The organism is Pontixanthobacter aquaemixtae, assembly GCF_009827395.1.
GTDB classification, from domain to species: Bacteria; Pseudomonadota; Alphaproteobacteria; order Sphingomonadales; family Sphingomonadaceae; genus Pontixanthobacter; species Pontixanthobacter aquaemixtae.
Genome location: NZ_WTYX01000002.1, coordinates 230,480 through 284,699 on the forward strand (window position 1 = coordinate 230,480; position 54,220 = coordinate 284,699).

Consider the following 54,220-nt stretch of genomic DNA (forward strand, 5'->3'; position numbering starts at 1 on the left):
CTGCTGTCCGGTCGTTGCCACAAGGTCGCCCGCGACAACGGGCTTGCGGAAGAAATTGCGCTTGAGCGCTTGCGACGGGCCCTGCAGCCGCATCTCGCGTTGTGCAGGTGCGAAGACGACGCGCTTTGCGGGCTTCGATTTGGCCGCAACAATCTGGACATGTTCGCCCGATGCCGCTTCGGCATTGCCGCGCTGCAGACCGTCGAGCCGGATGACATCAAGCGACTGGTCTTCATCATAAGCGCCCATTGCCACCGCCACAGTGCTGCGTTTGCCGGTGATTTCGACCACATCGCCTTCGGTGATTCCCAGCGCCTGAAAGGCAGAGCGCGGCATCCGGGCTATGCCCTGTCCGCTTTCTTCCTGCCGCGCGGCTGCCACTTGCAATCGAGCCGTCTTTTCCTTTGCCGCCGCGTCTTTTTTCGCCATCAAGCACCCGTTCCGTGAATCATATTATGTGTTTGCAAGCCTCTAGCTAGGAACAGCGCGCGTCCGATGCAAATGGCGATTTGACGCCCCTGCCCGCAACGCGGACAAAAAAAGGCCCGGTCGTCGCCGACCGGGCCTGAAAAAGTTTGGGAGAGGATGCCTAAAAGGCCCGTCCTAAATGGGGCAAATTGATTTATGCTGCAAGTGCGAAAAGAGCATTGATTGTTGCAAAAGATGCAACTGGTCTGGCGCACAAAGCAATCCGGCTCAAATGCTTTAGGCCCTATGGCTAACGATCAGCTTGCCGGGCGAAAGGGCACAGCGCGTGATCCATCGGGCCCATCGCTTGATGACAGGCGCGCGGCCAATCGCTATGCGCAAATACTGCAATTCCAGACCGGTAGCCCGCTTGCGCAGGCTTGCCGAAACCCAAGGTGATTTATGCAAAAAATCTTTCCCGACGCCAAATCCGCGCTCGACGGTATTCTGCACGATAACATGCTGATTGCGTCTGGCGGTTTCGGCCTGTGCGGAATTCCCGAACGGCTGCTCGATGCCATTCGCGACAGCGGGATTACCGGGCTGACATTCGCCAGCAACAATGCCGGGATCGACAATGAAGGTATCGGCAAGCTGTTGCGCACCAAGCAGGTCAAGAAGATGATCGCGTCCTATGTTGGCGAGAACAAGGAGTTTGAACGCCAATATCTTGCCGGCGAGCTCGAAGTCGAATTTTGCCCGCAAGGGACGCTGGCCGAACGGATGCGCGCGGGCGGCGCAGGCATTCCCGGCTTCTACACCAAGACCGGCGTCGGCACGCAGGTGGCAGAGGGCAAAGAAGTCAAAAGCTTCAATGGCGAGGATTATATTCTCGAACACGGACTGTTCGCGGATCTGGCGATCGTCAAAGCGTGGAAAGCCGATGAAACCGGCAATCTCGTGTTCCGCAAAACCGCGCGCAATTTCAATCTCCCCGCGGCGACATGCGGCAAAATCTGCGTAGTCGAAGTCGAAGAGGTGGTCCCCAACGGAACGCTCGATCCCGATTCGATCCATTTGCCCGGCGTCTATGTCCAGCGGATGATCGTGGGTGCGCCATATGACAAGAAAATCGAATTCCGCACTGTGCGCGAGCGCGAGGCCGCCTGACGGACGATGCGCGACATGGGCCGGTCACTCTTCCGATTTGCGCTGATCGCGGCAAGCCTGCCCTTGCTTGGCGGCTGCGTGGCGGCGCTGGTGCCGGTGGTGGCCAGCGGCACATTGATCGGCAAGCAGCAGCTGGATGACAAGGAAGAAGATGGCGAAATCGCTGCAGAAGAAATCGCGGCGGTAGAGCCGGAGCAAATGCCCGAACCGGCACCGGTTGCGGCGGCAACACCGGCTGCGCCAGAACCGCCCGCGGACCCGGTCGAAACCGCAGCAGGCGAGCTGCCACCGGCGGAGGGCGAAGCGCCTTCATCCGAAATGGCCGCGCAGGACGCGCCAACCGAAGATGCATCGAGCGAAGATGCGCCAACGGTGGCAACCGCTTTCGCTGACATACCCGCTTCTACCCCGACCATAGAGCCCCCTACTTCGCAAGCGCCGGTTGCAACGGCAGAACCTACTGCCCCCGAGGTGACAAGGCCTTCGCCCCCGCCTGGCCCGACCGATTTGCGCGCCTATGATGCGCTCTATTCCTATGTCGAATCGCAGGCGCGGCGCGATCCGGTGGAAAGTTCGCGGCAATCGGCCATTCTGGCATCGCCCGGATCGCTCAGCCCGCAGCGCACCGATTGCAGCATTCGTCCGCCCGCAGTTCTGTTCGATCTCGACTATGGCGACCAGCCTTTCGACACATCGAAAACGCCGCGCGCCAATCCCGCTCTGGCGGGGATTCTGGCCGCGATGCGCCTGCAGGAGATCGAGATATTCTGGATTTCGGAGCAATCCGCGATTGCCGCGGGCTCCATTCGCAAAGCGTTGGTTGCCAGCGGGCTCGACACGCAGGGCCGCGACGGATTGCTGCTGATGCGCCGTTCGGATGATCGCAAGCAATCGCGCCGCCGCGAACTTTCCGAAACGCATTGCCTGCTCGCCATCGGGGGCGACCGGCGCGCGGATTTTGACGAATTGTACCTTTATCTCAAAGATGAAAATACCGCCCAACCGCTGGAAGAGCTGATCGGTGCCGGGTGGTTTATAACTCCATTACCTCTGACCGAAGGACCCTAAGACATGGCCAATGAAGCCGCAGGCTGGACCCGCGATCAAATGGCAGCACGCGCTGCGCAGGAATTGCAGGATGGATATTATGTCAATCTCGGCATCGGCATCCCCACGCTGGTCGCCAACCATATTCCCGGCGGCATGCAGGTAACGCTGCAATCGGAAAACGGGATGCTGGGCATCGGCCCCTTCCCTTACGATGACGAGGTGGATGCCGATCTGATCAATGCCGGAAAGCAGACGATCAGCGAGCTTCCTCATTCGGCCTATTTCGATAGCGCAGCCAGCTTCGCGATGATCCGCGGCGGGCATATCGATCTGACCGTGCTGGGCGCGATGGAAGTCGCGGAAAATGGCGACATCGCAAACTGGATGATCCCCGGCAAAATGATCAAAGGGATGGGCGGCGCGATGGATCTTGTCGCGGGGGTGAAGAAGATCATCGTGGTGATGGATCACGTCAGCAAAGCGGGCGATCCCAAATTCATTCCCCAATGCACTTTGCCGCTGACCGGCCAGAATGTGATCGATATGATCATCACCGATCTTTGTGTGTTTCACAGGCCCGATCACGACAGCCCGTTCAAACTGATCGAACTGGCGCCGGGAGTGACCGCCGATGAAGTGGCCGCAAAGACCACCGCGAAATACGAGGTGGCGCTGTAAGCATGGGGCGCGTTCCAGCCAATGAGGGAACGCCCTGGCTCATTGGCGGAGCGTGGCTGTCACTCGCAGCATCGCTTCTCCATATCCTTTGCATCTTCGGCGGAGAGAAGTGGTATCGCTTCTTCGGCGCGGGCGAGGAAATCGCCATGGCCGCAGCGCGCGGCGAAATCTGGCCGCATATAATGACGCTCGGCATCGCGGCTGTACTGGCGATCTGGGCGCTGTTCGCCTTTTCCGGCGCGGGAAAATTTGCGCGCCTTCCGCTTCTGCGGACTGCGCTGGTCCTGATATCCGCGATCTACCTGCTGCGCGGCTTGGCCCTGGTCCCGCTGCATCTGTGGAAGCCAGAGCTCACCGATGCTTTCACATTTTGGTCCTCACTCGTGGTTCTGGCCTATGGCATTGCTTATGGCGTGGGGACTTGGAAAGCATGGCCTGCCATGTCTGGCGGGAGCGGCCGGTGAAGTGGCTGCAAAAAAGGCGGCCCACTGCGAAGCCCGATCCCGCCGCTCGCAACACGCCTCTGGCGGGGCTCCGCGTGCTCGAGCTGGCGCGCGTCTTGGCGGGCCCGTGGGTTGGCCAGACGCTGGCCGATCTGGGCGCCGAAGTGATCAAGATCGAAAGCCCCGAAGGCGATGGAACCCGTCAATGGGGTCCGCCCTGGGTCGAGCGTGAAGACGGCGCTCGCGAGGCAGCCTATTACCATGCCTGCAATCGCGGAAAGCGGTCTATCGTTGCCGATTTTAACGACGCGGGAGACTGCGCCGGCGTGCACCATTTGTGCGAACAGGCCGATGTTATTATCGAGAATTTCAAGCCCGGCACGCTGGCGCAGTGGATGCTCGATTATGACAGCGTGTCCTATTCCAATCCGGGCGTCATCTATTGTTCGATCACCGGCTTTGGCCAGGATGGCCCGCGCAGGAACGAGCCGGGCTATGATTTTGTCGTGCAAGCGATGAGCGGAATGATGTCGATCACCGGCGAACCGGATGGCGAACCGATGAAAATGGGCATTTCCATCTCCGATCTCACTTGCGGCCTCTATTCGACCATCGCGGTCCAGTCAGCGTTGCTGATGCGCGAGCGCACGGGGCGCGGCCAGCATATCGATATGTCGCTGCTCGACTGTTCGGTGTCGCTGCTGGCCAATCAGGCAGCGAGCTATTTTGCAAGCGGAGAGAACCCAGCACGCAAAGGCAACGCCCATGCGCAGGTGGTGCCCTATGGTGTGTTCGAAGTATCCGATGGGGCAGTGGTCCTCGCCCCCGCCAATGACAAGCTGTTCAAAGCATTAATGCGGGTCCTCGAGCGGCACGATCTCGCCGAGGATGCGCGTCTGGCGGCTAATGAAGGCCGGATCGAACATCGCGACTGGCTCGAGGCCGAGATTGCGCGCGAGGTCAAGGAATGGACCAAGGACGCTTTGCTGCGCCATTGCCAGCAGGCCGGTGTCCCCGCCGGGCCGATCAACAATCTGGATGAAGTGTTCGCTGATCCGCAAATACAGGCGCGCGGAATGAAGCTGGATCTGCCGGGCGGACTATCCGGCCTGCGCAGCCCGTTCCGCTTTTCCGATGCCGAAATGGATGTGGGCAAGCCATCGCCCCGTATCGGGCAGCATCAGGACAAATGGGACTTCAGCAGCTGAGCAGTTGAGCGCCGCAGTACAATCGCCCGCATCCACGCCCGCTTGATCTAGAACGCACAGACAATGCGCTTGACATTCAACTCCCGAACAGTCATTTCTGTTTTTACAGAAATAGGTGACAGATGAGTCCTCTGCTCGAAATACCCGAAGTGAAGTCCTTCATTCTCCATTGGGGGGAAATGGGCAGCCAGTGGGGCGTCAACCGTTCGGTCGCGCAGGTTCATGCGCTGCTCTATCTGTCAGATCGCCCGATGCATGCCGAAGAAATCACTTTGGGTTTGAACCTGGCGCGGTCGAATATTTCCAATGCTCTGAAAGAGTTGCAATCCTACGCAATCGTCCGCCGCGTCCATGTCGAAGGCGACCGGCGCGATCATTTCATCGCCGAGACCGATCTGTGGGATATGCTGATGAAAATCACCGCCGAACGGAAGAAGCGCGAGATCGATCCGACCATCCAGATGCTGGGCGAGCTGACCGAGCAGATGGACGGGCGATCCGATGTGCCCGCCCATGTGCGCGAGAAGATCGCGCGGATGCATGATTTCATCGGCACGTTGGCGCATTGGTATGATGATGTTCGCGCATTGCCCAAATCCACTTTGGTCACGCTGATGAAGCTGGGATCCAAAGTTGCCCGCTTGCTGCCGGGCAAGAAATCCACCTGAACCCCTGACTGAAAGGAGGCGCATCCGGCCATACACCAATCACATCCAACAATTTCACAATTTACAGAAATAACAGGAGTTAAAGATGGCTATTCAAACTGTAAGCTACGCGCTTTATCTGGCGATCAGCATCGGCCTGACCATCTGGGTCGCGCGGACTTTGTCAAAGAATGGCGAAGTGTTCCTGACCGACTGTTTCGGCCATGACGAAGTACTAGCGCGGTCAACCAACCATCTGTTGGTTGTCGGTTTCTATCTCGTCAATCTCGGCTTTATCCTGTTAGCGCTGCGCTTTGGAGAGCCACCGGCAGACATGATCGGGGCGATCCGGTTCCTGTCCAGCAAGATCGGATTGGCGGTTGTGGTGCTGGGCGTCATGCACTTCTTCAACATGAACGCGATTGCAAAATTCGGCCGGAAAGTGGGAACATGGTTCCGCGAAGGCCAATGGCAACAAGGCGCTATGAGCGCTGAAAAAGCCGGCTAAGCGCCGCGCATAAAGAAAAACGGGCGGCCCGCCAAAACGCGCCGCCCGATTTCTGTTGTCTGTAAGCCGCGCAGCTTTAAGCGAATGCGGCTTTCAAATCGTCAATCAAATCGGTCCGTTCCCACGGGAAGCAATCGCCGTCAGGCGTCCGCCCGAAATGCCCGTAAGCGGCGCTGACCCTATAAATCGGCTTGTTGAGACCCAGATGGGTGCGGATCGCGCGCGGGGTAAGGCCGCCGAGCTTTTCGATCGAGCCAATCGCCTTTTCCAGATCGGCATCGTCGTGGCTGCCGGTGCCATGCGTATCGACATAGAGCGACAGCGGTTCGGACACGCCAATCGCATAAGCGAGCTGGATCGTGCAGCGCGTTGCGAGGCCGGCGGCAACGATATTCTTGGCCAGATAGCGGGTGATATAGGCTGCCGACCGATCCACTTTGGTCGGGTCCTTGCCGCTGAATGCGCCGCCGCCATGCGGAGCCGCACCGCCATAGGTATCAACGATGATCTTGCGGCCGGTCAGGCCCGCATCGCCATCAGGGCCGCCAATGACAAAAGACCCGGTCGGGTTGATGTGCCATGCGGTATCGCCCGATAGGAAACCGTCGGGCAGAACGCCGCCGACAACCGATTTCACATAGGCTTTGAGTTCGGCTTCTTTCTCGCCATTGTCATAGCCTTCGGCATGCTGGGTCGAAACCACAACCGCGGTACAGGCGACCGGTTTGCCATCCTTATAACGCAGCGTGACCTGGCTCTTGGCATCGGGTTCGAGGAAAGGCGCTGTGCCATCCTTGCGGTCTGCCGCCATCTGTTCGAGAATCTTGTGGCTGTAATCAATCGGCGCGGGCATCGAGTCGGGCGTTTCATCGCAGGCATAGCCGAACATGATGCCCTGATCGCCAGCGCCTTCATCCTTGTTGCCGCTGGCATCAACGCCCTGCGCGATATGCGCAGACTGGCCGTGCAGATGATTCTCGAATGTCAGCGTTTTCCAATGGAAGCCGTCTTGTTCATAACCGATTTCGCGAACCGTGTTGCGAACGGTTTCTTCGATTTCCTGTTCGACACCCTGCGCCCAGTTGCCATCTTTATCCATGATCCCCTGGCCGCGAATTTCGCCAGCCAAAACAACCCGCTGCGTTGTCGTCAAGGTTTCACACGCAACGCGTGCTTCGGGATCTTTCGACAGAAACAGATCGACAATCGCATCAGAAATTTGGTCCGAAACCTTGTCGGGATGGCCTTCGGAAACGCTTTCCGAAGTGAACAGATAATCGCTACGCATAATGCCTCATATAAAGAAATCTTTATGTCTGCGACGCGTAGTAGCGGCGACGCAACCGAGTGGCAACCAGCGAAAGGGCAATTGTCAGAATTGCCCAGCCCAATGGCAGCCAATTGCCCAGCCGGGCAAACAGGGTGGGCGCTTTCGCTGGCGGCACAAATCCGTCGATACGCGCATCGCGGCGCATTCCGATATGGCTGCGCACGATACCGTTGGCATCGATCACCGCGCTGATTCCGGTTGTTGTGGAGCGCAGCACCGGCAGCCCTTCTTCAATCGCGCGCATCCGCGCCTGCCCGAGATGCTGCGGCGGCCCCCACGCCCCGAACCAACCGTCATTCGAAGGATTGAAGATGTAATCCGGACGGCTTTCGCGGTCGACAACTTCGCCCGAGAACACGATTTCGTAACAGATCTGCACCCCGGCCTTGCCCCAATCGCCCAGCTGGAGCGTTTGCGGGCCGGGCCCCGGCCAGAAATCGATGCTTCCTGCCACCAGCCGCGTCGCGCCGAGCGGTTCGAGCAGCCAGCGCAGCGCAAGATATTCGCCGTAAGGAACCAGATGCGCCTTGTCGTAACCGGCAACAATCTCGCCCTGTTCGTTGATCGCGGTAACTGCGTTGCGCGCGCCCGCGGCGCGGCCGTTCTCGATTTCCAGATCGACCGCTCCGGTCAGCAGCAAACCGCCTTCGCCGGCAACGCGGCCCAGCCGGTAACGGGCAAAGGCGGGGTCTCCTCTGACCGTCATCTGCTCATAATATCGCTGCGGATAGCCATCGCGAATATAATCGGGAACGCCCGATTCGGGCCATAGCAGCAAGCGCTTGTCCACTTCGCGCCGCTTGCGCGACAGCAACGCCGCGCGGACAAAATGCCCTTCGAACATGCCGGGATCGTTGAGCTCTTCCTGGCGAATATCGGGCTGCACCAGAGTAAAGGCGATGGTGCCTTCAACCTGCGCCGGTGCCGGTAAATACATCAAAGCCGCCAATGCCACGCCGCCGGAAGCAGCCAGTGCCAGCTTTCGTGCCATCACCAGTGCGAGCAGCGCGCCCGCCATCGCGACGACAAGGCCCGACAGCGCATAGGTGCCCAGCCATGGGAGAAGAATCGCGGCGCCGGGGGAGGAAAACGGACCGAGCAGGATCAGACCGAGCGGATCCCACGCATAGCCGGTGAACACCCAGCCCCTGAGCCATTCGGTAATCGTCCAGCTTCCCGCGAGCACAAGCGAAACCGTCAGCAAACCGGCCTTGCGCGTTACAAACTTGGTCAGCAGGCATGCCAAGGCGGGATAGACCGCCAGATAGAGCGAGAGCAGCGGCACCGCTGCCCACCCCAAGGCCGTGGGCATTTCCGCCTGATAGGTGAAGGCGGTGGCGATCCAGTTATTGGCGAGAGTGAAATGGGCGATGCCGAAAATCCACCCGCGCATCGCGGATTCGCGCAGCGTATCGGCGCTGTGGACCAGCCACACCAATCCAGCGATTGCCAGCAAAGCGGGCGGCCATAAGGCCAGCGGCGGAAAGCCGGTCGCGGCGAGCAATCCGAACGCCAAGGCCGACCAGCGCGGGTGTTGGGAAATGACCCCGGCCAGTTTCGCGAGAGCGTCCATTGCCTTGCTCTCCCGCTTGTGTGCTCCGCTCATCAGCTTTTAGCTGACGGCTTCAGCGGCTCCGTCTGCGTCGCCTTCGGCCGCTTTGCGGCGGCGCAATACGCGCTTCGGCTTGGGTGCATCCTCGCCCCCGCTGTCCGCACCGATTGCTGGCGGAAGCGCGGAAACATCGAATTCGCCTTCGTCAAAGGCGGGTTTCTTGGCAGCACGCGGCTTGCGCGCCCGTTTGGTCTCGCGTTCCGGCGCGTCGTCTTCGCCGGAATCGTCATCATCGTTGCCCGATTTCGGCTTGCGGCCACGGCCATTGGCCTTGCCCCGATCATTGGCGCGATCATTGGCCCGATCATTGGCATCCTCATCGGACTGGTCATCGCGGCGAGAGCGCGAGCGCCGGTTGTTCTTGCGTCCGCCCTCTTCATCATCCGAATCATCATCCGAATCCCCGCGTTCTTCCTGACGCTTCGCCCGCGCTTCTTCCTGGCGCGCCTTGTTGTCGGCGATCACGCGGAAATAATGGTCGGCAAACTGGAGATAATATTCGGCCTGCACGCGGTCATCATTATGCGCCGCGTCCTGCGCAAGCTTCTTGTATTTATCAAGCAATTGCGGGGCGTTGCCCCGTGCCCGGTTATCGACCCGGTTATGCTGGTTCGGATTGCCGCCCTGATTGCGGTTGTTGTGGCGACCGCCACGGCGACGATTATTATTACGATTGTTATTCAAGGAAATCTCTTCCCGGTAACGACCCTTGGTGACGATTAACCGTCTACCCGGCCAAATAAGCTTACCGCGCGCGCTGTATCACGATGCACGGCGCCCCAATTGCATTTTACCTGTTTCCGGTCGCATATGCGCCAAAGCGCAGGCCGTTCGCAAATGGTGGAGCTAGCCCGGAGTAGAAGCGAAATCGCCTTCAACCGCCGGTCTGATGAACGGGGTAATGCCTGATTCGTCCTTTGCCAAGCCCTATCTTAGCAAGAGCGCGCGTGGCCTGTGGGCAAGATCGCGGTGCAATTCGGCAGAAAATCCTGCTTCGCGCGCAATTTCGCTCACCTGGCCATCCTGCGTGTGGCCAATTTCGAGGATCGCAATCCCGCCATCGGTCAGCAATTGGCGCAATTGCGGTAAGATAATCTGGTAATCGCGCAATCCATCCTCGCCCGCGAACAGCGCCTGCGCCGGTTCAAATTCGCGCACCGACCGGTCGAGATCGGCATCCACTTCCACATAGGGCGGGTTGGCGACAATCACATCGAACAGGCCAAGCCCGTCGGTCCAGTCCGCGTCATGCCAGCTTTGGTGGAGAATATGCGCGCGGTCCGCCGTGCCGAGCCGCGCCGCATTCGCCGCGGCAATCGCGATTGCCCCCAGCGAAGCATCGATCCCGACACCTTGCGCCGCGGGCATTTCGGCCAGCAATGTCAGCAGCAGCGCCCCCGAACCGGTGCCCAGATCGAGCACGCGCGCAGCGGGCGGACTATGGGCCAGCGCCACGTCGATGATCGTCTCGCTATCGCCGCGCGGTATCAGGACATCGGGCGTCACCAGAAAATCGCGCCCGTAAAATTCCTGCCGTCCCAGAATATAGGCAATCGGTTCGTGATGCAGACGGCGCTGCAGCAGACGACTGAAACAGGCCGGAACCTGCAAATCGCCCGCGCGCAGCAGCATGTCGGAGCGGGATATTTCCAGCGCCTCTGCCATCAACAATTCGGCATCGAGCCTTGCGGTGTCGGATATGCTCGCCAGCTCTTTCGCAGCATCGCGCAGGGCGGCTGCCACGCTGCTCATGAATCGAGCGCGGCGAGCCGCTTCGCCTCGTCTTCAGCAATCAGCGCATCGACCAGTTCGGTCAGCCCCGCCCCCTCCAGCACTTCGGGCAGCTTGTGCAGAGTCAGCCCGATCCGGTGATCGGTCACGCGGCCTTGAGGGAAATTATAGGTACGGATGCGTTCGCTGCGATCGCCGCTGCCGACCATCGCCTTGCGCGCCTCTGCCTCTGCCCCATGCGCTTCGGCGCGCTTCAGATCATAAAGCCGCGTGCGCAGCACCTGCATCGCTTTATCGCGGTTCTTGTGCTGGCTGCGCTGGTCCTGCTGGATCACAACAAGGCCGGTGGGGATATGCGTCAAGCGTACCGCGGAATCGGTGGTGTTGACGTGCTGCCCGCCAGCGCCCGAGGCGCGATAAATATCCACTTTCAGATCGTTCGGATCGATCTGCACATCGACTTCATCGGGTTCGGGCAGCACCGCCACGGTGGCCGCAGATGTGTGGATGCGCCCGCCGCTTTCGGTCACCGGCACGCGCTGCACGCGGTGGACACCGCTTTCGAATTTCATCTTGGCGAACACGCCGGTGCCCGTGACGTTGGCGACCACTTCCTTGAAACCGCCAACTTCGGACGCGCTCATGCTGACCGGCTCGACTTTCCAGCCCTGCTCGGCGGCGAATTTTTCGTACATGCGGTAAAGATCACCCGCGAACAGAGCCGCTTCATCGCCGCCGGTTCCCGCGCGGATTTCCAGCATAGCGGGGCGGCTATCGGCGCTGTCACGCGGCAACATCGCAATCGCCAGAGTGCGCTCTTTGCCCGGCAGGCTGGCGCGCAATTCATCCAGCTCTTCCTCCGCCATCGCTTTCATTTCGGGATCGGACAGCATGTCTTCCAGCCCGGAAATTTCCTCGCGGATCGCGGCGACTTCGCTGGCGATTTTGGCCACCGGTTCCAGCTCCGCATAGTCGCGGCTGGCCTGGACAAACGCCTCCCCCTCAAGCGTGCCCGACGCCATCCGCGCTTCGAGCTCGGCGAAGCGGTTGGTGATTTGCAGCAGACGTTCGGCGGGTATTTGCATTACTTCTTCTCTAATCGTCATTCCCGCGAAAGCGGGAATCCAGAATGGACGGCGGTGGCTCCGCCGTGGATCCCCGCTTTCGCGGGGATGACGGGATATGGAGTTGGTTCATTTGTATTCAGGGAGCGTCTCAAACACACGTGGGTCCGAACTGTCATCACCGCTAATACTGTGTCCCATCTCGGTTTGCAGAGAGATGATCGTGCCGGGTGATCGCTTAACAGCTTTGTCATATCGTTTGCGCAGTGAACCACTCGCAATCATTTCACTAGACAAACCGGCTTCCCGAAGGCGGCGTAGTGCTGCAGTCGCCTCGGAGGTGCGCCCGTCGTCTTCAACCACAATTATGACAACCGCTGGAGGTTCTACTCTCTCCCCCACCAACATCGCCAGCCGCTCGATCCCCGCAGCCCAGCCGACCGCAGGTGTCGCCGGGCCGCCCAGATTTTCGATCAGCCCGTCATAGCGCCCGCCGCCCAGCACCGTGCTCTGGCTGCCCAGCGCGTCGGCAGAGGCGCTGCCTTCATCGGGAATAAATTCGAACGCGGTGTGGCGATAATAGTCGAGCCCGCGCACGAGCGCTTCGGCGCGTTTCCATTTTACGCCAGCTGCATCGAGCCCGCTGGTCACCGCGTCGAAAAATGCGGCCGCTTCATCCGACAGAAAATCATCAATCTTGGGCGCATCGGCAAGAAACGGCCGGTCGCGGCGATCCTTGCTGTCGAGAATGCGCAGCGGGTTCTTTTCCAGCCGCTCCTGCGAATCCTCGCTCAGATCGCCCTTCACTGCACTAAAGTAATCGACCAGCGCCGCGCGCCACGCTTCGCGGCTTTCCCCGTCGCCCAGCGTGTTGAGATGCAGCGTCACATCCTCGATCCCCAGCTCTTTCAAAAGCTGATCGGCCATGGCCAGCAATTCGACATCGGCCTGCGGTTCGCCCGCGCCGATAATCTCTGCATCGATCTGGTGGAATTGCCGGTAACGGCCCTTTTGCGGGCGTTCATATCGAAACAGCGGGCCGTGCGTGGCGAGTTTGAGCGGCGCGTGCTGCTGCCAGCCATTGGTCAGGAAAGCGCGCGCAATCCCGGCGGTAAATTCGGGCCGCAAGGTCAGCGATTCGCCGCCGCGATCATCGAAAGAATACATTTCTTTCGACACCACATCGGTGGTTTCGCCCAATGATCGGGCGAAGACTTCGGTTTTTTCGAACACCGGCATTTCCGCGCGGCGGAAGCGGTAGAGCTTGCGCACGCGTTCAAAGGTCTCGACGACAAAGGCGAAGCCTTCCGCATCGGGGCCGAAAATATCCTGCGTTCCGCGGATGGCCTTGGGAGTGTTTTTACTCATGGCGCGCGATTAGGGGGTGGCGGCGATTTCTGCAATCGTCTGTCTGGATTGTATCTCGCGGAAAAACGGCCTCGACCCGTCGCGAAGCGGCAACAATAAATCCTCACACCAAGACACAAAGGCATGAACATGCCCGAGCGCGCCTCAACCGAGCAAACCTCCTTTGTGTCTTCATGCCTTCGTGTGAGTTAAAATTGCGGCTTCGCCGCGGACGCATTGATCTTAAGTGTAACCCATCGCAATTTCTCTTTCGCACTTGCAGCAATTCTCCTAAGGGCGCTTGCATTATGGATATCAGCAAGATCACCGTTGGCGATAACCCGCCCGAAAGCCTCAACGTCATCATCGAAGTGCCCACCGGCGGCGAACCGGTGAAGTACGAATTCGACAAGCAATCGGGGGCATTGTTTGTCGACCGCATCCTCCACACCCCGATGCGCTATCCCGCCAATTACGGCTTTGTCCCGCACACGCTTTCACCCGATGGCGACCCGCTGGACGCGCTGGTCATTTCGCGCAGCCCGTTTATCGCCGGCTGCGTGGTGCGCGCGCGGCCGATTGGCGTGCTCAATCTGGAAGACGAGCATGGCGGCGATGAAAAGCTGATCTGCGTGCCGGTCGACACCACCTTCCCCTATTATTCCGATGTCGGCGAAACCAAGGATTTGCCGTCAATCATTTTCCAGCAAATCGAACACTTCTTCACCCATTACAAAGACCTGGAGCCCGAAAAGTGGGTGCGCGTGGGCAATTGGGGGGATGCCGAAGAAGCAAAGCGGATCGTGCTGGAATCGATTGAACGGGCGAGCAGTTAAGCGGGAACAATTAGGCCGAAACGGTCACTTTCCCGCGATTGTCATGCCGTCTACCCGCATAGTCGGAACATTGATCGCGCGGTACATTGCCAGATCGTTCGCAGGCGTCAGCGCGCGGAACATGTCGATCAGGTTTCCGGCAATGGTGAAATCGGAAGCCGGACCGGCAATTGCGCCATCTCTAATGCGGAAGCCCGACGCGCCTCTGCTGTAATCGCCGGTGGTGCCGTTCACCCCCTGCCCGATCAATTCGCTCACCAGCACGCCGTCTTCGATATCGGCGATCAGTTCGGCGGGGGACAGCACGCCGGCTTCGACATGGACATTGCTCGCCGAAATGCCGGGCGAACCGCCCGTTCCGCGCGCGGCATGTCCGGTGGGCGAAAGGCCCAACTGGCGCGCCGATGCCGCATTCAGCAGCCATCCGGTAACGCGGCCATTTTCCACCAGCGCGCGCGATGCGGTTGGCAGGCCTTCACCATCGAAGGGGCGTGAGCGCAGGCCTCGCGGGCGCAGCGGTTCATCCACGATCCGCACCGATGGCGCGAACAAATCCTCTTCCAACCGGTCGAGCAGGAAGCTGGATCGTCTGGCGATGGCCATGCCGTTCATCGCGCCGAGCAAGTGATCAACCAAAGAGCCGCCTACGCGCGGGTCAAACACCACCGGCATCGCTCCGCTGGGCAATGGTTCGGGATTCAGCCTTGCCACGGCGCGTTCGCCGGCGCTCTTGCCGATTGATTCAGGCGGCGGCAGATCGGACAGGTGGCGGCCCACGCGGTAATCATAATCGCGCTGCATTGTCTCGCCCTCGCCCGCAATCATGCTGGCGCTGAGGCTGTGGCTGGTGGAATCATAGGCGCCGGAAAATCCGTGGCTGGTGACCAGCGCCCGCGTCGCGCGGGTGAACCCGGCGCTCGCTCCGTTGCTGTTGGTCACACCCGGGACCGCGCGAGCGGCCTCTTCGATTTCCAGCGCGCGCGCCTTGATTGCAGCGGGTTCGGGTTCTGCATCGTCCGCCAGATCAAGTTCAGCCGCGCCGCCGCTGGCGAGCATGTCTTCAGGGGCAAGGCCCGCATAGGGATCCTCGGGGGCGAGGCGCGCCATGGCCACGGCCCGCTCGCAAATTTCGGCAAAGCCTGCATCAGAAAAGTCGCTGGTGCTGATCGTTGCCGAACGCTGTCCGATAAAGACCCGCAATCCGATCTCGGCGCTTTCGGACCGTTCGACATCTTCCAGATCGCCCAGCCGGACCGACACGCTTTCGGAAGCGGCTTCGACCGCGACCGCATCCGCCGCATCGGCCCCGGCTTTGGAAGCGAGCTCGACAAGCCGCGCGCAGCTGTCCTGCGCCTGCGCAGCATCAATCATTGTAAACAAAATTCCGTGTCATCTTGCGGGCCTATAGCGTGCCCGCAGCCACGGGCAACGCCCGCAGCGAGGCGCATTCACACAGAAACAGCGATCGCTTTGAAGACGAAGGTCAGCGCAACTGGCAAGCCGATGGCGAGCACCCACAGAAACATCAGATCGCGCCGATAGGCCGGTATCCGTGCCTCGTCCGCGGCCTCATCATCGCTCAGCCGGGTCCAGCGGCGTTCGAATTTGCGCAGCGCCGGAATGATCGCGGCAACCAGAACGCAAAGCCCCAGCAGCGCGCCTGTCTGCAAGCCGACATCATGCATCGCGCCGACTGTCGCAAAGATGTTGATCGCGGTGTAAACCAAAAGCGCATAAGCAACCTGGTTGCTCATGCTTTTGCGAAGGTCCAAGCCGTAAACGGCGGCCTTACGCGCATTACGCCCGTTCTCCAGCGCCTTGTTCATGCGCTCTCTCCCATTTTCCTCTTCCGAGTCGAGTTATTCCACCGAGTGGAGAGACAATCAAGCCCGGTAACCAAACTTTGAATAGGGGAAGAACTGGCCGCAGTATTTCGTCCGCCGCAGATCACGGTTCGAAGAATGTCATGCAGGAACCTTGCCAATTGCGGACAATCGGGGGTTTTCAAGGCATCAAGCAGTGCTACATAGCCCCATTATGAGCACCCAAGACCAAGTGATCGACGGCCCCGAAACGGCCCGCAAGCCAGTCGATGCATCGGCCCCGCTGCCCCCGCAGGGCGGCCTCGAAGTCATTTCGATCGCCAAAAGCTATGACAAGCGAGCGGTGTTGACCGATATCTCGCTGACCGTCGGCAAAGGCGAAGTTCTCGGCCTGCTGGGCCCCAACGGCGCGGGCAAGACTACGTGTTTTTACTCGATCATGGGGCTGGTGAGGCCGGATTCGGGCCGGATCCTGATGGATGGCGATGATGTCACCAATCTGCCGATGTATCGCCGCGCGATCCTGGGCCTCGGCTATCTGCCGCAGGAAACCTCTATCTTCCGCGGGATGACGGTGGAGCAGAATATCAATTGCGTGCTCGAAATGGTCGAGCCGGATAACGATACGCGCGCGGCAGAACTGGAACGCTTGCTTGACGAATTCGGGCTCGCCCGGCTGCGCACATCGCCCGCAATGGCGCTGTCGGGTGGTGAACGTCGCCGCTGCGAAATTGCCCGCGCGCTGGCGGCGAAGCCATCGATCATGCTGCTCGACGAACCCTTTGCCGGGATCGATCCGCTGTCGATCAGCGATATTCGCGATCTGGTCGCGGACCTGAAAACGCGCGGCATCGGGGTGCTGATCACCGATCACAATGTCCGCGAAACGCTGGAAATCGTCGATCGCGCCTGCATTATCTATGGCGGGCAAGTGCTGTTCGCCGGAACACCGCAAGATCTGGTCGCGGATGAGAATGTGAAGCGGCTTTATTTGGGTGAAGGGTTTACGCTTTGAATTTCCCGGTCGCCTGGAAACGTGTCAGTTAATCGCCCCCTCGGCCGACCGGTTGCGGTACCGGCCCACTCCCCCTCCCGGCCACCCAACCAGTATAGTGCCGTGGGTGGCCGGGAGGGGGAGTGGGCTGGTGCCGCAAGGTTGGGACGGATGTCCCGACCGCACCCAACAAAGGGGGCAGCGCCATGGCCATAGGTCCCCGTCTAGACCTCCGCCAATCGCAATCGCTGGTGATGACGCCGCAATTGCAGCAGGCGATCAAGCTGCTGGCGCTGTCCAATCTGGAGATCGAGACCTTTATCTGCGATGCGTTGGAAGCCAATCCGCTGCTCGAAGCGGGGGAATTGCGCAGCGAAAGCGGCCAGTCGGGTGAAGAAGGCGATCCCGCCCCCGAACCAAGCGCAGACAGCGCCGCAAATGATGACGGCGCGCTCGATATAGACCGCTCCGCTGTCGATATGGACCGCGACACGGGCGATGGCGAATGGGGTGCGGGCGGCGCGGGAATGCCGGCCGATGATCTGCCCGGTATCGAGGAAAGCGGCGCTGACACATTGTCGCTCGCGGATCATTTGCACGAACAGATCGGTTCGGCGTGCGACTGTCTGCGGCAGGAATTCATCGCGCGCAATCTGATCGGGCAATTGGACGAGGCGGGCTATCTGCGCGGAAATCTGCGCGAGATTGCCGCGGAGCTTGGCGTTGCTCTGGGTGAAGCGGAAGAGGCATTGGCGGCGGTGCAAACGCTCGACCCGACCGGCGTGGGCGCGCGATCGCTCAGCGAATGTCTGGCGCTGCAGGCCAAGGAAATTGACCGCTACGATCCGTGCATGGAGCGGCTGATCGAAAATCTCGACCTTGTCGCGAAGGGCGATTTCGCGCGGCTCAAACGGATGTGCGACGTCGATGATGAAGATTTCGCCGACATGCTGGGCGAATTGCGCGCTTTCGATCCCAAGCCCGGCCTTGCCTATGGCGGCGCGGCCGAAAGCGCGGTGGTGCCCGACATATTGATCAACGCCAATGATGCCCAGGGCTGGGACATCAAGCTTAACGAAGCCACTTTGCCGCGGCTGGTGGTTAATCGCAGCTATTTCGTCGAACTGCGCGAAGGGTGCACCGACAAGGAATCGCGCGGCTGGCTCAATGAAAAGCTCAACGATGCAAACTGGCTGATCAAGGCGCTCGACCAGCGGCAGAAGACAATCCTCAAAACCGCGTCGGAAATCGTAAAGAAGCAGGACGGCTTTTTTCGCAGGGGCGTGTCCGAGCTCAAACCGCTGACTTTGCGCGAAGTCGCCGAAGAGATCGAAATGCACGAAAGCACGGTCAGCCGTGTAACCTCGAACAAATATCTCCACTGCGACCGCGGCACGTTCGAGCTCAAATATTTCTTCATGAGCGGCGTTGGCGGCGGCGCCGATGGCGAAGGCGGCGCGTCATCGGAAAGCGTCAAAGCGCGGATCAAGGCGCTGACCGATGCCGAGGATCCGAAAAAGATCCTGTCCGACGACAAGCTGGTCGAAATGCTCAAAGGTGAAGGCTTCGATATCGCCCGGCGCACCGTTGCCAAATATCGCGAGGCCATGGGAATCGGCAGCAGCGTGCAGAGGCGCAGGGCGAAAAAGTTACAGGCTCTGGGGTGAGTCCCGAAGGCAACACCCAAAAAGTGTTAACGGCCTTTACCATGCGTTAACCTTTTTTGTTCAGAAGTTGTGTGGTTAATCCACGGCAACACCTCTTAGCGAAGTGTTACCAAAAATAATTCGGGCGAAAAGGGGAATCACCCATGCGTGTATTGTTGATCGAAGACGAGCCGACAACGGCAAAGGCAATCGAGCTGATGCTGACGACTGAAGGCTTTAACGTCTACGCAACCGATTTGGGCGAAGAAGGGCTCGATCTGGGCAAGCTGTATGATTACGATATCATCCTGCTCGATCTGAACCTGCCGGACATGCATGGCTATGACGTGCTCAAAAAGCTGCGCGTCGCCAAAGTGCAAACGCCCGTTCTTATTCTTTCCGGCATTGCCGAAATGGACAGCAAAATCCGTTCATTCGGTTTCGGTGCCGACGATTATGTGACCAAGCCATTCCACCGCGAAGAGCTGGTTGCCCGCATCCACGCCGTTGTGCGTCGTTCGAAAGGCCACAGCCAATCGATCATCCGCACCGGCAAGCTGGCTGTGAACCTCGATGCAAAGACCGTCGAAGTCGACAGCGCCCGTGTCCACCTGACCGGCAAAGAATACGCCATGCTGGAGCTTCTGAGCCTCCGCAAAGGCACCACGCTCACCAAGGAAATGTTCCTCAACCACCTATATGGCGGCATGGATGAGCCAGAACTCAAGATTATCGACGTCTTCATCTGCAAGCTGCGCAAAAAGCTCAGCCATGCATGCGACGGCGAGAACTACATCGAAACAGTGTGGGGCCGTGGTTACGTCCTGCGCGATCCCGAAGCCGCTGCGGAAGCTGCGTAACATTTAAGTCTCCTGATAAAGCGAGGACGCCCGGTGTGGAAACACGCCGGGCGTTTTCGTGCCCTTGTTTGATGCCCTCAGTCGCCGGGCGCGAGCCATCCGGCTCGCTTGGCTTTCCTCGCTTCCGCTCCCTGACGGTCGCTTCGCTGCGGGCGGCCGGTCGGCCTTGCGGTCCGCCCGTCGGCGGACCGGATCGATGCGATACTGAGATGGCTTGGAATGGCCCGGCCCGACCCAGACGGGCCGCAAGCGCGACCGCGCGTCGCCCGTTAGGGCTGTAGCCTAAGGGAGCGGATGCGACCGCCGGCACTTGAGGCAAAACAAACAAAAAACTCCACCGCTTGAGGCTAAAACAAAGACTCTCTAACGGAGCCACATGACCGCGCATAAAGAAGGTGATCCGACTACGCTCAACCGGCTCTATGGCCGCAGCCAGGGGAAACCCTTGCGCGCCGGGCAGCAGGAGCTGGTCGATAATTTCCTGCCCAAAATTGCCGTGCCGGCGGAAGGTGATGTCACTTCAGAGGCGCTGTTCGGCGATTCCCGCCCGATGCATTTCGAGATCGGCTTTGGTTCGGGCGAACATATGGCCGACCGCGCCGATATGCTGCCCGATCACGGCTTTATCGGGGCGGAGCCGTTTCTCAATGGTGTGGCTGCGGCATTGGGTCACGCCAATGAACGCCGCCTGCCCAATATCCGCCTGCATCACGGTGATGCGTTGGAAGTGCTTGCGCGTATTCCCGATGGTTCGCTCAGCTTTGTCTATCTGCTCCACCCCGATCCGTGGCCCAAAGCGCGCCACGCCAAGCGGCGGATGATGAATGATGGCCCGGTGCGGATGATCGCCGACAAGCTCAAGCCCGGCGGCGAATTCCGCTTCGGGACCGATCACGATATCTATCTGCGCCATGCGCTGATGGTGATGCGCCGTTTCACCGATGATTTTGAATGGCTCGCCGAAAGCCCTGCCGATTGGCAGAATCGCCCCGGCGGGTGGAGCGAAACCCGCTACGAGAGAAAGGCCCGCGAAGTGTTCGGGCATGAAGTGTGGTATTTCCGCTATCGCAGAAAATAGGCGATAGAGCGGCCCTATGGTGAAAGCAAAGCTCCTGATTGGCCGCATTTTCATGCCGATGGGTATGGTGTTCGCCAGCATCGGCATCGGTTTTTTGTGGAGCGATCTGCAACTCGCCGAAGTGGGCATGCGCAGCGAAGGGTCGGTCATTGACCTGTCGCGCAGCCGCAATTCGGACAGCGGTGACAGTTATCGCCCCGTCGTGGCGTTCTATGACGAGGACGGAACCCGCCACGAATTTGTCGGCCAAGTGGGAAGCAACCCGTCGAGCCATTCGCGCGGCGATGCGGTAACGGTGATTTACGACCCCGCCGAACCCGGCGATGCGATGATCGACGGGTTTATGGACCGTTTCCTTTTGCCGGTGATTTTCATCGGCATGGGATCGTTGTTCGCCTTGATCGGCGGCGGATTGATGCTCGCGGTTTGGCGCAGGCGCAAGATCATCGCGCAGCTGAAACGATCGGGCATTCCGATCATGGCAGAATTCATCGAATGCTACCGCGATAACAGCACCAAGGTAAACGGCCGCAGCCCCTATCGCGTCGTCGCGCAGGCCACGCATCCGGTGACCGGCACATTGCAAAGCTTCAAAAGCGATCCGGTCTGGATCGATCTGAGCCGGCAACTGGCCGGTGAAAGGGTGACGGTGTTGGTCGATCCGGTAAAGCCGAAACGCTCCTATATCGACCTGTCCGAATTTGTCGGACCGGATGAACAGGCCTAGCCGCAGCTTTGGATAACGGGCCGGCCACGGGCCCGGCGCAAAACCGTTTTCCTACATCGAAAGCGGGCGCTAGCTTCGCATCGGCTCTTTGAAAACCGAATCCTTTATCATCAACCGCGCTTTCCTATGGAGTCGCTGCGCGCTGGATGTACTTCATCAACTAACTGGCAATTTCGGCCCCGAATCGGGTGCGAATCACCCCACAACACCCGCTGCCGCCAGCACCGCCAGCGTCAGAACATCGGGTGCAATCGCGGTCATCGGAGCGATCTGGACGGGTTTCTCCATGCCGATCAACATCGGCCCGATCGTATCGTCGCCGCCCAATTCGCGCAGCAATTTGGCCGAAAGGTTGGCCGATTGCAGGCCGGGCATAATCAGGACATTGGCAGGGCCGGACAACCGGCTAAAGGGATAAAGCTTCATCACTTTCGGATTGAGCGCGGCGTCGGGCGCCATTTCGCCTTCATACTCGAAACCGGGATCTTCCCGGTCGAGAATTGCAACCGCGTCGCGAATGTTTTCCAGCCATTTGCCGCTCGGATTTCCGAAAGTCGAATAGGACAAGAACGCGACACGCGGTTCGTGGCCCATCCGCCGGGCCACCGCAGCGGTTTCGCGGGCGATATGCGCCAGATCATCCGCGGTTGGCCGTTCGTTGATCGTCGTGTCGGCAAGGAATGTCGTGTGGTTCTTGCCGATCATCATATGGATGCCGAAGGGCGGCGCGCCTTCCTTCGCATCGAGCACCAGATTCACTTCGCGTGCGGTCTGCGCAAAAGTGCGGGTCAGGCCCGAAATCAATGCATCGCCGTGGCCGAGCGCGACCAGCAGAGCGGCGAACACATTGCGCTCCTGATTGACCATCCGGCGCACGTCGCGTTCGGTATAGCCGCGCCGCTGCAGCCGTTTGTAGAGATACTCCACCATCGCCGGCACATGTTCGCTGACCGCCGAGTTCTCGATCACGAAATCGCGGTGATCTTCGACCCCCAGCATGTGCATCTTGTCGGCGATTTTCTTGGTCCGGCCAACCAGCACGGGTGTGCCATAGCCGAAATCGCGGAACTGGATCGCGGCGCGCAGCACCACTTCTTCTTCGGCTTCGGCAAACACCACGCGCTTCGGATTGGCCTTGGCGGTTTCGTAAGTGTTGGTCAGCACCGAAGTGGTCGGATTGAGCCGCGCTTTCAGATCGTGGCGGTAGGCATCGAAATCCTCGATCGGGGCTAGCGCCACGCCCGAATCCATCGCCGCTTTCGCAACCGCAGAAGAAACGACTTCCATCAGCCGCGGATCAAACGGCGCCGGAATAATATAGTCGGTGCCAAATTTGTGGCTCTTGCCATATGCGGCGGCGACTTCTTCGGGCACGCGGTCGCGGGCAAGTTGCGCAATGGCATGAGCGGCGGCGACTTTCATTTCCTCGTTAATCGCGGTTGCCTGCACATCCAGTGCGCCGCGAAAAATGAAAGGGAAGCCCAGCACATTGTTGACCTGGTTCGGATAGTCCGAACGCCCGGTCGCGATGATCGCATCGGGGCGAACAGCTTTGGCATCGTCGGGCGTGATTTCCGGATCGGGATTCGCCATCGCGAAGATAATGGGTTTGTCAGCCATTTTCTTGACCCATTCGGGCTTGAGCGCACCGGCTGCCGACAAGCCGAGGAAAATATCCGCTCCTTCAAGAGCTTCCTCGAGGCTGCGCGCTTCGGTTTCGACCGCATGCGCGCTCTTCCATTGGTCAACATTCTCGCGGCCCGGATAGATCGGCCCGCTGCGATCGCAGACGGTTACATTTTCGTGCGGCACGCCGATGCTTTTGATCAATGCCGTGCAAGCCAACGCCGAGGCGCCAGCCCCGTTCACGACCATTTTCACATCTTTGAAATCGCGCCCGGTCAAATGGCAGGCATTGATCAGCCCGGCTGCGGCAATGATTGCTGTCCCATGCTGGTCATCATGCATGATCGGAATGTTCATCCGTTCGCGCAGCGCTTGCTCGATAATGAAGCATTCGGGGGCAGCGATGTCTTCCAGATTGATCCCTCCAAAGCTTGGTTCCATCAGCGCAACCGCCTCGATGAAAGCTTCCGGATCTTCGGTCGCCAATTCGATATCGATCGAGTCCACATCGGCGAAGCGTTTGAACAAAACCGCCTTGCCTTCCATCACCGGCTTCGACGCCAGCGCCCCGAGATTGCCCATACCCAGAATGGCAGTGCCATTGGAAATCACCGCCACCAGATTGCTGCGCGCGGTGTATTTCGCCGCATTGGCCGGATCATCGGCAATCGCCTGAACAGGCACAGCCACGCCGGGTGAATATGCGAGCGCCAGATCGCGCTGCGTCGCCATTGGTTTGGAGGCGATAATCTCGATCTTACCGGGCCGGATCGTTTCGTGGTAAAACAGCGCCTCGCGCTTCGTAAAACCTGCATTCTTGTCTTCGGCCACGTGGGAAATCCCTTTGTCTTGATCTGTTGGGCGGTGTTTAAACAAGCTTCTGCCAATGCGATAGGGGAAAGGCACCGCATACCCCTTCCCGAATCGCGCCAGCCGCGCCTAACCCTTGGTTCATGGCGGGCAAGTCGACACCGATGATGGAGCAATATCATGCTCTCAAGCAGGAGGCTGAAGGCTGCCTGCTGTTCTACCGGATGGGCGACTTTTTCGAGCTGTTTTTTGATGACGCCAAGACCGCCTCGGCCATTCTCGACATTGCGCTGACCGCACGCGGCAAGGATCAGGATAATCCGGTGCCGATGTGCGGTGTACCAGTCCATTCGGCGGAGGGTTATCTTGCCCGATTGATCAAGGCTGGATGCCGGGTCGCGATTGCTGATCAGGTCGAAACGCCCGAGGAAGCCAAACAGCGCGCGAAGCGGGAAGGATCCCCGGTTTCAAAAGTGCTGGTGAAGCGTGATATCGTGCGCTTTGTCACCGCCGGCACGCTGACCGAGGAGGCCTTGCTCGAACCGCGCCGCGCGAACACACTCGCCGCGATCTGCGATGTGCGTGGGACTATCGGGATTGCAAGCTGCGACATCTCGACCGGGCAGATGGTCTTGCAGCGCTGCGAGCATGTGGATTTGAACGCTGCTCTGGCACAGATCGGGGCAAGCGAAGTTGTGGCTCCGCAAGGATTCGAACACGCTGTCGACAACGTCATTGAACGGCCGCGTGGCGATTTCGGCAGCGATGAGGGCGAGCGAAGGCTGAAATCGCTACATGAGGTCAAAACTCTCGATGCATTCGGTGATTTCACGCGCGAAATGCTCGCCGCGGCGGGCGGTTTGATCGCCTATCTCGACCATGTCGGACGGGGCAATTTGCCGCTGCTGCTGCCACCGCAATTGCGCGCAAATGATACCCAGATGGCCATGGATGAGGCAACCCGCGCCAGCCTTGAAATCCTGACTTCGCAGCAAGGCGGCCGCAACGGCAGCTTGATTGCCGCGGTCGACCGCTGCGTGACCGGGGCCGGGGCAAGGCAACTGGCCGATGATCTGGCCGCGCCACTGTGCGATCTCAATGCGATTTCCGCGCGGTTGGCGTTGGTGCACTATTTCCATGCGGATCCGCTTTTGCGCGCTGACCTGCGCGAAGTGTTGCGCGCACTACCCGATATCGGCCGTGCTTTGGGACGTGTTGTCGCCGGCAGAGGCAGCCCGCGCGATCTTGGCCAAATCCGCGATGGCTTGGCCGATGCGCGGCGGATCCGTGATTTTCTTGGCCAGAAAGTCGATCGCCCAACGCTGCTCGAACGCCTGCTGCCGATTATGGGCGGTCATGGCGCTCTGGTCGATCTGATGCAACGGGCATTGGTTGCCGCGCCGCCGACCGAACGACAGAATGGCGGTTTCATTGCAGAAGGCTATGACGCGGCGCTGGACGAACTGCGCCAGGTCTCGGGCAATGCCCGCCGCGCCATCACATCGCTCGAGGCGCGCTACCGCGAAGACACCGGCGTCGCTTCGCTCAAGATCAAGCACAACGGTGTGCTGGGCTATTTTATCGAAGTCCCGCCCAAACATGCCGACGCGCTGATGGCGCCCGACAGCGGGTTCACGCACCGGCAGACTATGGCCAATGCAGTACGCTTCAATTCGCTTTCGCTGCACGAAGAGGCGGGGCGCATTTCCGAGGCGGGCGGTCATGCTCTGGCGGCTGAGGAATCCCATTTCGAAGAACTCACGGCGCAAGTCGTCGCGGCGCGCCAGGCAATTGCCGCCACAGCATCGGCTCTCGCCCGGCTTGATGTTTCCGCCGGGCAAGCCGAGCGCGCCGCAGAAGGCGATTGGTGTAAGCCCGAGATTCGCGCTGACAAAGGACTGCAAATAGAGGATGGGCGCCACCCGGTTGTCGAAGCCGCACTTGCGGCGAGCGGTGACCGTTTCGTCGCCAATGATTGTGCGCTGAGCGAACAGGATCGGCTGTGGCTGATTGGCGGACCCAATATGGGCGGCAAATCGACATTTCTGCGTCAGAATGCGTTGATCGTTCTGCTGGCGCAAGCGGGGGGATATGTCCCCGCCGCCAATGCTACAATCGGGTTGGTTGACCGCCTTTTCAGCCGCGTCGGTGCGTCGGATAATCTCGCGCGAGGACGCTCTACCTTCATGGTAGAAATGGTTGAGACAGCCGCCATCCTTTCGCAAGCGACAGAGCGAAGCTTCGTCATTCTTGACGAAGTCGGGCGCGGCACGTCGACTTATGACGGCTTGGCCTTGGCATGGGCGGTGGTCGAGGCTGTGCACGAGACAAACAGATGTCGCTGCCTGTTCGCGACACATTATCACGAGCTGGCCCGGCTTGCGGACAGCTGCGATGCCCTGTCCCTGCACCATGTCCGCGCGCGCGAATGGAAAGGCGATCTGGTATTGCTGCACGAACTGGCCGAAGGGCCAGCAGACCGCAGCTATGGCCTGGCGGTCGCGCGGCTGGCGGGCATTCCCAAACCGGTGGTGGCACGGGCCAAATCGGTGCTCGACAAGCTTGAGAAAGGCCGCGCAGAAACGGGTGGTCTGGCAGCTGGTCTTGGCGATTTACCGCTTTTTGCAGCGGTGGGCGAAGCCGAAGAAGAAAGCGCCGGGGACCATCTAAGAGAACGGCTTGCGAGTTACGAGGTGGACGCCATGTCCCCCCGCGAAGCTCTTGAGGCGCTTTACGAGCTCAAGAAGCACGCCAAATCCACTGAAATTTAAGAGTTGGTGCGCTAATATCCTTGCATGAGTTCTTTTCTATCCCGGAACGGCCTGGTCGCGCTGGTGGCGCTGGGCATCATCATGTTCGGTGTCTCTCACCTCGTCGGTAGTGAAGGTGAAGATGGCGTGCTGATGAGAGCCGCCAAGGATTTCACTGGCGAAGAAACCGAGGAAGCCGTCGAGGCGCCCAAACCTGCGCAACCAGCTGAAGTTGCTGCCCCAGCCGCTCCGCCACCATCGCCGGTGGTTGAAGGCGATTTCTACGAAGACAATGAGTTGATTGACGCCGCTGCCGGTTTTGATCCCACGCCAACCGACAACACCGAACAGAAGTCCGAACTTGAATCAGATGAAGCGCTGATCATTAGCCAGACTGACGCAAAGCCAAGCGGAGTTGCCGATCAAGGAAATGCCGTGGTAAACATCAACGATGGCGACATCATCCAATGATTCAAATGGATTGGCTGAAAAGCGGACCGATTGGGCAGAGGACCGCACGGTCCAGGCAACCGAACGAACCTATGCCGGTTGGCTAAGGACCGCTTTTGCAGCAATTGGCATCGGCTTGGGATTCAGGGCGCTGTTTGGCGAATTTGACCCGCCTTGGCTGGCGAAAGCCATCGCAACGGTATTCATCCTGATTGGCGGGATCGTCGCCTGGTCAGCGCAGCGGAATGCCTGCCGTACGCTTTCCCGCCTCAACACGCATGATGTTGATGCGCCCGCAACCCTGCATATGCGGTGGTTGAGTTACACCGTCACAGCTTTCGCGGTAATTTTGGTTGGCGCCTTGTGGCTGCTGAGGAAAAGCGTTGCGCTCTAACCCGCTCTCCTAACGTGTGGGAACGGGTGCCTCACCCGAATAGTCATAGAAGCCGCGGCCAGCTTTGCGGCCCAACCAGCCCGCTTCGACATATTTGACCAGCAAAGGCGCGGGGCGATATTTGCTGTCGCCGGTCGTGTCATACAGCACTTTGATGATCTCGAAACAGGTGTCGAGCCCGACAAAGTCGGCCAGCTGCAGCGGCCCCATCGGATGATTGAGACCAAGCCTGCAGCCTTTGTCGATATCCTCGATGCTCGCGGTGCTCTGGCCAAGCACGAAGATCGCTTCGTTGATCATCGGCAACAGGATGCGATTGACCACGAATCCCGGCTCGTCTTGGGAAAGCACAACTTCCTTGCCCAGCCCTTCAGCGAATGCGGTAATCCGGTCAGTCGTGTCTTGGGCGGTCGCAAGCCCGGGTATAACTTCGATCAGGCCCATGACCGGCACCGGATTGAAGAAATGCAGCCCGATGAAGCGGGCCGGATCGGGCGCGAAATTGGCCATCCGGGTGATCGGGATCGAACTGGTGTTGCTGGCCATGATCGCATCGTCGCGCAGAACTTTGCCAGCCGATTCAAAAATGGCCCGCTTGATCGGTTCCTGCTCGGTCGCCGCTTCGATAATCAGATCGGCATCGGCCATTGGCGCGTTTTCGCCGATCGGAGAAATACGGGCCAACGCGGCTTCGGCATCGGCAATCTCGATCTTGCCCCGCCCGACCAGCTTGCCGAGCGATTTTTCAATGCCGGCCTTGGCTTTCTTGGCAACTGCCAGATCGATATCGGACAGCATGACATTGATCCCATGCTGGGCCACCGTCTGGGCAATGCCTGATCCCATCTGACCGGCACCAATAACCGCGACATTCCGCATTCTGTATTCCTTCGCAATTGCAGCAAAGGCGCCTGTTAACCGCTGCGCTTTGCCCTGACTAGGGCTTTGCTACCGGTTCGCTCCGGGAACCCATTTGACATCGGCGGCGCCGTTGTCATTGAGCACGCGGGCGAGCACAAACAGATAGTCTGACAGCCGGTTTATATAGGCGGTCGCTTGCGGATTGACCGCTTCTAGATCGGCAAGCGCGGTGACCGAACGTTCGGCACGGCGGACCGATGCCCTTGCGATCTGGACACGCGCCGCTGCTTCTGTCCCGCCGGGAAGAATAAAGCTGGTGAGCGGCTCCAGCTTTTCGTTCAGCTCATCGATCGAGCTTTCTAGCCAGTCGACCTGCGCGGCGACAACGCGCAAAACCATTTCGGTCGGTTCAAAATCTTCGCTGCCAAATTCGCCCAGCGGAGTTGCGAGATCGGCGCCGAGATCGAACAGATCGTTCTGGATGCGCATGATCGGCCGTTCGAATGCACTGCCATGCAGCGATCCCGAAGCCAGCCCGATGATGCTGTTCGCTTCGTCTACGTCACCAATCGCCGCGATCCGCGCCGAGTGTTTCTTTGTGCGCGATCCGTCAACCAGCCCGGTTGTGCCGTCGTCACCGGTGCGGGTGTAAATCTTGTTGAGCTTAACCACCGCGTGTCAGGGCGAGCAATATCACCACCACCACAATCGCCAGCGCCTGATATTTGATCCGCGCGAACATCATCTTGTTCTGCATGATCTGCATGTCGCTGGCATCCTGCGTTTCGCCGGTTTCCAGATCGATCTTGGTGCTTTTCATAAAAGCGACAATCCCGCGGACCAGCGACACAAGCACGAGGATCAGCAGGATGATGAGAGCGGGTACGAGAATATAGTTCATGCGCGCTACCTAGTCCTCCTGCAGCGACATTCCAATGGGAAAGCACCCCAACCGAATATCACTTGCAATCTTTGCACCATCGGCGCCGCTTTCACGCATATCGGCCAGCGACGGGGAATTGCGCCGTTTGGCGAGCTTGCGCCCATCTTCGTCGAGCAGCAAGTGGTGATGGTGCCATTGCGGAACCGGAAGATCGAGCAGAGCCTGCAACAAACGGTGGATATGGGTGGCGGCAAACAGATCCCGCCCGCGCGTGACCAGACTTACCCCATCGGCGGCATCGTCAATCGTCGCCGCGAGATGATAGCTGGCGGGTGCATCTTTGCGCATCAGAACAACATCGCCAAGCTCTTGCGGTTGGGCATTCTGCGCGCCGGCCAGTTGATCAACCCACTCCAGATCGCCTGTACGTTTGACCGCCGCATCAACATCAATCCGCCAGGCAACCGGTGCGGAAAGGTCAATGTCCGCGCCTTTGCATGTGCCGGGATAGACCGGCCCTTCCGGTCCGAACTGTGTCGCGGCCGCCTTGATATCGGCGCGCGTGCATTGGCATGGATACAGCAATCCCGCCGATTTCAGATGCTCGGCCGCCGCATCATAGGCCGCAAGCCGCGAAGATTGCGCCGCAACTTCCCCCCATTCCAGCCCGAGCCATCGCAGATCAGCGCGAAATTCATCGGCCAGTTCGGGCCTGCTGCGCGCGCCGTCGATATCTTCGATCCGCAGCAGGAAACGGCCACCCGTGTTCTTCGCCAGATCATGCGCAATGACCGCCGACACGGCATGGCCAAGATGCAGAGACCCGTTCGGACTGGGGGCGAAGCGCGTGACAATCATCTCTCAATCCCCGTGATACATCATTGCCACATGCCAAAATTGCCTGTGGATTCCCCCCCTGTAACAGGGTTGACGCTTTTTGGCGCAAATGCTCCTCTCATGTCCATCAGGGAGGAGCGCAGACCGTGTTCAAAGCCGAGCTGATCGATCAAGTGGCGCAATTCAAGAGCGCCAGCGAAGATGGAAGCCGCAATTTGCAGGCTTGCCCTGCGCTTGTGCTCAATGCTGATTACACACCGTTGTCTTATTATCCGCTCAGCCTGTGGCCGTGGCAAACCGCGATCAAGGCCGTGTTCCTCGACCGGGTCGATATTATCGAATGTTATGACCGCGAGGTGCATTCGCCCTCGCTCGATATGAAGATCCCTTCGGTGATCGCGCTGCGCCAATATGTGAAGCAAAGCGAATTTCCCGCTTTCACGCGCTTTAACCTGTTTCTGCGCGACCGCTTCACTTGCCAATATTGCGGCAGCGAGGAGAGCCTGACTTTCGACCATGTGATCCCGCGCCGATTGGGCGGGAAGACCACATGGGAAAACATCACCAGCGCCTGCGCACCGTGCAATATGAAGAAGGGCGGCCGCACTCCGCAGCAGGCACATATGAAGTCGGTCAACCCGATCCGCCCGACAAGCTGGCAATTGCAACATATCGGGAAAGGCTTCCCGCCGAACTACCTGCACGAAACGTGGCGCGACTGGCTGTATTGGGATATCGAGCTGGAGGATTGATTCGTTCAGCCTGCACATTGCGAGGCTGAACATCTCCGAGACATGGACCACATGGACCACTGTCCAAAGACCAAAAAATCCGGCGTCAGAAGAATCGGTTTGATCAAGGCACAAAGACGCTGGCGATGAGTGGTTCATTTGCAGAAAATGGCACACCACGAGGCCTGTAGGACAGCGCAATCACTTCCCCCTCGTCATTGCAAGCCCATCGGCTGGCTGTTTGCGACAGCCGCTCAGGACAGACTGCGCGCGGAAATCCAGTTTGATGCACGCTTGCTCTGGATTGCCGCGTCGCCTTGCGGCTCCTCGCAATGACAGGTCTTGCTACGTCACCGCCGCGCGCTGCTTGAATTCTGGCTTATCCCATTCGCCCGTCTCGATAATCTCGGCCAACGCCTCAATTGCCAACGCCACATCCTCAAAGCTCACATAGGCAGGCGCGAACCCAAACCGCAGCACATCGGGATCACGGAAATCGCCGATTAGGCCGCGCGCGATTAGGGCTTGGCAGATAGCGTAGGCTTCTGCGTGGCGGAAGGAGAGTTGGCTGCCCCGCTGGGTTGGATCCGTCGGGCTGACCAGTTCCAGTTCCGGCAGACGCTCTGACACAGCCTTGCGGAAGAACTCGCTGAGCTGACGCGACTTGGTAACCAACGGCCCCATGCCGATTTCGGCGATCAGATCGACGCCGACTTCCAGCGCGGACAGTCCCAGAATAGGCGGCGTCCCTGCCAGCAAGCGATCCACGCCCGGCGCGGGCGCATAGGCATCGTCGAAAGCGAAGGGCTGCGCATGGCCCATCCAGCCGGTCAGCGGTTGCTGCAGATCGCCGTGATGCCGCTCTGCCACATAGGCATAGGCGGGCGCACCCGGCCCACCATTCAAATATTTATATCCGCATCCAACCGCGAAATCGGCATTGGCGGCGGTGAGATCGACTTCCACTGCGCCGCCGCTATGCGAAAGGTCCCAAAGCACCTGAGCGCCCGCATCCTGTGCTGCTTTGGTCACCGCAGCCATATCGAACATCGCGCCGGTCTTGTAATGCACGTGGGTCAGCAGCAAGAGGGCAACATCGTCATCGAGTGCTTCGATAATCGCATCGCGCGATGCGAGGCCTTGCTCGGCCAATCCCTGTTTCTCCAGCCCCTCGATCATATAGAGATCGGTCGGAAAATTGCCTGGTTCGGACAGGATCACCTTGCGACCGGGGCGCATATGCAAAGCCGCCGCGATCAGTTTTGACAGGTTCACACTGGTGGAATCGCAGGCAATCACCTCATGCGGCTTGGCCCCAATCAGCGGCGCGATTTTACCGCCAACGCGCTGCGGCAAGTTTATCCAGTCAGCCCCCCCTTTTTCAGGAGCGTTCCAGCTGCGGATCAGCCCCTCGCCCCATTCCTGTTCGACCACCTCAGCCACTCGTGTCTTGGTGGCTTTCGGCAGCGCGCCCAGCGAATTGCCATCGAGATAGATGACCCCCTCAGGCAAATCAAAACGCGCGCGATACTCACGCAACGGGTCGGCAGAGTCGAGCATGCGGGCTTCGTCCAGCAGACTCACGGCAGCTCTCGCAAAATTGCGCGGATCGGCGATGCATCGGCGCTGACAATCGGCAGCGGCAAAGCAATCAACTCATAGCGCCCCTCCGGCACATCATCGAGCACGAGACCTTCCAGAATACGCATATCCGCCGCCAGCACCGCATGATGTGCATCCATCGTCTTGGAATTTTGCGGGTCGATTGAGGGCGTGTCGATGCCGACCAGCTTCACCCCCTGAACACCAAGCCATTTGATCGTTTCGGCGGCAATCGCGGTGAAATCCTCTTCCCACGCGTCATGCGGGAATGTCTCGTAAGTGCGGAACAACACCCGGTCGGCCGAATCCAGATGCGGCAGATCGGCGACATCAATCTCTGCGCCCACGCCGCGCGCATCAATCACCAGACATTCGCCAATATAGGGCGCCAGATCGCATGACGCGCTATCGGCCGCATCCGCCGCGTAATGCAGCGGCGCGTCGGCATGGGTGCCGCTATGTGTGGACAGGGTCAGCTTGGAAACATTGACCGGAGAGCCATCGCCGATTGCCCAAGTCCGCTCATGCGCGAATTGCGTATCACCCGGCCATACGGGCAGATCGGGGCGCAGCTTCTGCGAAATATCCCAGATACGGCGCGTCATATTTCTGTTCGTACCGAGAGCAATTCGGGGAAGAAGGTCTGCTTCAACACACTTTCGAGATAGGGCACGCCCGCCGTGCCTCCGGTCCCCTTTTTGAAGCCGATAATCCGTTCGACCGTCTTGAGGTGCCCGAAACGCCAGCGCTGGAAATGATATTCCAGATCGACCAGTTTCTCGGCCAGCTCGTAAAGGTCCCAATGTTTATTGGGACGGCGATAAACCTCTGCCCAGGCTGCCTCTACCTGAGATGATGGCGCCCAAGGCAATTGCACATCGCGGTCCAGCACTTCGCCGGGAATCTCGAACCCGCGCCGCGCCAGCAGGCGAACCGCCTCGTCATACAGGCTCGCGCGGTCCAGTTCCGCGTGCAGTTCCGCAGCGACATCGGGGGTCGCCTCGTGCATCGTCACCATATCGGGATTGCGTCCACCCAGCAGGAACTCCATCAGCCTATACTGCGCCGACTGGAAGCCCGAAGAGCTGCCCAGATGCGGGCGCACCAAAGAATAGTCATGCGGCGTCATGGTCGACAGTACATCCCAGCTGGAAATAAGCTGCCCCTGCGCGCGCGCGACGCGAGAGAGCATCTTGAACGCCGGCCGCAGAGTGTCGGATGCGATGTGCTCGCGCGCCTCGCCAAGTTCATGCAAACACAGTTTCAGCCACAATTCGCTGGCCTGATGCACAATGATGAACAGCATTTCGTCATGCGCATCCGATGCGGGATGTTGCGCAGAGAGGATCTTCTCAAGATCGAGATAGCTCGAATAGGTTACGCCCTTGGTCATGCGCGTCCTATAGCCGCTATCTGGTTTGTTTTGAAACTATCTCGCGATGTTAACCGTCGATCGTGCGCGCGGCCGGGTGATGTTTGTCGAGGTGCTTCTTGACGATCCGCAAATTGCGCGTGTTGGACCGGAACAGAAAGTCCGCCGCATCGCCCACAACCGGCACCGCGCCGAGCAGCGCATCAAAGCCGACATTGCCCATCATCCGCCAGATCTTCCAGCGCGGCAGGTTCAGGTTCTTGGCTTCCCACACGATATAGGCGCCCATAGCGGTGGTGATGATATCACCGAGGATCGGAACAAGGCCGACAATCGAATCGAGACCGACCGGATAGTTGATGCCTGGAATACGGAAACTGCGTTCCAGCAATTGCTCCATCGCTTCGATCCGTTTGCGGACCGATACGGGATCGGTGCCGACCGGCAATTCGAACCCCATCGGCTCCGCCCGGCCAGTACCGCCGGTGTCAAACCGCGTTGGCTCGGGCACGAGAATGTCTGTCTGGTTGCGGTCCTTGTCGACCATCGAATTCTCCTTCATTCCCTAGATGGGGCGTGAAGCCAGCGGGAACAAGGGATGGAGACCCCAATTGTTCTCTGTAAACCCGTCTATCCCGCCGCGGATGAGCGACCATCTGATCGGCGCTCCGATCGGGATATATATCTGCGATTCAAGCATTTGCTGTTCAGCCTGGGCCAGCAGTTCTGTGCGGATTTGCGGGTCCGTTTCGGAAATGGCGGAGCGGGCCAAAACATCGGCTTCGGGCGAACACATTCCGCGTTTGAGCGAACAATTGAACTGGTTGAGAAACCAGCGATCATCCGCGTATCTTGCCAGCCGGTCGACCAGTTCGAGATCGCCTCTCGCGCCGGGCGGCGCCATTTCCAGCGTGACGCCGATCTCTTCGAAGTCGCTTTGAAGCTCTGCAAACAGCATATCCGTGCCCGGACTGTCGGGCATTGCAATCGACAACCTGACCGTTGCGGAAAGATTGCTGGCCCGCCACCCGATTATCCGCCGCTTCGCCTCGGCCCGGCGCGCGTCAAAGGGTTGATCCAGCCATCGCTCGGAAGCGGTGGAAGCCCTGCCGGGCAAATCTGTTGGAACGATCCGCGTGGAAGGCACCCATCCTCCCAGGCTGAACCGTTGGAGCAGCGTGTCGCGATCAATCCCCATCGCTATCGCCTCTCGCAGCGAGCGTTCCGCCAGCGGGCCATTGCTGTTGTTGATCTGTAGGCCGAAAAGCCCGAAGACCGGATCGAGCCGCACGGTCCCCCGCGACAAGGGACCGGTATCGGCCACCGGCAAGCTCAGCAACCTGCCGTTGAACACCGCATCAGCCTCCCCCGCTTCGAACCGGTCGGCAGCTTGTTCTGCGGGCATGCTTTCGATGCGGACCTGGCGAAAACTTTGCTCCCAGTCCTCTCTCATTGGCATTCCGCGCTGTTCGGGCGAAGCGGCCGACAGCATCATCGCCCCGTCAGAAGCGGTGGCCAGCATCGGTCCGGTTCCCGCTCCGTTGCGCCGGAGGCCGAGTTCAGGCTGGGCAAAAAGCTGCAGGAATTGCGGCATCGGGCTTTTTAGCCGGATTTCGATGACCCGGCCGGTCATCGCGCGAATTTCCGAGATTATCGACAGATCAACACCGAGCGAAGTGCCGCGCAACTGTTCGATATTGCGTTCAAGCGCGCTTTTGACGTTTTCACTGGTCAGCGCCGTCCCGTCGCTCCAGTCCGAATTGCGCAAGCGGAAGATGTAGCTCATTCCGTCATCGGTAACGATCCATCGTTCTGCAAGCGCAGGCACGACTTCACCGACCTGGTTCAGTCCGACCAATCCCTCGGCAGTGGCTGCGCGCAGATGTTGCCCGGCGGGCGCCAGACGGACACCGTTGGCATCGATATCAGCCGGTGAACCGATAAAGGCGATCCGCGTGACATCGTCATCGACCCCGCTGCCGCATGCGGTCAAAGCGGAAGTCAAAAGCGTAGTCAGAAAAATGCGAAACTTAGCGGCCATCAGCAATGTGATAGCAGCTTGTCTACCAGGCGTCAGCGCTGAAAATCCGCTGCGCCGCCCCTATCAGATATTGCGCAGCCTTGAGGGGTCATCATAGATTCCGGTCACTCCGGTGCGCGTGTAGCGCGGAGCGACGCTTTCGCCTCCACCCACTTTGGATCTTGCAACTTGCGGGTCGATTTCTTTCGCGAAGGCAATGCCGAAACGTTCATCCTGAACCCAAGCCACCACGCCTTCTACCCAGCCGATATTCTTCAACTCGACAGAAACATTCGCGCCGCGAACAACCGAGGCATCGCCTTCGGCCATCATCCCGCCAGACGAAAGGTTGCGCACCTTTACACGCGAGGAAGTTGGGCTGTCCCCATGGCGAACCTGAGCCATCAAGAACAGGCTGTCGCGCGACAGGTTACGGGTGTCTACTCCGGACATTGTTGCAGTTTGACCCTCTTACAACTGGTAACAAGCACACCTCGTTCGAGGCATGGCGGTCTCTTACCCCAAAAATGGCTAACGAAGCTTTAATTGTAAACGCGCAATTTTGCGCGGCGCGGCAGGTCGGTATTGCCGGCCAGTTCAGTCGTCGCGCGATATCTTTTCGCGGCGCTCATGCGCTTCCTGCGCTTCGACGGTCATCGTCGCCACCGGACGGGCAATCAGGCGCTTCAGGCCGATCGGATCACCGGTAACCTCGCAATAGCCATATTCACCCTTGTCCAGACGCTTGATCGCGGCATCGATCTTGGAAATCAGCTTGCGCTGGCGATCGCGCGTGCGCAGTTCGATGCTCCAGCCGGTTTCGCTCGACGCGCGATCGTTCAGATCGGCATCGCGGATCGGGCCATCCTGCAGCGATTGCAGCGTCACCGAAGAGTCAGAGTGAATGGACTTCTTCCATTCGAGCAGCAGCATCCGGAAATAATCCTGCTGCTTTTCGGACATGTAGGTTTCTTTGTCGGTCGGGACATAATCAGGCCCCAGCGATTTTTTCACGCGGTCAAGGGCTTCGATGTCGTTGGACGAGCTAGCGGCCATTATGTCCAAACTCCCGGATTAATCCCAGTAAACAGCAATGAGGTTCGAGCCTCCTCGGAAAGCGGGATATTCCCGTCATTCCCCTCGACCAACTTTGCGCGCCTATAGGCGGCACTTTTTAAGGACACAAGGAGCAATCCCATTGTGTTTGAAAACGGATTGGAAATTGCCTGCAATCGGGACGCTTCCAACGCTAACAACGCCTCTATTCACTTCCACTGAAGGCAGCTTTTTACAACTTTCTTGGCCTCGCGTTAACCATTTGTTGACCATGTTCGGGTGAACCAAAGGTCATTGGCGAAACGGATCGTCAACTGGATGGGGGAATTGAGTAATGGAATTCACGGCAATCGATGGCGGTAACGCTAAACCGGTCGACACCAAGGCAGCCGATTTATTGGTCGCGCAATGCCTTGCCGCGGCATCGCAAGGCGAAGACACCGCCTATTTTGATCTGGGCGTAGCTTTTTCTACCGGAAGCCACGGTGCACCTTGCGATCTGATCGAGGCGCATAAATGGTTCAACCTCGCTGCCACCAAAGGTCACGAAGAAGCAGCCTGGTGCCGCGCCGATATTTCGGATGAAATGACCGCACGTGAAATCGCCGAAGCGCAGCGCCGCGCGCGCGAATGGCTTCGCTCGGGTGAACGCAAAAGCGCGTAACAACCGGCAGCTAGCCTTTTTTGAACGGCGTTCGCTCGCCCAGATATATCTGATCGATCGCGACACCTTCGCGTTCGCGCTCGAGAAATTCCGACACGGCCTCTCCAAAGCCGGGATCAGCGATCCAATGCGCTGACCATGTCTGGATCGGTTCATACCCTCTAGCAAGCTTGTGCCCGCCTTGCGCGCCAGCTTCGACCCGCTGCAGGCCCCGCTCGATCGCAATGTCGATTGCCTGATAATAACACAGCTCGAAATGCAAAAAGCGCTTCTCGCGGCTGCATCCCCAATACCGCCCGTATAGCGCGCTTCCCCCGACAAAATTGAGCGCGCCGGCAATAGGGACACCATCCTCTAGCGCCAGAATGAGCAGCACTTTGTCGCCCATTTCCGAACTGAACAGAGCGAATGCTTCGCGCGTCAGATAGGGTTGGCCCCATTTTCGCGCACCGGTGTCCTGATAAAACTCCCAGAACGCATCCCAGTGTTCCGCGCGGATTTGTTCGCCCGTCAGACGAACAATCTCGATCCCATCCTGCGCTGCGGCTCTTTCCTTGCGGATTGCCTTGCGCTTGCGCGATGCCAAAGCCCCCAGAAAATCATCGAAGCTGGCGTAATCGCGGTTCTGCCAGTGAAACTGAACATCGGCGCGAAGCATCCAGCCGGCCTGTTCGAACAGCGGCAATTGGGCAGGTTCGATAAAGGTCGCATGCGCCGAGGAGAATCCGTTTTGCGCGCATAATTGTTCGGCAGCTTTGAGCAAGGGAACGGCATATCGTTCTTCGGAGCATAAAACGCGCGGTCCGCCCGCCGGCGTGTGCGGCGCAGCGATTTGCACTTTGGGGTAATATTCGCCCCCGGCACGCTGATAGGCATCAGCCCAGGCATGGTCGAACACGAATTCCCCGCGGCTATGGCCTTTCAGATAAGAAGGCAAAGCCCCGACAAGCGTGCCATCCTTGTCCTCGATTATGATCGGCGCGCTTTGCCAGCCTGTGCCAGGGCCGACGCTTCCCGACTGTTCCATTATGGTCAGGAAATCATAGGACATGAAGGGATTGTCGCTGCCGGCTATCGCGTCCCATTGATCGCGTGGAAGCGCGCCGACCGATCCCGCGACTTTTGCGACCAGCGGGTCTTCGCTCATCTTTGGCCTTCGAGTTCCGCGATCAATGCGTCAGCATGGGCAATCGCCCGCTCGCGAAGCTCTTCGGTGTTCACCGTCCATGTCAGCACGGGTATTCCGCGGGCGCGCTGGGAAGCGGCGAACGCGCTGGGCAAATCGCGTATATCATAAGCCAGGAAATCCGGCTTGGCATGCCACAATGCGGCGCGGCGTTCCCACTTTGCCTGCGGGGAGTGGCGCCCCTCTTCCTTGATCACCAGCCCGCAAATGGTCTTTGGTGCGTGTTTCTTGAACCACCGCGCGACGCGCGGGTCGAAGCTCATCACGGCGTGTTTCCCGCGATACCCCTCAAGCGCTCTTTGCACCGCCATGCAAAGCGGGCCAATCCGGCGATCAAATGCCGATTTGAGTTCGATCAGAATCGGGACTTCACCACCAACCTGGTCCAGCATCCGCCCCAATTGCGGAATCGTATCGCTCGATCCGGACAGGGTGATGGTTTCGATCTCGGCTGCGTCGCGGCGGTCAACCGGGCCGGTTTCGTCGGTCAGCCGGTCAAATTCCCAATCGTGAAAAACCACCGCGCGGCCATCTCGCGTTCGCTGGACATCGCATTCAATGCCCAGACCGCGCCCGATTGCCTCTGCAAAAGCGGATGGGGAGTTTTCGGGAATGCAACCGCTATGCAAACCGCGATGGGCATAGTCCCATTCGCTTAGCCAGCTGACCCGTTCCGGCTTCGGCGCGGGCGCGCGCCATTTATCAAGCAGCGTGAAGAGCAATGATTGCGTCCACTTCCACCGCAGCGTGCAGCGGCAAAACCGGCACGCCCACTGCGCTACGCGCATGGCGCCCGATTTCGCCAAACACATCGAACATCAGTTCCGACGCGCCATTGGCAACTTTCGGCTGGTCGGAAAATCCCGCGGCCGAACTGACGAAAGCGCCCAGTTTCACAATCCGGGCAACCCGATCGAGCGGAATTTCCGCGCTGACCAATTGCGCCAGGATCATCAGTCCGCATGCTCGCGCCGCCCCGGTGCCGCGTTCTACGGAAACGTCTTCCCCCAAACGGCCGGTAACAAGGTTTCCGTCAATGAAAGGAAGCTGCCCGGAAATATAGGCGACATTGTCATGCACCACGACCGGAACATAGCTTGCCACCGGCGCTGCGGCGGCGGGCAGAGTAATGCCCAATTCCTTCATCCGTGCCTGGATGCTCATACCGTCTCTCCATGCAATTCTTCCAGCAGCCAGGGCAAAGCCTTGGCCCAATCGTCAATCCGGGCGTGAGCATGGCCCGCCTCGTGCGCGCAATCAATATGCGGCGCCAGCATCGGCTCTCCGCACAGATGAAGCCGCCTGACATCGGGCACGATTTCCGACACCGATTGATGGTGCTGCGGCAGGTCGTCGATAAAGATCGCGCGCGCGGGCTGATATTCTTCGATGATGCTCGCCAAAGCCGGTCCCTTGGGGCCCTGATTGGTGAACACGCGTGCATGCACGCCGTGCCCCGCCAGCTGCTCGGCGCGCATATCGCGGCGCGCATCGTTAAGATTGGTGAGAATCACCACATCGGCATTTTCAGCAATCGTGTTGATCCCCGCTATCGCGCCTTCGATCGGCTGCTGGCGATACATTTCCGTGTCGAAGAATCCGCCAAGCAATCGCCAGATATCTTTCTCGCCAACCAGTTCGCCGCTTTCGATCCAGCGCATCGAATTGGCAAAATTGTTGCCAACCATGCGGAATTCGACGCCTTCATTTTCTGCTAGCCAATCGCGGAATGGCGCAACCATATGCAGCAGCACTTCATCACAATCGGAAATCAGCAAAGGACGGTTCATTGGGTTAGTCTTTCATGGGCAGCGACAATCGCTTCGGGCTTTACTTGCAGATCATCGGCGGCGGCAACAAGATCGGGTTCGTGGTTGATCAGGAATTCAAGCACCGCTGCCTGTACATAGGCCTGGCCGATCCCTTCGCGCAAAACATCCGGCGTCATGCCGGTCAGCGACAATAGCCGTTCGGCCCGATCCTGATCGCCCAGCACCCAGCCAAGCGCCGCCAGAGCCAGATTGCTGGCCGATCCAAGGTCATCTTCGGGGGAATTGCTGCGTTCTAGAATTGTCAGATTCCTGTTGGAGCCATAAGGCCATGGAAGAGCATGTGAAACACGCGCGAACCACGGAGCCGGATGGCACAGGCAATGGCAAAGAGAATACTGGTTGTCGAGGACAACGACCTCAACCGCAAATTGTTTTGCGATGTTTTGAAAGCGAACGGCTATGAAGTGGAGCCGGTCGATGACGGCGAACTCGCGCTCAATGCCGCACGCGCTTTTGCACCCGATCTGGTGATCATGGATATCCAGCTGCCCAATATTTCGGGCATTGATCTGATTGAAACCTTCAGGCTTGATCCGACGCTGGCTGACACGCCGGTCCTTGCGGTGACTGCCTATGCCGGCAAGGGCGATGAAGAACGAATCCGCGATGCGGGCGCGAAAGGGTATTTGTCAAAACCGGTTTCGATCACTCCCTTTATGACGGCAGTGAAAGAACTGGTAGAGGTCTAGGCTGACAGCGCCTCGACCGCGAAAGAGATCACGGTTGCAATCAGCCCGACAATGAAGATTTGATAAGCCACCGCCAGAAAGCGGTATTTGCGCTTCGCCAGCACCTGCCCGTTTTGATAGATGTCATGCATCATCGCGCGGAAAACGGTTTCGTCCGATTGCAGATCATCGAGCACCGATTGCGCCCATTGCTCTTCCTCCATTCCGGCAAAATGGCCGAAGAACAATTTGTTTGGTGTTGTCTTTCCAAGGTCCGGCTTCTTGACCGAAGGCAGCACCGCCATCACCGCGCATAAAGAGCTGAGGAAGGAAAATGCCGCCAGTATCATCAGCGATGGCGGGATCGTTCCGGCAAGCGAGCGGCTGACCGACAGCGAGAACACCAGGAAAGTGGCCCCCATCAAGATCGATGCTTTCTGGTCAGCCATCTGCGACAGCGTCAGCGTGTTGATCTGCGCGGTGCGCATCATGTGAACGGCATGCGCGGAAAAAACGGGTTTGTCCGGCGTCGTATTGATCGTGGTGGCCTGTTTCGCAGGCGCGCCCTGCTTCGCCTTTTTGGTTTGGGGCGGTTTCTTTTCTTCAGATTTGGCCATGGAAACTCCGCTCGCTCATCCCAATTTCACACGCATCGCAGGCTTGCCATTGCGACTAGCGCTTGACAAGCAGGCGTTTGAGCCGCTTTTCGGCCCCATTCACGCCGCTTTTGCAGGGCAGGCGGACAACGCGCCAAAGCTTTTGCATTGCGCGCAATGAGAACTAAGAGATTGGAATTACCCTTATGGATCGTGCCGAAGTCGATAGCAAAATCCGCGAATTGATCGGGCCCTTCAACAAGAAGGATGTCGAGATTACCGACGCGACAACCTTCGTCGGCGATTTTGAATTTGACAGCCTGACCGTGATGGATTTCGTGGCAGAGATCGAAGACGAATTCGACATTATCATCAGCATGAACCAGCAGGCCGAAATCGAAAATTATGGCCAGCTTGTCGATGCCGTGACCAAACTGCAGGGCTGATCAGATGAGCGATGAAACCGGCCCCGGAACGGGCGGAGACCTGTTCAGCAAATTTGATGATATCATTGCGTTGCGCGAAGGCCTGCTCGCTTCAGGGCAGGAAGATCCGTTCAGCCTGGTGATGGAGAAAGTGCTCTCTCCCACGCGCGCTATTTGCAATGGCCGCGAAACGATCCTGCTTGGAACCTATAATTATATGGGAATGACATTCGATCCCGACGTGGTCGATGCGGGCAAGCAGGCGCTGGAAGATTTTGGCACCGGAACCACCGGAAGCCGCGTTCTTAATGGCACGTATCAAGGCCATAAGGAATGCGAAGACGCATTGCGTGAATTTTATGACATGGATCACGCGATGGTCTTCTCGACCGGCTATCTGGCCAATCTCGGGATCATTTCGACCATCGCCGGCAAGGGCGATTATATCATCCTCGATATCGATAGCCATGCCAGCATCTGGGATGGCTGCGCCATGGGCAATGCCGAAGTCGTGCCGTTCAAGCATAATGATATCGAAGCGATGGAGAAGCGGCTGAAGCGCGTACCCGAAGGTGCGGGCAAGCTGGTTATTCTCGAAGGCGTCTATTCGATGCTGGGCGATCTTGCGCCGCTCAAGGAAATGGTCGCGATTGCCAAGAAATACGGCGCCATGGTTCTGGTCGATGAGGCGCATTCGATGGGCTTCATCGGTGAAAATGGCCGCGGCGTGGTGGAGGCCGAAGGTGTGCTCGACGATGTCGATTTCATCATCGGGACATTTTCCAAGAGCGTCGGGACGGTTGGCGGCTTTTGCGTGTCGAACCATCCGAAGTTCGAGATTATGCGGCTGGTCTGCCGGCCCTATGTGTTCACCGCATCGCTTCCGCCGAGCGTGGTCGCAACAGCGGCGACGAGTATCCGCAAATTGCAGCATGCGGGCAACAAACGCGGGCATTTGTGGGAAAACTCCAAACGTCTGCACAAGGGGCTGACCGATCTGGGTTTCCAGCTCGGCACAGCGGAGTGCCAAAGCGCGATTGTTGCGGTGATTATGCCCGATCTGGAAAAAGGCGCGGCACTGTGGGAAGCGCTTTTGAAAGAGGGGCTCTATGTCAATCTCGCGCGGCCACCGGCAACACCGGCGAATATGACCCTGTTGCGTTGCTCGCTCTGCGCCGAACATAGCGACGAGGAAGTCGGTACAATTCTTGGCATGTTTGAACGAGCAGGCAAGGCGACGGGGATTATCTAGCGACTGCCCGGCTGGGCACGGCTATCCGGCTTCTTAGTTCCGCTCTTCGGGGAGATTATTGCGCAGCAGGCTTTGGCTGCTCGACCGGTTACTGTGCCGGATCCATCTCTGTGCCTTGCGGAAATAGCGGCCATGCGAGTTGTTGGCCCAAAGTTGCTTTGGGCAGATTTTCTACGCCGTAGCTCTTGGGATAGGTGCGGGTGATCTTCGCGGTGCCGAACAGCACATCCCAGAAAAACAGCAGATTGCCATAATTGCCTTTGTAATTCGTGCCAGGATCATCGGCATGGCGGCCATGATGCGCATGATGGGTCGAAGGGGTGGAGATGGTGCGTTCGACAACCCACATGATCGGGGACAGCGCCTTGATCTTATACAGCGGCTTGTCCCACGCGACATCGCTATGCGCACCGATAATCACAGTCATTTTGACGATCAAATATCCGGCATAGATCCAGCCCATGCCCATATAAAGAAACGCGCCGCCGATCCAAAGGCCGGGCATAAGTGCGTAATAAATAATGTTGTTTCGATATACGAGGCGGACCGACATGTACCGCGCATTGTGATGCGCGCGATGCAAATTATACAGCCACGGGAATGTGTGGCTGGCGCGGTGCCACCAATATTGCGTCATATCATCGCCGATCAGCAGCAGGGCGATCCCGGCAAAGATATTGATGTTGGCCAGCGCGCCTTCCAGCTGCGGAGCGAACTGCCCCAACAGATAAGCAGAGGTAAGAATGATGGTCGGCTGGGTAACCGCCATCAGCATGATCATGCTCACCGCTTCAACGATCCCGTCATCGCGCGTCTGCTCGCCTTTGCGGAACAAATCTGTCCGCCATAGCTCGAGCAGGGCAAAGCCAAAGAATACGGCGAGAACGGCTATGGATGAATTGGGCATGGGTGGACGCTCCTGTTGTCATTGGCCGCCATAGCCCATATGCGTCACTCGAAATGTCAAATAGCTTACAATCTGATGCGCATTTGCGATCGCTGGTGGTTCCCACCCTGTTTCGCGAGCTGGATGACGATGTGCGCGACAGCTTGCTCGCCAAAGCGCCATTGCGCAGATTTGATGACGGGCAGATCATCCAGCAAAGGGGCGACGATGCGATTGGCTTTTGGGTGATCGAGCACGGAACGGTGAAGATCGGCCAGTTCCGCCTTGATGGCGACTTTCGCGCAATTGCGCTGTTGGTGAGCGGCGATTCCTATGGTGAACTGGCGCTGTTCGCGGCAAGCCCACGCGTCGTCGATGCGATTGCGGACGGCCAGGTTGATCTGCGGTGGATCGACGGGAACTCTTTCGAGCGCGCCATTCAAAGCGATCCGGCAACGATGCGAAGGCTGGTGGGCAATCTGGCTGCGCAATTGCAGGAAGTGCTCGATCTGGTCACCGGATTGGGTCATGCCTCCAGCCTGTCGCGCGTGGCAGCAGTGCTCGCCAATATGGCTGCGACGAAACGCATTCCGGTGATGATCAAGCTGGGCCAGCAGGAGCTGGGCGAACTAACCGGCCTGACGCGGGTAACGGTCAACAAATGTTTGGCGATTCTGGAAGCGCGCGGGGCGCTACACCGACATTACGGGCGGATCGAGATTGTCGATTTCGGGCAATTGCAACGGGCCGCGCAGGCCTGATGGGCCAAGCTGAAAGCACGCAGTGTTAACCGCCGGGAACCACTTCGGTTGCCGCTTCGCATTTATCCTGCACCGCTTCGTTGCCCCCGCTGAAAGAGGTTAGCGCAATGAACCCGCCAACCACCAACAGGATGAAAATGGCGGTAACCGTGCCAAGATATTGATCGATGATCCGTTTGATTGGCGCCCCGAAAAGGCGGAACAAAATGCCCACGGTCATAAAGATCATCGCCCGCGCCGCGAGGCTGGCGAGAATGAAAGGCACCAGAGCCATTTCGATGAAGCCGGCGGTGATGGTGAGCAATTTGAAAGGAACCGGTGTCGCGCCGGCAATCAGGATCGCTTCGACGTCATATTCGCGCAGATAGCATGCCGCGACCGGGAAACTCTCGCTCAGCCCGAGCATGCCGATCAATTGCTGCCCGACACTGTCATAGAGACCCCAACCGATTGCATATCCCAGAAGCGCGCCCGCAACCGATGAAAGAGTGGCCACCAAAGCAAAACGGATCGCCTTGCGCGGTTCGGCCAGGCACATAAGGCCCAGCAACGGATGCGGCGGTATCGGGAAAAAGCTCGATTCGATGAAACAGAAGAACGCGAGCCACCAAACCGCATGCGGATGGGACGCCTTGTCCATCGTCCAATCATAGAGGGCGCGCAGTGCTTTCATCATGGTCTGCGCGCGTTAGAGAAGGCTTGCGATTGCGGCAATGGAAGTTTTTCTGAAAACTCCGCCTCTCGAGAGCGGCCAGTGCGACCTCCGCAGCCCAAACGCTCCCGCCGGGCAACTAGATTGGCGGAGAAATTACAAACGCATGGCAACCGGTGACTGACCCTCAGTTCAGCATCTATCACCTATTTGGTACTTTTGTATTGACATTGTGACGCTCTTTGGTTAGTAAATAGGAACATCGCGATAGACCGATTCGAAAACGGGCGGCCCTCCTTCATGGCGGGTGCGCCCGTTTTGCGTTGGCTCGCGCAGCACGAGGACGAGCCGGTGGTGAACAGGACCAAGATCAAACCAGAACTGAAGACAGGCGAAACCGGTCCGCTCAACCGCCATTGGCGCGATCTGTTTCTCGATATTCTGGCAGAAACTTCGAATGTCAGCGAAGCCGCGCGGCGGGCCGGAATCAATCCGAGCCGGGCATATAAGCTGCGCCGCGAAGAAGAAGGCTTCGCGCGCTCGTGGCGGGCGGCGCTGATCGAAGGATATGAGCATCTCGAGCTCGACCTGCTTGCCCGCCTGCGTTCGGGAGAGGCCAAGGATGGTCCCCGCCATGACAATGCCGCCGCTTTGCGATTGCTCGCTCTGCACAAGGATACAATGGCGCAGGAAAATGCGCAGCGGCTGGGCATGGATAGCAACCGTGCACGAGAAATCATCGAAGGGAAGCTGGAAGAATTGCGCCAGCGCGTGATCGCGCGCCGCCAGGCACGGGGCGATACCACCCAGTGAGCAAAAGGAAGGACGCGGATCGCGATGATCTTGATTTCATGCACGAAGTGGAGAAGCGCGATCGCACTCATGTCACGGCCTCAATGGATGGCACCGACGCGCGCATTGCCGCACGCGACTGGGACAATCTGTTTTCGTTGACGGCGCATCCGGGCCAACTGCCTCCATCTGGCGATTGGCGGGTGTGGCTGGTGATGGGCGGGCGCGGCTTTGGCAAAACGCGGGCGGGCGCAGAATGGGTCCGCTCGATTGCCGAAAGCGATCCGTTCGCGCGGATCGCGCTGGTTGCAACTTCTCTCGGGGAGGCACGCAGCGTTATGGTCGAAGGTGAAAGCGGGCTGATCGCCTGCTCTCCGGCCGGGCAGCGCCCCAAATTCGAGCCTTCGCTGCACCGGCTGCGTTGGCCCAATGGTGCGCAGGCAATCCTCTATTCGGCCGCCGAGCCGGAAAGCCTGCGCGGGCCGCAGCACAGCCACGCATGGTGCGACGAGATCGGCAAATGGCCACAGGCGCATGACCGCGCGGGGCAATGCTGGAACAATCTGACGCTCGGGCTGCGGCTCGGCAAAGAACAGCGGATCGTCGCCACGACCACCCCGCGCAATACCGCGCTGGTCCGGCGGCTGATTGATAGCGAAAACACGGCAATTTCGGGCGGCCCGACCAGGGACAATGCGCTCAACCTGCCGCAAACATTTTTGACCGCGATGGAGCAGGAATTCGGCAATTCGCTTCTCGCCCGGCAGGAACTGGGCGGTGAATTGATCGAGGAAATCGAAGGCGCTTTATGGAGCCGCGCGCTGTTGGAAAGAAGCCGCGCTGACGCCGCTGTCGCTGACTATGTCCGGATCGTGGTGGCGGTGGATCCACCCGCTTCTTCAGATGGCGATGAATGCGGGATCGTTGTGGCTGGGCTGAGGAATGATGGAAGCAGCGTGGTGCTGGCCGACTGTTCGGTATCGAAAGCTTCGCCCGAACGCTGGGCGCGGGCGGTGGCTGATGCAGCACAAATCTGGGCCGCCGACCGGGTGGTTGCCGAAGCCAATCAAGGCGGCGCAATGGTCGCCAGCGTGCTGCGTGCGGCGGAGATTTCGTTGCCGCTCAAGCTGGTGCATGCCAGCCGCGGCAAAGCGGCCAGAGCCGAACCGGTTGCCGCGCTTTACGAGGCCGGACGGGTCAAACACTGCGGCACTTTCGCCGCGCTCGAAGACCAGATGTGCGCTCTGATGGCGGGCGGCGGTTACGAAGGCCCCGGCCGCAGCGCCGACCGCGCCGATGCGCTCGTATGGGCGCTGACGGAGTTGATGTTGGGGCAGCAGGCGAGGCCGCGGATTTCAGCGATCTAGGTGATTTATGTCGGCTACGAATTCAGCCTCGTTGGCGAGAAACACCAACACTGCGTCGAGATCATCTTCCGATTTCCGGGTAAACACAAAATGCATGACCAACGGCGCTGCCAGCATGATTCCAATGAATGGAAGAAGAGTCCATCCGCCCGGCTCAAGCTTGTCATCAAACCATGAGGCAAGAAGGGAAATCACTGTGGACGTGAGAACAAAATACCACATAGCGTAGAAGATGTAAGCGGAAGCAGGAGCCCTGTACTTCGCCTGCAGCCTGGTAGCTCCTAACTCGTCTACCAGCCTGCCCGCCAAGACCGGCTTGGCGCCGTAGTCGAAGAACCAAGCAACGGTGTATGACAACCTAACCCGCCCGAACCACGCCCAACCCCGCACGCCATCCGCGAATGGCCAGTACCAAGGCGGGGTTGCATCATTGATCCGCTGCTCGACGTCGGCGAGCGGAAGCCTGGATATCAACACAACGCTCTGACCGACAAAGTAATCGAAAAGTTTCATCGCCACGAGATGATGCCGTGCTCCACGCCTTTCGGCAAGCCAAGGGAATAGTTTATGTCTTTCCTCTCAACCATCGCTTCCGCCTTTAAAGGCGGGGGCGGAAAACGTGTGCCTTTGGCGCGCGGGTTTGTTTCGCCCTGGGCGGTTGCTTTCGATGGCAGCAGTCCGCGGGCACCGTTTGATTATGGCCGCGCGATCCATTCCAGTTTTGTCGAAAATCCGGTGGCGCAGCGCGCGGTACGGATTGTCGCGGAAGGTGTAGGAAGCGCGCCGCTATCAGCCAGTGACAGCGCGCTTGCCGATCTGGTGAAGTGCCCGAGCGCGGGGCAGTCGCTGATCGAAACGCTGGCGATGCATGTGCTGTTGCACGGCAATGGCTTTGTCCAGATTATGAAGGATGCAAGTGGTCAGCCGGTCGAGCTCTATGCGCTGCGCCCAGAACGTGTTTCGGTGGTGGCGGGCGAGGATGGTTGGCCAACCGCATATCATTATCGACTGGCCGACCGGACGCTGACAATCCCGCTGGAGGACGAGGCCGGCTGGCCCAACATCATTCACCTTAAGAGCATTCACCCCGGCGATGACCATTACGGCGCGGGCAGCCTTGCCGCAGCCGAACAGGCGGTCGCGATCCACAATGCCGCGAGCGAATGGAACCGGTCCTTGCTCGAAAACGCCGCGCGGCCATCGGGCGCACTGGTTTACGAAACCGGCGATAGCGGCGGGCTGACCACCGACCAGTTCGAGCGGCTGAAGTCCGAGCTGACCGCCGCCTATGCCGGGCAGGCCAATGCGGGACGGCCAATGCTGCTCGAAGGCGGGCTCGACTGGAAAGCCATGTCGATGAGCCCGGCAGACATGGATTTTGCCACGCTCAAAGCCGCCGCCGCGCGCGACATCGCGTTGGCTTTTGGCGTGCCGCCGATGCTGCTCGGCCTGCCGGGCGACAACACCTATGCCAATTACCGCGAGGCCAATCGCGCGCTGTGGCGGCTCACGCTGCTGCCGCTCGCCGGCAAAATTCTCGGCGGACTGCAGCAAGGTCTTTCAAGCTGGTTTGCCGATGCAACACTCGCGGTCGATCTCGATCAGATCCCTGCTCTGTCAGAAGATCGCGAGCGTTTGTGGTCGCAAATTTCCACCGCCGAATTCCTCAGCCGTGATGAAAAGCGCGCGATGATCGGGCTTGAACCCAAAGGAGAAAGCGCATGACAATTTTCAGCAAGATCAAGCCCGCATCAGCCAGGGCCATCTCAAGATGGCGCGCCCTTGGCCAGATCGCGCCGCTTACCCTCGGCTTTGTCGCCGGGCTTTGCGTTACGCTGGTCCTATGAGATTTGCCGGCTATGCCGCTTTGTTCGGCACACCCGATGCGGCGCAGGACACGGTAGAAAAGGGCGCGTTCCAGCGCACGCTTGTCCGGCGATCGGCCCCGTTGCCGCTCTTCTGGCAGCACCGGCCCGACCAGCAAATCGGCTGGGTGGTGACCGCGAGCGAAGATCAGCGCGGTCTGCGTATCATTGCGGAGATCGACAATCCCGATGGCAAAGCCGCCACCCTGCTGAGCGGGCACAAAGTCAGCGGTCTCAGCTTCGGATACCGCGCGCGTCGGTACCGGAAAAACGGCACCGGCCGCCGCCTCGAAGAAATCGACCTGTTCGAAATCAGCTTGGTCACGCACCCACTGCAACACGGCGCGCGCGTTCACATGATCGCCTGAGCAACCACCACACTCCCTGTCTTTTCACTCCCCCAAACGAAAGGCCCATTCCCAATGGATGACACCACTCTTTCCACTTCCGACACTGCCGATCAGCTCGACGCCAGCTTCGATATCGTCGCGCGGCAGGACAAGACCGAGCAAGACATTTCCTCGCTCCGCAGCGATGTCGATGAGGTGAAAGCCCGCCTCGACAAAGTCGCCAAAGCAGCCGCACGCCCTGCCCTGTCTGGCACGAGCGCCAGCGCCGAAGTCAAAGGCTTCGTCGATGGCTATCTGCGCCATGGCCGCGAACATGAAATCAAATCGGTCAGCGGACAGACGCCCGCCGATGGCGGCTATGCCGTACCGCAGGAAATCGATGCGGTCATTGCCCGCGAATTGACCGAAATCAGCCCGATCCGGGCCATTTCGCAAGTGGTCCAAACCGGCAGCGCAGGTTACCGCAAGCTTGTCTCGACAGGTGGTACTGCCAGCGGGTGGGTCAGCGAAACCGCCGCCCGGCCCGAAACCGACACGCCGCAATTTTCGGAAATCGCCCCGCCCACGGGCGAGCTCTACGCCAATCCCGCGGCAAGCCAGGCCATGCTCGACGACGCGGCATTCGATCTTGAAAGCTGGCTGGCGAGCGAGATTGCGATGGAATTTGCCCGCGCAGAAGGCGCAGCCTTCGTCAGCGGATCGGGCAGCGACCAGCCCGCAGGTTTCCTCAGCGCGCCCACTTCAACCGCCGAAGATTCCGCGCGCGCGTTTGGCACGCTGCAATATATCGGCAGCGGCGATGATGCGGGGCTGGGTTCCAATCCCGAAATCAGCCTGATCGATCTGGTCCACACGATGAAATCGGGCCACCGCCAGGGCGCAAGCTTTGTGATGAACTCTTCGACATTGGCCGAAGTTCGCAAGCTCAAAACCACCGACGGTGCATTTCTGTGGCAGCCCGGGCTGGTCGATGGTCAGCCTGACCGGTTGCTTGGATACCCTGTGGTCGAAGCCGAGGATATGCCCGATATTGCAACCGGCGCATTCCCGATTGCATTCGGCAATTTCCGCCACGGCTATCTGATCGCCGAACGCAGCGCGACACAGATCCTGCGTGACCCGTTCACCAACAAACCTTTCGTGCACTTCTATGCAACGAAGCGCGTAGGCGGCGGGGTTCTCGATAGTGCAGCGATCAAGCTGCTCAAGATCGAGAGCTAGTGCCGCCCCGGCGAGGTTGAGCCCCCCTTCTCCCTCGCCCCTCCCGCACCCGCATCGCCGCATGCCCCTCCCGCGCGCGATGCGGGTGCGATTTGTTTGTTCAGCCTCAAGCGCCGGCGTTCGCGTCCGCTCACTAGGCTATCCTCGCTTTCGCTCCCAGACGGCCGCTGCGCTGCGGGTGGCCGGTCGGCCGGTCGGCCTTGCGGTCCGTCCGTTGGCGGACCGGATCAATGCAATACTGAGATGGCTTGGAATGGTCCGGTCAGCGACAGCTGATCGCAAGCGCGGAGTCGAAGCCGAAGGCGCAGACGGCCAAAGGCCACCTGCACGCGCGTCGCCCGGTAGGGCGGGAGCCTAAGGGAGCGAATGCGACCGCCGGCGCTTGAGGCAAAACAAACAAGTTTCCGGCGACTGAGGGACCAAACAAACAACTCTCAAAAGGACGCATTATGCGCCGAACCATTATCACGCCTGCCGAGCTTGGCGGGGCCGCATTGGACGAGCTGAAGCAATGGCTCGCTATCACCACAGATTTGCAAGATGCTGCGCTTACGGCGCTGCTCGAAGCCAGCGTCGAAAGCTGCGAAGCCTTTACGCGGACTATGCCGCTTTCGGTCACGGGCGAAGAAATTCTTCCTGCGCGGCGCGACTGGCAATCGCTATCGACACAGCCTGTTCAGGCGATCACCGGCGTTGACGGCATTCCCGCAGAAGGCTCTCGATTTGCTCTCGGTTCCGATGCTTACGAAATCGAACTCGAAGCCGATGGCAGCGCGTGCGTCCGTGTTCTTCAGCAAGGATCGGCTGGCCGGATCGCTGTTCGCTTTGTCGCCGGTCTGGCGCCCGGTTGGGGGTCGCTACCCGAAGGGCTGAAGCATGGCATCATCCGCCTTGCCGCAGCCCGCTATCGTGATCGCGATAGCGGTCAATCGGCCTCACTGCCGGACAGCATAACCGCTTTGTGGCGCCCGTGGCGCAGAACGCGCCTGACGTGATCAGCGCGCAGATTTCCAAAGGTGCGCTCGATGTTACGCGGCGGCTGGCTGCAAGGGCAAAGCGTATAGCAATTGCTCACGGTGAGAACGCGATCCGTTCGCACCGCAGCGACCCGTCGCGTTGGCGCAAGGCCCGGCTGCTCTGGCCGCTTTTCAGAAAGGCTGATTGATGGAAACGCTTTTACGCGCAGCGTTAGTTGACTGGCTGCGAAACGATCCGTCGCTTTCCGGAGTGCTCAACGCGGTCGAGGAAGAAAGCCCGGTTCGCGCCAGTCCGCCATGGCTGGGCATCGCCGCCAGCGCCTCTATCGACTGGAGCACCAAGGGCCGTGCAGGCCGCGAAGTCCGGATCGCGGTGGAGCTAAACACCCGCGGCGATGAAATTGCCGCAGATGGCGCATTGGTCCGCGCAATCGAGCAGCGGATCAGCGCGCTCCCGCGCATACAAACCGGTTTTGAAATCGCAACAATCGTGTTCCTGCGCGCACGCGCTGAACGGCGCGAACGCAATCTCCGCGCGGTACTTCTCGAATACCGGTTCCGCATCCTTGAAACTACTTCGGAGTAACTTTCCATGACAGCACAAAAAGGTTCTGCCTTTCTCCTCAAGATTGGCGACGGAGCGCAGCCGCCTTCCTATGAAACCGTTGCCGGTCTGCGCACCACGCAAATGTCGATAAATGGCGACACTGTGGTGGTGACCAGCAAGGAATCGGGCGGATGGCGCGACCTCCTGTCGGGCGCGGGGACCCGATCGGTGTCGGTCAGCGCCAGCGGAATCTTTCTCGGCAGCTCGGCCGAAAACGGGATTCGCGCGCACGCGCTTGCCGGGACAATCGATGATTACGAATTGTCTTTCGAGGATGGCGAAAAACTGCGCGGTCGCTTCCTGGTCCAGCGTTTGGACTATGCCGGCGATTTCAACGGCGAACGCAATTACACGCTCCAGCTGGAAAGCTCCGGGGCGGTGGTGCCCGTATGACGCACAGCGCCAATAGCTATCGCGGCGAAGCCACGCTGACTGTGGACGGAACACCGCAAATCTTGCGCCCCAGCTTTGCCGCTTTGGTCAGCGCGGAGGACGAACTTGGTCCGCTGTTTGCACTGGTCGAGCGCGCCGGTGACGGCCAGCTTAAATTGGCCGAAATGGCGGGATTGTTCTGGCACTGTCTTGAAGCGCAGGATCAGTTCACGCGCGACCAGATCGAGGCAGCAACAATCGAAGCCGGGCTCGCCGGATGCGCAAAGCCGCTGCGCGCGCTGCTGGGCGCAATTCTGCAGGGCGCGGGATGACAGAACTATTCGGGCCGCGCGCGGCGCAGCTCGCTGGACTGGCCGCACAAACGCTCGGCTGGCGCCCTGCCGAGTTCTGGAACGCCACACCGCCCGATCTGGCTCTTGCGCTGAAGGAATTAGCACCGGCGAAAGGCGGCCTGTCACGAAGAGAGCTCGACTCCTTGTTGGAAAGCGAACGCGATGGATGAACATATCGACGAATTGCTGATTGATGTGCGCGCCAGCACGCGCGGATTTGCAGAAGACATCGCTCAAATGCGCGGCAGCGTGGACAGCGTTTTGGGGGAAGGTTTCGGCAGGGCCGGCAATATTCTCGAAAGAGGCCTGCTTTCCGCCCTTCGCAAGGGAAGCCTGGGCTTTGAAGATCTGAAACGCACGGCAACCCAGGTGCTCGACCAGATTGCGGCGCAGGCTTTGCAACTGGGTCTCGACCAGATTTTTGGCGGCAGCCAGGGGTCGGGCGGATTGGGCGATATTTTTGGCGGACTGGTTGGATCTTTGTTCGGCCTGCCGGGCAGAGCAACCGGAGGTCCGGTTTCGCCCGGGCGCGGCTATCTGGTCGGCGAACGCGGGCCGGAACTGTTTGTCCCGACAAGCGCGGGACGCGTCGAGACAATGCAGCCCGCGCGCGCGGTTGGCCGCGATGTCCGCATCGCGATCCAGTTGTCGCAACCGCGCGGAACCAGCGCCCCGGTCGCCCTGCAACGATCCTCGCGGCAAGTGGCAAGCGCGGTACGCCGTGCATTGCTCTCAATCTAAAGGAAGCTCCGATGGCATTTTGGCTGGCTCGCCAACGACGCGGGCAGGAAAGCGACCATATTCAGCGCTTCGATCCGCGCTTCTGGACCGTCAATTTTCCG

65 protein-coding genes (2 of these 65 cut by a window edge) are annotated in these 54,220 nt (G+C 59.4%); 35 read left to right on the forward strand and 30 right to left on the reverse strand.

Annotated features, from left to right (window positions below; all coding sequences use genetic code 11):
• On the reverse strand, positions 1-429 hold the 5' portion of the coding sequence (locus tag GRI41_RS10025) for a CDC48 family AAA ATPase (RefSeq protein ID WP_160605805.1). The gene continues 1,887 nt to the left of window position 1, outside the view; 429 of the gene's 2,316 nt are visible here — the first part of the coding sequence; it begins with the start codon at positions 427-429; its stop codon lies off the left edge, out of view.
• A gap of 441 nt (positions 430-870) precedes the next feature.
• On the opposite strand from GRI41_RS10025, the gene GRI41_RS10030 reads away from it, so the two are divergent.
• From GRI41_RS10030 to GRI41_RS10060, 7 genes are all read left to right on the forward strand, one after another.
• A complete protein-coding gene (locus GRI41_RS10030; protein WP_160604881.1) occupies positions 871-1,578 on the forward strand; it encodes a CoA transferase subunit A in 708 nt (235 codons plus the stop codon).
• Positions 1,579-1,593: 15 nt separating this feature from the next.
• Complete coding sequence (locus GRI41_RS10035) at positions 1,594-2,646, forward strand: hypothetical protein (protein ID WP_160604882.1); 1,053 nt, start codon at positions 1,594-1,596, stop codon at positions 2,644-2,646.
• Positions 2,647-2,649: 3 nt separating this feature from the next.
• Positions 2,650-3,306, forward strand: coding sequence for a 3-oxoacid CoA-transferase subunit B (locus tag GRI41_RS10040; RefSeq protein WP_160604883.1), 657 nt, complete (start codon positions 2,650-2,652; stop codon positions 3,304-3,306).
• Between the two features lie 2 nt (positions 3,307-3,308).
• Positions 3,309-3,770: a hypothetical protein gene (locus GRI41_RS10045; protein ID WP_160604884.1), complete on the forward strand. Its 462-nt coding sequence runs from the start codon at positions 3,309-3,311 to the stop codon at positions 3,768-3,770.
• Positions 3,767-4,957 carry a CaiB/BaiF CoA transferase family protein gene (locus tag GRI41_RS10050; RefSeq protein WP_328600548.1) on the forward strand — a complete coding sequence of 397 codons (1,191 nt, stop codon included), beginning with the start codon at positions 3,767-3,769 and terminating at the stop codon, positions 4,955-4,957. Before GRI41_RS10045 ends, GRI41_RS10050 begins: the two co-directional genes overlap by 4 nt.
• A 122-nt stretch (positions 4,958-5,079) precedes the next feature.
• Positions 5,080-5,625, forward strand: a complete 546-nt coding sequence (locus GRI41_RS10055) for a GbsR/MarR family transcriptional regulator (protein WP_160604885.1) — start codon at positions 5,080-5,082, stop codon at positions 5,623-5,625.
• A gap of 85 nt (positions 5,626-5,710) precedes the next feature.
• Positions 5,711-6,112, forward strand: coding sequence for a hypothetical protein (locus tag GRI41_RS10060; RefSeq protein ID WP_160604886.1), 402 nt, complete (start codon positions 5,711-5,713; stop codon positions 6,110-6,112).
• 76 nt (positions 6,113-6,188) lie between these two features.
• Here the strand turns inward: GRI41_RS10060 and metK are convergent, their stop codons facing one another.
• From metK to hisS, 6 genes are all read right to left on the reverse strand, one after another.
• The gene (gene metK, locus GRI41_RS10065) at positions 6,189-7,400 is read right to left on the reverse strand and encodes a methionine adenosyltransferase (RefSeq protein WP_160604887.1); all 1,212 of its coding nucleotides are present in this window, start codon (positions 7,398-7,400) and stop codon (positions 6,189-6,191) included.
• 22 nt (positions 7,401-7,422) lie between these two features.
• Entirely contained in the window at positions 7,423-9,015 is a 1,593-nt protein-coding gene (lnt, locus tag GRI41_RS10070) for an apolipoprotein N-acyltransferase (RefSeq protein WP_160604888.1), read from the reverse strand.
• A 39-nt stretch (positions 9,016-9,054) separates the two neighbouring features.
• A complete protein-coding gene (locus GRI41_RS10075; RefSeq protein ID WP_160604889.1) occupies positions 9,055-9,738 on the reverse strand; it encodes a DUF4167 domain-containing protein in 684 nt (227 codons plus the stop codon).
• Between the two features lie 243 nt (positions 9,739-9,981).
• Positions 9,982-10,806 carry a peptide chain release factor N(5)-glutamine methyltransferase gene (prmC, locus tag GRI41_RS10080; RefSeq protein WP_160604890.1) on the reverse strand — a complete coding sequence of 275 codons (825 nt, stop codon included), beginning with the start codon at positions 10,804-10,806 and terminating at the stop codon, positions 9,982-9,984.
• The gene (prfA, locus tag GRI41_RS10085; RefSeq protein WP_160605807.1) at positions 10,803-11,870 is read right to left on the reverse strand and encodes a peptide chain release factor 1; all 1,068 of its coding nucleotides are present in this window, start codon (positions 11,868-11,870) and stop codon (positions 10,803-10,805) included. The genes prmC and prfA overlap by 4 nt, the downstream gene beginning before the upstream one ends.
• 108 nt (positions 11,871-11,978) lie before the next feature.
• Positions 11,979-13,217: a histidine--tRNA ligase gene (gene hisS / locus GRI41_RS10090; RefSeq protein ID WP_160604891.1), complete on the reverse strand. Its 1,239-nt coding sequence runs from the start codon at positions 13,215-13,217 to the stop codon at positions 11,979-11,981.
• A gap of 287 nt (positions 13,218-13,504) precedes the next feature.
• Here hisS and ppa point away from each other — a divergent pair, with 287 nt between their 5' ends.
• Positions 13,505-14,032: an inorganic diphosphatase gene (ppa, locus tag GRI41_RS10095; RefSeq protein ID WP_160604892.1), complete on the forward strand. Its 528-nt coding sequence runs from the start codon at positions 13,505-13,507 to the stop codon at positions 14,030-14,032.
• Between the two features lie 24 nt (positions 14,033-14,056).
• On the opposite strand, the gene GRI41_RS10100 is transcribed toward ppa, so the two are convergent.
• Together GRI41_RS10100 and GRI41_RS10105 are read right to left on the reverse strand one after the other, a co-directional pair.
• Positions 14,057-15,403: a TldD/PmbA family protein gene (locus GRI41_RS10100; RefSeq protein ID WP_160604893.1), complete on the reverse strand. Its 1,347-nt coding sequence runs from the start codon at positions 15,401-15,403 to the stop codon at positions 14,057-14,059.
• A gap of 77 nt (positions 15,404-15,480) precedes the next feature.
• Positions 15,481-15,858, reverse strand: a complete 378-nt coding sequence (locus tag GRI41_RS10105; RefSeq protein ID WP_160604894.1) for a hypothetical protein — start codon at positions 15,856-15,858, stop codon at positions 15,481-15,483.
• A gap of 211 nt (positions 15,859-16,069) precedes the next feature.
• Between GRI41_RS10105 and lptB the strand changes: the two genes are divergently transcribed.
• The 5 genes from lptB (at position 16,070) to GRI41_RS10130 (ending at position 21,160) form a co-directional block, all read left to right on the forward strand.
• Positions 16,070-16,870, forward strand: a complete 801-nt coding sequence (gene lptB / locus GRI41_RS10110) for an LPS export ABC transporter ATP-binding protein (RefSeq protein WP_160604895.1) — start codon at positions 16,070-16,072, stop codon at positions 16,868-16,870.
• A 185-nt stretch (positions 16,871-17,055) separates the two neighbouring features.
• On the forward strand, positions 17,056-18,516 hold the full coding sequence (rpoN, locus tag GRI41_RS10115; protein WP_160604896.1) for an RNA polymerase factor sigma-54: 1,461 nt from the start codon (positions 17,056-17,058) through the stop codon (positions 18,514-18,516).
• Positions 18,517-18,659: 143 nt separating this feature from the next.
• The gene (gene ctrA, locus GRI41_RS10120; RefSeq protein ID WP_160604897.1) at positions 18,660-19,355 is read left to right on the forward strand and encodes a response regulator transcription factor CtrA; all 696 of its coding nucleotides are present in this window, start codon (positions 18,660-18,662) and stop codon (positions 19,353-19,355) included.
• Positions 19,356-19,731: 376 nt separating this feature from the next.
• Positions 19,732-20,433, forward strand: a complete 702-nt coding sequence (gene trmB / locus GRI41_RS10125; RefSeq protein WP_160604898.1) for a tRNA (guanine(46)-N(7))-methyltransferase TrmB — start codon at positions 19,732-19,734, stop codon at positions 20,431-20,433.
• Between the two features lie 16 nt (positions 20,434-20,449).
• Positions 20,450-21,160 (forward strand): DUF3592 domain-containing protein, encoded by a 711-nt coding sequence (locus tag GRI41_RS10130; protein WP_160604899.1) that lies wholly within the window; start codon positions 20,450-20,452, stop codon positions 21,158-21,160.
• A gap of 195 nt (positions 21,161-21,355) precedes the next feature.
• Here GRI41_RS10130 and GRI41_RS10135 read toward each other — a convergent pair whose 3' ends face one another.
• Complete coding sequence (locus tag GRI41_RS10135) at positions 21,356-23,617, reverse strand: NADP-dependent malic enzyme (protein ID WP_160604900.1); 2,262 nt, start codon at positions 23,615-23,617, stop codon at positions 21,356-21,358.
• Between the two features lie 122 nt (positions 23,618-23,739).
• Here GRI41_RS10135 and mutS point away from each other — a divergent pair, with 122 nt between their 5' ends.
• From mutS to GRI41_RS10150, 3 genes are read left to right on the forward strand one after another with little or no spacing between them, the layout of a single operon-like run.
• On the forward strand, positions 23,740-26,367 hold the full coding sequence (mutS, locus tag GRI41_RS10140) for a DNA mismatch repair protein MutS (RefSeq protein ID WP_160604901.1): 2,628 nt from the start codon (positions 23,740-23,742) through the stop codon (positions 26,365-26,367).
• A gap of 24 nt (positions 26,368-26,391) precedes the next feature.
• Complete coding sequence (locus GRI41_RS10145) at positions 26,392-26,817, forward strand: hypothetical protein (protein WP_160604902.1); 426 nt, start codon at positions 26,392-26,394, stop codon at positions 26,815-26,817.
• 10 nt (positions 26,818-26,827) lie between these two features.
• Entirely contained in the window at positions 26,828-27,190 is a 363-nt protein-coding gene (locus GRI41_RS10150; RefSeq protein ID WP_235901193.1) for a YidH family protein, read from the forward strand.
• A gap of 9 nt (positions 27,191-27,199) precedes the next feature.
• Here GRI41_RS10150 and GRI41_RS10155 read toward each other — a convergent pair whose 3' ends face one another.
• The 4 genes from GRI41_RS10155 to gluQRS form a co-directional block, all read right to left on the reverse strand.
• The gene (locus tag GRI41_RS10155; protein ID WP_160604904.1) at positions 27,200-28,069 is read right to left on the reverse strand and encodes a 3-hydroxyacyl-CoA dehydrogenase NAD-binding domain-containing protein; all 870 of its coding nucleotides are present in this window, start codon (positions 28,067-28,069) and stop codon (positions 27,200-27,202) included.
• A gap of 69 nt (positions 28,070-28,138) precedes the next feature.
• Complete coding sequence (locus GRI41_RS10160) at positions 28,139-28,723, reverse strand: cob(I)yrinic acid a,c-diamide adenosyltransferase (protein ID WP_160604905.1); 585 nt, start codon at positions 28,721-28,723, stop codon at positions 28,139-28,141.
• Positions 28,716-28,952, reverse strand: a complete 237-nt coding sequence (locus tag GRI41_RS10165; RefSeq protein ID WP_160604906.1) for an HIG1 domain-containing protein — start codon at positions 28,950-28,952, stop codon at positions 28,716-28,718. Before GRI41_RS10165 ends, GRI41_RS10160 begins: the two co-directional genes overlap by 8 nt.
• A gap of 9 nt (positions 28,953-28,961) precedes the next feature.
• A complete protein-coding gene (gene gluQRS / locus GRI41_RS10170) occupies positions 28,962-29,792 on the reverse strand; it encodes a tRNA glutamyl-Q(34) synthetase GluQRS (protein ID WP_160604907.1) in 831 nt (276 codons plus the stop codon).
• 125 nt (positions 29,793-29,917) lie between these two features.
• On the opposite strand from gluQRS, the gene GRI41_RS10175 reads away from it, so the two are divergent.
• Positions 29,918-30,523 carry an HNH endonuclease gene (locus GRI41_RS10175; RefSeq protein ID WP_160604908.1) on the forward strand — a complete coding sequence of 202 codons (606 nt, stop codon included), beginning with the start codon at positions 29,918-29,920 and terminating at the stop codon, positions 30,521-30,523.
• A 324-nt stretch (positions 30,524-30,847) separates the two neighbouring features.
• On the opposite strand, the gene kynU is transcribed toward GRI41_RS10175, so the two are convergent.
• The 7 genes from kynU to dksA form a co-directional block, all read right to left on the reverse strand.
• Positions 30,848-32,080, reverse strand: a complete 1,233-nt coding sequence (gene kynU, locus GRI41_RS10180) for a kynureninase (RefSeq protein WP_160605808.1) — start codon at positions 32,078-32,080, stop codon at positions 30,848-30,850.
• Positions 32,081-32,082: 2 nt separating this feature from the next.
• Positions 32,083-32,709, reverse strand: coding sequence for an arylformamidase (kynB, locus tag GRI41_RS10185; protein ID WP_160604909.1), 627 nt, complete (start codon positions 32,707-32,709; stop codon positions 32,083-32,085).
• Positions 32,706-33,497: a tryptophan 2,3-dioxygenase gene (locus GRI41_RS10190; RefSeq protein ID WP_160604910.1), complete on the reverse strand. Its 792-nt coding sequence runs from the start codon at positions 33,495-33,497 to the stop codon at positions 32,706-32,708. The genes kynB and GRI41_RS10190 overlap by 4 nt, the downstream gene beginning before the upstream one ends.
• A gap of 49 nt (positions 33,498-33,546) precedes the next feature.
• Positions 33,547-33,936, reverse strand: coding sequence for a DUF4112 domain-containing protein (locus tag GRI41_RS10195; RefSeq protein WP_160605809.1), 390 nt, complete (start codon positions 33,934-33,936; stop codon positions 33,547-33,549).
• Positions 33,937-34,041: 105 nt separating this feature from the next.
• Positions 34,042-35,481: an ABC transporter substrate-binding protein gene (locus GRI41_RS10200; RefSeq protein WP_235901194.1), complete on the reverse strand. Its 1,440-nt coding sequence runs from the start codon at positions 35,479-35,481 to the stop codon at positions 34,042-34,044.
• A gap of 99 nt (positions 35,482-35,580) precedes the next feature.
• Entirely contained in the window at positions 35,581-35,949 is a 369-nt protein-coding gene (locus tag GRI41_RS10205; RefSeq protein ID WP_160604911.1) for a PilZ domain-containing protein, read from the reverse strand.
• A gap of 144 nt (positions 35,950-36,093) precedes the next feature.
• On the reverse strand, positions 36,094-36,552 hold the full coding sequence (gene dksA / locus GRI41_RS10210; protein WP_160604912.1) for an RNA polymerase-binding protein DksA: 459 nt from the start codon (positions 36,550-36,552) through the stop codon (positions 36,094-36,096).
• 334 nt (positions 36,553-36,886) lie between these two features.
• On the opposite strand from dksA, the gene GRI41_RS10215 reads away from it, so the two are divergent.
• Entirely contained in the window at positions 36,887-37,216 is a 330-nt protein-coding gene (locus tag GRI41_RS10215) for a sel1 repeat family protein (RefSeq protein ID WP_160604913.1), read from the forward strand.
• A gap of 10 nt (positions 37,217-37,226) precedes the next feature.
• Here the strand turns inward: GRI41_RS10215 and GRI41_RS10220 are convergent, their stop codons facing one another.
• From GRI41_RS10220 to GRI41_RS10240, 5 genes are read right to left on the reverse strand one after another with little or no spacing between them, the layout of a single operon-like run.
• The gene (locus GRI41_RS10220) at positions 37,227-38,363 is read right to left on the reverse strand and encodes a GNAT family N-acetyltransferase (RefSeq protein ID WP_160604914.1); all 1,137 of its coding nucleotides are present in this window, start codon (positions 38,361-38,363) and stop codon (positions 37,227-37,229) included.
• Complete coding sequence (locus GRI41_RS10225; protein WP_160604915.1) at positions 38,360-39,124, reverse strand: glycerophosphodiester phosphodiesterase family protein; 765 nt, start codon at positions 39,122-39,124, stop codon at positions 38,360-38,362. The genes GRI41_RS10220 and GRI41_RS10225 overlap by 4 nt, the downstream gene beginning before the upstream one ends.
• Positions 39,105-39,566 carry a RidA family protein gene (locus GRI41_RS10230; RefSeq protein ID WP_160604916.1) on the reverse strand — a complete coding sequence of 154 codons (462 nt, stop codon included), beginning with the start codon at positions 39,564-39,566 and terminating at the stop codon, positions 39,105-39,107. Before GRI41_RS10230 ends, GRI41_RS10225 begins: the two co-directional genes overlap by 20 nt.
• Entirely contained in the window at positions 39,563-40,192 is a 630-nt protein-coding gene (locus tag GRI41_RS10235) for an HAD family hydrolase (RefSeq protein ID WP_160604917.1), read from the reverse strand. Before GRI41_RS10235 ends, GRI41_RS10230 begins: the two co-directional genes overlap by 4 nt.
• Positions 40,189-40,479: a DUF3572 domain-containing protein gene (locus GRI41_RS10240; RefSeq protein WP_235901254.1), complete on the reverse strand. Its 291-nt coding sequence runs from the start codon at positions 40,477-40,479 to the stop codon at positions 40,189-40,191. Before GRI41_RS10240 ends, GRI41_RS10235 begins: the two co-directional genes overlap by 4 nt.
• A gap of 75 nt (positions 40,480-40,554) precedes the next feature.
• Here GRI41_RS10240 and GRI41_RS10245 point away from each other — a divergent pair, with 75 nt between their 5' ends.
• Positions 40,555-40,923: a response regulator gene (locus GRI41_RS10245; protein WP_160604918.1), complete on the forward strand. Its 369-nt coding sequence runs from the start codon at positions 40,555-40,557 to the stop codon at positions 40,921-40,923.
• Here the strand turns inward: GRI41_RS10245 and GRI41_RS10250 are convergent.
• Complete coding sequence (locus GRI41_RS10250; RefSeq protein ID WP_235901195.1) at positions 40,920-41,519, reverse strand: Pycsar system effector family protein; 600 nt, start codon at positions 41,517-41,519, stop codon at positions 40,920-40,922. The genes GRI41_RS10245 and GRI41_RS10250 overlap by 4 nt on opposite strands.
• A 185-nt stretch (positions 41,520-41,704) precedes the next feature.
• Between GRI41_RS10250 and GRI41_RS10255 the strand changes: the two genes are divergently transcribed.
• Together GRI41_RS10255 and spt are read left to right on the forward strand one after the other, a co-directional pair.
• Positions 41,705-41,944, forward strand: a complete 240-nt coding sequence (locus tag GRI41_RS10255; protein WP_160604919.1) for an acyl carrier protein — start codon at positions 41,705-41,707, stop codon at positions 41,942-41,944.
• A 4-nt stretch (positions 41,945-41,948) separates the two neighbouring features.
• Positions 41,949-43,175 carry a serine palmitoyltransferase gene (spt, locus tag GRI41_RS10260; protein WP_160604920.1) on the forward strand — a complete coding sequence of 409 codons (1,227 nt, stop codon included), beginning with the start codon at positions 41,949-41,951 and terminating at the stop codon, positions 43,173-43,175.
• Between the two features lie 88 nt (positions 43,176-43,263).
• On the opposite strand, the gene GRI41_RS10265 is transcribed toward spt, so the two are convergent.
• Positions 43,264-44,082 carry a sterol desaturase family protein gene (locus GRI41_RS10265; protein ID WP_160604921.1) on the reverse strand — a complete coding sequence of 273 codons (819 nt, stop codon included), beginning with the start codon at positions 44,080-44,082 and terminating at the stop codon, positions 43,264-43,266.
• A 53-nt stretch (positions 44,083-44,135) separates the two neighbouring features.
• Between GRI41_RS10265 and GRI41_RS10270 the strand changes: the two genes are divergently transcribed.
• Entirely contained in the window at positions 44,136-44,822 is a 687-nt protein-coding gene (locus GRI41_RS10270; protein ID WP_160604922.1) for a Crp/Fnr family transcriptional regulator, read from the forward strand.
• A 25-nt stretch (positions 44,823-44,847) separates the two neighbouring features.
• On the opposite strand, the gene GRI41_RS10275 is transcribed toward GRI41_RS10270, so the two are convergent.
• Positions 44,848-45,498 (reverse strand): YqaA family protein, encoded by a 651-nt coding sequence (locus GRI41_RS10275; RefSeq protein ID WP_235901196.1) that lies wholly within the window; start codon positions 45,496-45,498, stop codon positions 44,848-44,850.
• A 276-nt stretch (positions 45,499-45,774) separates the two neighbouring features.
• Between GRI41_RS10275 and GRI41_RS10280 the strand changes: the two genes are divergently transcribed.
• Positions 45,775-46,287, forward strand: coding sequence for a hypothetical protein (locus GRI41_RS10280; RefSeq protein ID WP_160604923.1), 513 nt, complete (start codon positions 45,775-45,777; stop codon positions 46,285-46,287).
• Between the two features lie 83 nt (positions 46,288-46,370).
• Positions 46,371-47,633: a DNA-packaging protein gene (locus tag GRI41_RS10285; RefSeq protein ID WP_235901255.1), complete on the forward strand. Its 1,263-nt coding sequence runs from the start codon at positions 46,371-46,373 to the stop codon at positions 47,631-47,633.
• Here the strand turns inward: GRI41_RS10285 and GRI41_RS10290 are convergent.
• Complete coding sequence (locus GRI41_RS10290; protein WP_160604924.1) at positions 47,622-48,152, reverse strand: hypothetical protein; 531 nt, start codon at positions 48,150-48,152, stop codon at positions 47,622-47,624. The genes GRI41_RS10285 and GRI41_RS10290 overlap by 12 nt on opposite strands.
• 48 nt (positions 48,153-48,200) lie before the next feature.
• On the opposite strand from GRI41_RS10290, the gene GRI41_RS10295 reads away from it, so the two are divergent.
• The 11 genes from GRI41_RS10295 to GRI41_RS10340 form a co-directional block, all read left to right on the forward strand.
• Positions 48,201-49,358, forward strand: a complete 1,158-nt coding sequence (locus GRI41_RS10295) for a phage portal protein (RefSeq protein WP_160604925.1) — start codon at positions 48,201-48,203, stop codon at positions 49,356-49,358.
• On the forward strand, positions 49,355-49,480 hold the full coding sequence (locus tag GRI41_RS14420) for a hypothetical protein (RefSeq protein WP_268893203.1): 126 nt from the start codon (positions 49,355-49,357) through the stop codon (positions 49,478-49,480). Before GRI41_RS10295 ends, GRI41_RS14420 begins: the two co-directional genes overlap by 4 nt.
• The gene (locus GRI41_RS10300) at positions 49,477-49,866 is read left to right on the forward strand and encodes an HK97 family phage prohead protease (protein ID WP_160604926.1); all 390 of its coding nucleotides are present in this window, start codon (positions 49,477-49,479) and stop codon (positions 49,864-49,866) included. The genes GRI41_RS14420 and GRI41_RS10300 overlap by 4 nt, the downstream gene beginning before the upstream one ends.
• Before the next feature lie 54 nt (positions 49,867-49,920).
• On the forward strand, positions 49,921-51,069 hold the full coding sequence (locus GRI41_RS10305) for a phage major capsid protein (RefSeq protein WP_160604927.1): 1,149 nt from the start codon (positions 49,921-49,923) through the stop codon (positions 51,067-51,069).
• A 449-nt stretch (positions 51,070-51,518) separates the two neighbouring features.
• Positions 51,519-52,064, forward strand: coding sequence for a head-tail connector protein (locus GRI41_RS10310; protein ID WP_160604928.1), 546 nt, complete (start codon positions 51,519-51,521; stop codon positions 52,062-52,064).
• 169 nt (positions 52,065-52,233) lie between these two features.
• Positions 52,234-52,632: a tail completion protein gp17 gene (gp17, locus tag GRI41_RS10315; RefSeq protein ID WP_160604929.1), complete on the forward strand. Its 399-nt coding sequence runs from the start codon at positions 52,234-52,236 to the stop codon at positions 52,630-52,632.
• Positions 52,633-52,638: 6 nt separating this feature from the next.
• Complete coding sequence (locus tag GRI41_RS10320; protein WP_160604930.1) at positions 52,639-53,046, forward strand: phage major tail protein, TP901-1 family; 408 nt, start codon at positions 52,639-52,641, stop codon at positions 53,044-53,046.
• Entirely contained in the window at positions 53,043-53,357 is a 315-nt protein-coding gene (locus GRI41_RS10325; RefSeq protein ID WP_160604931.1) for a gene transfer agent family protein, read from the forward strand. Before GRI41_RS10320 ends, GRI41_RS10325 begins: the two co-directional genes overlap by 4 nt.
• Positions 53,354-53,548 (forward strand): phage tail assembly chaperone, encoded by a 195-nt coding sequence (locus GRI41_RS10330; RefSeq protein WP_160604932.1) that lies wholly within the window; start codon positions 53,354-53,356, stop codon positions 53,546-53,548. Before GRI41_RS10325 ends, GRI41_RS10330 begins: the two co-directional genes overlap by 4 nt.
• On the forward strand, positions 53,541-54,119 hold the full coding sequence (locus tag GRI41_RS10335) for a tail tape measure protein (RefSeq protein ID WP_160604933.1): 579 nt from the start codon (positions 53,541-53,543) through the stop codon (positions 54,117-54,119). Before GRI41_RS10330 ends, GRI41_RS10335 begins: the two co-directional genes overlap by 8 nt.
• Positions 54,120-54,130: 11 nt before the next feature.
• A protein-coding gene (locus GRI41_RS10340; protein WP_160604934.1) for a DUF2460 domain-containing protein crosses the window boundary here: on the forward strand, positions 54,131-54,220 show its beginning. It continues 2,232 nt past the right edge of the window; only the first 90 of its 2,322 coding nucleotides appear in the window; its start codon is at positions 54,131-54,133; its stop codon lies off the right edge, out of view.

Bases quoted from the DNA above. Each gene is read 5' to 3' on its own strand.
- GRI41_RS10030 (WP_160604881.1), top strand. From the start codon at position 871: ATGCAAAAAATCTTTCCCGACGCCAAATCCGCGCTCGACGGTATTCTG.
- GRI41_RS10035 (WP_160604882.1), top strand. From the start codon at position 1,594: ATGGGCCGGTCACTCTTCCGATTTGCGCTGATCGCGGCAAGCCTGCCC.
- GRI41_RS10040 (WP_160604883.1), top strand. From the start codon at position 2,650: ATGGCCAATGAAGCCGCAGGCTGGACCCGCGATCAAATGGCAGCACGC.
- GRI41_RS10045 (WP_160604884.1), top strand. From the start codon at position 3,309: ATGGGGCGCGTTCCAGCCAATGAGGGAACGCCCTGGCTCATTGGCGGA.
- GRI41_RS10055 (WP_160604885.1), top strand. From the start codon at position 5,080: ATGAGTCCTCTGCTCGAAATACCCGAAGTGAAGTCCTTCATTCTCCAT.
- GRI41_RS10060 (WP_160604886.1), top strand. From the start codon at position 5,711: ATGGCTATTCAAACTGTAAGCTACGCGCTTTATCTGGCGATCAGCATC.
- metK (WP_160604887.1), bottom strand. From the start codon at position 7,400: ATGCGTAGCGATTATCTGTTCACTTCGGAAAGCGTTTCCGAAGGCCAT.
- lnt (WP_160604888.1), bottom strand. From the start codon at position 9,015: ATGGACGCTCTCGCGAAACTGGCCGGGGTCATTTCCCAACACCCGCGC.
- prmC (WP_160604890.1), bottom strand. From the start codon at position 10,806: ATGAGCAGCGTGGCAGCCGCCCTGCGCGATGCTGCGAAAGAGCTGGCG.
- prfA (WP_160605807.1), bottom strand. From the start codon at position 11,870: ATGCAAATACCCGCCGAACGTCTGCTGCAAATCACCAACCGCTTCGCC.
- hisS (WP_160604891.1), bottom strand. From the start codon at position 13,217: ATGAGTAAAAACACTCCCAAGGCCATCCGCGGAACGCAGGATATTTTC.
- ppa (WP_160604892.1), top strand. From the start codon at position 13,505: ATGGATATCAGCAAGATCACCGTTGGCGATAACCCGCCCGAAAGCCTC.
- GRI41_RS10100 (WP_160604893.1), bottom strand. From the start codon at position 15,403: ATGATTGATGCTGCGCAGGCGCAGGACAGCTGCGCGCGGCTTGTCGAG.
- GRI41_RS10105 (WP_160604894.1), bottom strand. From the start codon at position 15,858: ATGAACAAGGCGCTGGAGAACGGGCGTAATGCGCGTAAGGCCGCCGTT.
- lptB (WP_160604895.1), top strand. From the start codon at position 16,070: ATGAGCACCCAAGACCAAGTGATCGACGGCCCCGAAACGGCCCGCAAG.
- rpoN (WP_160604896.1), top strand. From the start codon at position 17,056: ATGGCCATAGGTCCCCGTCTAGACCTCCGCCAATCGCAATCGCTGGTG.
- ctrA (WP_160604897.1), top strand. From the start codon at position 18,660: ATGCGTGTATTGTTGATCGAAGACGAGCCGACAACGGCAAAGGCAATC.
- trmB (WP_160604898.1), top strand. From the start codon at position 19,732: ATGACCGCGCATAAAGAAGGTGATCCGACTACGCTCAACCGGCTCTAT.
- GRI41_RS10130 (WP_160604899.1), top strand. From the start codon at position 20,450: ATGGTGAAAGCAAAGCTCCTGATTGGCCGCATTTTCATGCCGATGGGT.
- mutS (WP_160604901.1), top strand. From the start codon at position 23,740: ATGGCGGGCAAGTCGACACCGATGATGGAGCAATATCATGCTCTCAAG.
- GRI41_RS10145 (WP_160604902.1), top strand. From the start codon at position 26,392: ATGAGTTCTTTTCTATCCCGGAACGGCCTGGTCGCGCTGGTGGCGCTG.
- GRI41_RS10155 (WP_160604904.1), bottom strand. From the start codon at position 28,069: ATGCGGAATGTCGCGGTTATTGGTGCCGGTCAGATGGGATCAGGCATT.
- GRI41_RS10165 (WP_160604906.1), bottom strand. From the start codon at position 28,952: ATGAACTATATTCTCGTACCCGCTCTCATCATCCTGCTGATCCTCGTG.
- gluQRS (WP_160604907.1), bottom strand. From the start codon at position 29,792: ATGATTGTCACGCGCTTCGCCCCCAGTCCGAACGGGTCTCTGCATCTT.
- kynB (WP_160604909.1), bottom strand. From the start codon at position 32,709: ATGACGCGCCGTATCTGGGATATTTCGCAGAAGCTGCGCCCCGATCTG.
- GRI41_RS10190 (WP_160604910.1), bottom strand. From the start codon at position 33,497: ATGACCAAGGGCGTAACCTATTCGAGCTATCTCGATCTTGAGAAGATC.
- GRI41_RS10195 (WP_160605809.1), bottom strand. From the start codon at position 33,936: ATGGGGTTCGAATTGCCGGTCGGCACCGATCCCGTATCGGTCCGCAAA.
- GRI41_RS10205 (WP_160604911.1), bottom strand. From the start codon at position 35,949: ATGTCCGGAGTAGACACCCGTAACCTGTCGCGCGACAGCCTGTTCTTG.
- dksA (WP_160604912.1), bottom strand. From the start codon at position 36,552: ATGGCCGCTAGCTCGTCCAACGACATCGAAGCCCTTGACCGCGTGAAA.
- GRI41_RS10215 (WP_160604913.1), top strand. From the start codon at position 36,887: ATGGAATTCACGGCAATCGATGGCGGTAACGCTAAACCGGTCGACACC.
- GRI41_RS10220 (WP_160604914.1), bottom strand. From the start codon at position 38,363: ATGAGCGAAGACCCGCTGGTCGCAAAAGTCGCGGGATCGGTCGGCGCG.
- GRI41_RS10230 (WP_160604916.1), bottom strand. From the start codon at position 39,566: ATGAGCATCCAGGCACGGATGAAGGAATTGGGCATTACTCTGCCCGCC.
- GRI41_RS10235 (WP_160604917.1), bottom strand. From the start codon at position 40,192: ATGAACCGTCCTTTGCTGATTTCCGATTGTGATGAAGTGCTGCTGCAT.
- GRI41_RS10245 (WP_160604918.1), top strand. From the start codon at position 40,555: ATGGCAAAGAGAATACTGGTTGTCGAGGACAACGACCTCAACCGCAAA.
- GRI41_RS10250 (WP_235901195.1), bottom strand. From the start codon at position 41,519: ATGGCCAAATCTGAAGAAAAGAAACCGCCCCAAACCAAAAAGGCGAAG.
- GRI41_RS10255 (WP_160604919.1), top strand. From the start codon at position 41,705: ATGGATCGTGCCGAAGTCGATAGCAAAATCCGCGAATTGATCGGGCCC.
- spt (WP_160604920.1), top strand. From the start codon at position 41,949: ATGAGCGATGAAACCGGCCCCGGAACGGGCGGAGACCTGTTCAGCAAA.
- GRI41_RS10265 (WP_160604921.1), bottom strand. From the start codon at position 44,082: ATGCCCAATTCATCCATAGCCGTTCTCGCCGTATTCTTTGGCTTTGCC.
- GRI41_RS10270 (WP_160604922.1), top strand. From the start codon at position 44,136: ATGTCAAATAGCTTACAATCTGATGCGCATTTGCGATCGCTGGTGGTT.
- GRI41_RS10275 (WP_235901196.1), bottom strand. From the start codon at position 45,498: ATGATGAAAGCACTGCGCGCCCTCTATGATTGGACGATGGACAAGGCG.
- GRI41_RS10280 (WP_160604923.1), top strand. From the start codon at position 45,775: ATGGCGGGTGCGCCCGTTTTGCGTTGGCTCGCGCAGCACGAGGACGAG.
- GRI41_RS10285 (WP_235901255.1), top strand. From the start codon at position 46,371: ATGGATGGCACCGACGCGCGCATTGCCGCACGCGACTGGGACAATCTG.
- GRI41_RS10295 (WP_160604925.1), top strand. From the start codon at position 48,201: ATGTCTTTCCTCTCAACCATCGCTTCCGCCTTTAAAGGCGGGGGCGGA.
- GRI41_RS14420 (WP_268893203.1), top strand. From the start codon at position 49,355: ATGACAATTTTCAGCAAGATCAAGCCCGCATCAGCCAGGGCCATCTCA.
- GRI41_RS10300 (WP_160604926.1), top strand. From the start codon at position 49,477: ATGAGATTTGCCGGCTATGCCGCTTTGTTCGGCACACCCGATGCGGCG.
- GRI41_RS10305 (WP_160604927.1), top strand. From the start codon at position 49,921: ATGGATGACACCACTCTTTCCACTTCCGACACTGCCGATCAGCTCGAC.
- GRI41_RS10310 (WP_160604928.1), top strand. From the start codon at position 51,519: ATGCGCCGAACCATTATCACGCCTGCCGAGCTTGGCGGGGCCGCATTG.
- gp17 (WP_160604929.1), top strand. From the start codon at position 52,234: ATGGAAACGCTTTTACGCGCAGCGTTAGTTGACTGGCTGCGAAACGAT.
- GRI41_RS10320 (WP_160604930.1), top strand. From the start codon at position 52,639: ATGACAGCACAAAAAGGTTCTGCCTTTCTCCTCAAGATTGGCGACGGA.
- GRI41_RS10325 (WP_160604931.1), top strand. From the start codon at position 53,043: ATGACGCACAGCGCCAATAGCTATCGCGGCGAAGCCACGCTGACTGTG.
- GRI41_RS10330 (WP_160604932.1), top strand. From the start codon at position 53,354: ATGACAGAACTATTCGGGCCGCGCGCGGCGCAGCTCGCTGGACTGGCC.
- GRI41_RS10335 (WP_160604933.1), top strand. From the start codon at position 53,541: ATGGATGAACATATCGACGAATTGCTGATTGATGTGCGCGCCAGCACG.